Here is a 57,671-nt window from a genome sequence, read left to right as displayed (position 1 = left end):
AATAAGGCAAACGCACGTCATTCCGAGAGTTCGCATCGCGTAGGAGGTCGTCATGATGTTTCGGCAAAACTCTAAAGATATTTTAAAACAGCGTCACTTAATCTCGCATCACAATCCAAAATCAACGGCTGCGGAACAGTTCCGTACGATACGAACGAATATAGATTTCTCCGAAGTAAATGGGGAACTCAAGAAAATCATGATCACTTCGTCAAGCCCTGGAGAAGGCAAGTCAACGGTCGCAGCCAATCTCGCTGTGGTGAATGCACAGCAGGGGAAAAAAGTGCTCCTGATTGACGGCGACTTGCGTAAGCCAACGATTCAATACACGTTCCGTCTGCCGAATGTCAACGGGTTGACGACAGTCCTGACAAAGAAAATCGATTTAGAATCGGCAATACAAGAAACAGCCGTGAAGAATTTATATGTACTGCCAAGTGGTCCGATTCCACCGAATCCGGCGGAGCTGCTCAGCTCACCAATGATGGAAGCCTTGTTGAAATACGCGTTAGCGGCCTTTGATTTGGTGATCTTTGACACACCGCCCGTTCTTGCAGTAACCGATGCCCAGATCCTATCCCATCTTTGTGATGGCAGCGTCTTAGTCGTTCGCAGTGGTCTAACCGAAAAAGAATTGGCCATACGTGCCAAAGACCTGTTGATGAAAGTCCAATCGCGGATTCTTGGCGTGGTACTCAATGGAAAACAAGCTGTGAAAGCCGATGGTTACTATTATTATTACGGTAATGATTAATTATCTCGTTCCTGAATCGTCATCTCATGATTCAATCGTTCCAGAATAATAGGTAGCGATTTTCGAAAGCTTTATAAAAATTTTGATGAAACCGTTGCAGGAAACACTTGCTCATTTTACTTTATTGCGTTAATTAGATACAGTGAAGGGAGGATTCCAAATGATTGATATCCACTGTCACATCTTACCGGGTCTCGATGATGGCGCAGCAAACGAAACAATTGCTTTAGAAATGGCACAGCAAGCGGTTGCCGAAGGGATCACAGCAATTGTCGCGACCCCACATCATCGCAACAGGCATTGGCAAAACCCGAAGGCGAATGTGCTGCAACACGTGGCGCAACTAAATGAAACGCTGAAAGAACACGCGATTCCACTCACGATTCTTCCAGGCCAGGAAGTACGGCTGTTCGGCGAGATGGCTGAGCCAGACCAGCAAGCGGAATTGCTAACCGTCAATAATTCCGGAAATTATCTGCTTGTCGAATTTCCAACCATGCAAGTGCCGCAATACGCGTCGCAATTATTCTTTAATTTGCAGACAAACGGCGTCACGCCTGTAATTGTGCATCCGGAACGCAATCAAGTCTTCCTCGATCACCCCGATAGGCTTTATCAATTCATCAATGAGGGCGCTTTGGCACAGATTACCGCAGCCAGCTTGATTGGGAAAAGCGGCAATAAAGTACAAAAACGTTCCCGGCAATTTCTTGAAAATCAGTTAGCACATTTTGTAGCCTCAGACGCACACAACGTCACGCAGCGACCCTTTTATCGGCAGGCGGCGCAAGCATACATAGAAAAAGAATATGGTTTCCAAATGATTGAACAACTCAACCAAAACGCGGAACAATTGGTTCAAGGGAAACAGATTCCGCGCGAGCAACCTACAGCGATAAAAGAGAAAAAATTTTTTGGCTTATTCTAAAGGGGGATTTCGATTATGAAACTCGCTGTCATTGGTACCGGTTATGTTGGCCTCGTCACCGGTGTCGCACTATCTGAAATCGGCCATACGGTGACCTGTATCGATGTCGATCCGGACAAAGTAAACACATTGAATCAAGGGATTCCAACCATTTATGAGCCGGGTCTGGAAGAATTGATGAAGAGGAATATGGCTGAAAACAGGCTATTCTTCACATCGAAACATCAAGACGGTTTAGCCGGTGCTGACGTGATCTACATCGCTGTTGGCACACCACAACGCCCAGACGGATCGGCCAACCTGGATTACGTCGAGCAAGCGGCCCAAGATATCGCAGCAAACATCACGCACGATGTCATTGTCGTGATCAAGAGTACCGTACCAGTTGGGACAAACCTTCATATTAAAAATATCATGAACAGCTATACAAAAAATGAACATCACGTAAAAATTGCTTCCAACCCCGAATTTCTCCGCGAAGGATCGGCCGTAAAAGACACCTTCCACGGCGATCGAATCGTGATTGGCACAGAAGATCAAGAAACGGCTGATACCTTAGCAACCATTAATCAGCCGTTTGATATGCCGATTCTGAAAACTGATATTGCCAGCGCTGAAATGATTAAATACGCGTCCAATGCATTCCTGGCGACAAAAATTAGCTTTATTAATGAAATCACCAATATCTGCGATGCTCTGGGGGCCGATGTTGAAAAAGTTGCCGAAGGCATGGGCAAAGATCATCGGATCGGTCCAGACTTTTTAAAAGCCGGCATTGGCTACGGTGGATCTTGTTTCCCAAAAGATACCAACGCACTGGTGCAAATCGCCGGCAACAACCACCACGTATTCAATCTTCTTAAATCCGTAATTGAAGTCAATAACAACCAGCAAATCCTGCTCTTAGAAAAAATTCAAAAACGTTTTGGCAGTCTGAATGGAATACAAATCATTGCTTTAATTATTAATATATTAAGACACAAACTGGAGAAAATTTATCATCAATTTTTAGAATTGTTATACGTTTGGCGCTTTAAGTTCAACTCTATTTGTCGATCTTACGAGATTCTTGAACCCATTTAATGATAAAAAGCAGTCTGTAATATACTGTAATATGCACTATATTTAGGGAGAGTGGTGAATGATGGCACTTTCAAAAGAAGCGGCGGATGATGATGCGAATGCATGCAAACTCTCAGTTGATCACGCACATAGCGGACTGAAATCAACGATTGACGCACAAAAGAATTATCTCATTATTAAGTGGCTAATGGATTTATTTGGGGCATTCTTCGGAATCATCCTCCTTTCGCCGGTTTTTCTAGTCATCAGTCTATTGATTAAGTTAGATGATCCAAATGGAAAAATTCTTTTTAAGCAAATTCGCGTTGGTCAAAATGGCACGCTCTTTCAAATTTATAAATTTCGCTCAATGGTTTCCAATGCTGAGGATTTATTAGACAGCTTAGTTAATCAGAACGAAATATCCGGAGCAATGTTTAAAATGAAAGAGGATCCGCGTGTCACGCGGATCGGCCGTTTTCTTAGAATGACAAGTCTCGACGAATTGCCGCAGCTCTTTAATGTGTTACATGGAGAGATGAGTCTTGTCGGCCCGCGTCCACCGCTTCCGCGCGAAGTGGACGAATATACTGCCTATGACAAACAACGGCTACTCGTAAAACCAGGCTGCACGGGACTATGGCAAGTGAGTGGGCGGAGTAATCTTGATTTTAAAGATATGGTGACATTAGATTTGCAATATATTCATTCGAGAAGTCTATTATTTGATTTAAAAATAGCCTTTAAGACGATCCACATGCTGTTTGGTTCGAAAAATGCTTTTTAAATGATGCGTTGAGGATGGTGGAACAAGGTGAACGCAATCATTTTGGCAGGTTGAAGTGGAACGCGACTTTATCCCTCCACCCGCTCAATATCGAAACGATTACTTGCAGTGAATAAAAGCTGAGATCTCCTAGAGCTCCAAGATCTTTAAGTAGTAACGGGTCTTTTTTATTATAATCAGGTTATTGACATTGCCAAAAGTATTGTGTTAATTGATCGAGGGAAACTAGAGATAATTTCGGCTAGTGGAATCTATTTAAAAATGGGACAATTAAATTCTGAACTCTCGGAATGTGGATTTAAATGGTAGGATACTAGCGCACATGATTCACTGCTAAAAGCTTCTCAGTTTATTGAGAATTGCTTGTTTGAAGAAAATTGTATTTCGTATGGGCTTATTGATGAGGATAAACTCTATCAATCAGCGAGACCATTATCTAAAAGCGGATACGAAAGATATTTAATTATAATTATTAGATAGAAAAACGGTAAATAGGTAAAAACCATGGGGGAATAATAGTAACAAACAATTTAAAGGTGTCATTTATTGAACCGAAAGCTATTTGATACAATAGCGGTTATTTTATGGAAAATTACCACGCAGAGGAATTATTGCTTTGTGCAGTGACCGGATCGAGTTTTGAGGTTCTTGTCGGTATTCATGAAGGATCGACAACATTTAATCAATCAGTTTTTAATTAAGTAGGGAGAATAAATAATGCAGCATGTATTTATCATCGGATCAAAGGGTATTCCTGGTGCTTATGGTGGGTATGAAACCTTTGTTGATAAGCTCACAGAATATCATCAGAATAATAAAAAGCTTAAGTATCATGTAGCCTGCAAAAGTACTGAAAATGGTGAATTCGAGTATCATAATGCAAGATGTTTCAACGTGAAAGTTCCTGATGTAGGAGCTGCACAAGCAATTTATTATGATATTATTTCCCTGAAACGTTGTTGTGATTACATAAAGAAAAATCATATTGAGCATCCGATTATATATATTCTGGCTTGTAGAATTGGGCTGTTTATCGGGCATTTTCAAAAAGTAATACATAAGTTGGGAGGGAAAGTGTATTTGAACCCCGACGGACACGAATTTCTTCGGGCCAAGTGGTCTGCACCAGTGCGCAAATACTGGAAAATATCAGAGCAGTTAATGGTAAAACACGCCGATTTGCTCATTTGTGATAGCAAAAATATTGAAAAATATATTCAGAAAGAGTATGGACAATATCATCCGAAGACAACATTTATTGCATATGGTTCTGAAACAAGACCTTCGCAGTTAGCAGATGATAATAAAAAATATCAACAGTGGCTGACTAAGATGGGATTGACACCGCAAAACTATTATCTGGTAGTAGGGCGCTTTGTTCCAGAAAACAACTTTGAGACAATGATTTGTGAGTTTATGAAATCAAAGTCCAAAAAAGATTTTGCAATTATTACGACTGACAATAATGCCTTCTTGGAAAAAATAGAACAAAAGCTCCATTATAGAAGTGACAATCGAATTAAATTTGTTGGAACCGTGTATGATCAAGAATTGCTTAAGAAAATTCGAGAGAAAGCATATGGATACTTACATGGTCATGAGGTTGGAGGAACTAATCCGAGTTTGCTGGAAGCGTTGAGCAGTACCAAGCTGAACCTGCTGCTTGGTGTTGGTTTTAATCGTGAAGTCGGTGAAGACGTAGCTCTGTACTGGAGAAAAGATGATGGTAACCTCGCTTCATTGATTGAGAAAGCAGATGCGATGAAATCAGAACAAATTGCTTCTTTAGGGATTAGAGCAAAAAAACGAATTGCTGAAGCATATAGTTGGGTTCACATCGTGAATATGTATGAACAAGTGTTTCTCCAAGATTGAGGTGAGATAATGAAAATACTTATGGTCAACAAGTATAATTATATTAAGGGTGGAAGTGAAACATATTATTTTGCATTGAAACGAGTGCTAGAAGCACACGGTCATACGGTCATTGATTTCTCGATGAAGGATGAGAAGAACGTCACATCACCATATAGTGAATATTTTGTTGATCATGTGGACTACAATGGGGCTGGAGGAATGTTTGCAAAGTTCCGGATGGCGATGAATATCATATATTCCCGTGAAGCAAAAAAAAAGTTTGAGACACTAGTTAAAGCAGAACATCCGGATTTAATACATCTTCATATTTTTCAGCATCAAATGTCTCCTTCTATTTTAGATGTTATTAAAAAATATCATATTCCAACAGTATATACTGCACATGATTTAAAGATGGTCTGTTTGAATTATAAGATGATGCATCATGGTGAAATCTGTGAAAAGTGTATAGATGGTCATTATTATCATTGTGCTGTCAATAGATGTGTGAAGAATTCACTGTCTAAAAGTTGCGTCAATGTCATTGAGGGTTATATACACAAATGGCGTAAAAGTTATGATGCAATTGATACTATTATTACTCCCAGTGCATTCTATATGAGAAAGTTTGAAGAATTTGGCATATCACCAGAGAGAATTGTCCATATACCGAACTTTTTAGACCGAGAAGCACCAGTTGTAAAACATTCAACAGATGCTAAGAAATATTATTTGTATTTTGGGCGTTTATCAGAAGAAAAAGGTATTCTTACATTAATTAAAGCTGTAACAGGAACGAATATGCAATTGTACGTGGTAGGAACAGGACCATTGAAAGAGGAACTTGCTGATTATATAACCAAAAATCAGTTGACAAATATAAAATTACTTGGTTTCAAGGGCGGACAAGAATTGATAGACATTGTGGGAAATGCCAAGGCAATTATTTTGCCATCTGAGTGGTATGAAAACGGGCCTTATTCTGCAATAGAAGCACTTCAACTTGGAAGGCCGATTGTCGGAGCGGATATTGGCGGCATTCCGGAGTTGGTTAAAGAAAATGGATATTTGTTTGAAAGTAGAAATGCTATATCGTTACGAGAAGCATTAGAAAAGATTGAACAGATGGATTTCCCCACCTATCAACAGATGGAGCGAGCATCTTTGTACTTGTATGAAGAAAATTATACGCAGGGTATCCATTATGAATTGCTACAGAAAGTATATCAAAATGTTGGAATTACCTTATAGATGGAGACAGAGGCAAAATAAACAGGAACTAATAAGGAACTAATATTTCCCATGATGTAGTGCACGTGATTATCGTGAGAACCGGAGAGCGTGCGGCAGATCTTTTTGGGTCATGAAGGGAGGGGACTTTCTTCGCTGGGCAGAGAAGAAAATTCTGAAGGAGCAATGTTCACTGGATGCCGCTGTCTGTCATGCACGGACACATTGGGAGTTTAAAGATCATTACGTGCCCTATACGAGACCATTTTATAATCTGACTGACCAAGGAAAAATGGCTGTAATCAACTTGATATTGCGCTGAAAACAAGTCAATCCATGAAAAAGTAATCTGTTAAGAAAAACAGCGTTTCTGGGATAAAGTATCGAGCAACGCAACCTGAGATTGAGATTCGAGAAGAATTTGGCCACTGGGAATTGATACGGATCAGTACAAAAGAGTCAGGATCACGTACTGTTCACATTGGCGGAGCGTATGACCCGCAAACAACTGATGATTGGAATATTTGGAAAGAGAGATACACCCGTCTGTACAAGAAGGCTTAAGAGGGATAATGGCTCCTTATGAGGAGCCGCCCTATAACCGTATTTAAGATCATTACTGCGGATAACGGGGACTGAATTCAGTGAGCTGGCAAATTTGAGTGAAGAAGGCATTTATGTTTATTTCACCCAGCGCTATACATCTTTATGAGATCGGCACAACGGGATGATTCGACGATTCATCAAAAAGGGATAACCAATTCATCAGTATACCGATGCGTACCTACAAGATGTCGAAACATGGAAGAATGAGTTGCTACGAAAGATTCTGGGTTATCAGACACGCAATCAAGAACATATAACGGTAGGTTTCACCAAGGTTACAGAGTCAATCTATAGAGTGTTGAATTTTATTGTAAGTTATGAAAAAAATGAAAGGGGTGAAATAAAGTTATGGAAAAGGCATTAATTGTAGCAAATTTAGCAGGTTTTTTTAATTTCTTGTGGAACGACATTAAAATCCTTGAAGGTATGGGATATAGCATAGAAGTTGCAGCTAACTGTATTATGAATGACGGAGAATACTATCCGGAAGTGAAAAAATTTAAAGAAAAGAAAATTTGTTTTTACAACGTTAACTTCGACTCTAAGAATCCTTTATCACCACAGAATATTAGAGCATTCAATCAAATAAAGAATATATTAAGACAAAATAAGTATCAACTAATTCATTGTCATACACCAATTGCAGGTATATTTACTAGATTAGCAGCACGGTCAATCAGAAGGCATGACTGTAAGGTGATTTATACAACGCATGGCTTTGCATTTACAGATACATCCTCTAAGAAATCATGGTTGATTTATTATAATATAGAGCGTTTTTGCTCAAGATTTACAGATGCAATTATCACAATCAACCATTTAGATTTTGATAATGCAAAAAGAATGAAATGTAAAAAAGTATTCTGTATTCCTGGAGTAGGGGTTGATGTAGCTAAATATAGAGACATGAACATTAATCGTGTCGAGTACAGAAAGAGTATAGGTGTACAAGAAAATAAAATTATGGTACTTAGTGTTGGTGAGTTATCTCAGCGAAAAAACCATCAAGCAGTTATAAAAGCATTGGGCTTGTTAAATGATAAAGAAAAGTATGTATATGTTATTTGTGGGACAGAAGTGGTTAATTCAGGGATGAAAAAGCACCTCCAAGATTTAGCCCGTGAAAATAATGTAAATTTAGTTCTGCTTGGGCATAGATTGGATACAGCCCAAATATATAAGTGTGCAGATATATCAGCGATTCCCTCTTTGCGAGAGGGGCTAGGGTTAGCTGGGATAGAAGCATTAGCTGCTGGTATTCCGGTAATAGGAGCTAATGTTCAGGGAATTAGAGAATATGTCATTGATTCAGAAGATGGGTACTTATGTAATCCAAATGAAATTGAAAGCATTTCAAGTATAATAGATAAACTTTCAAATATATCTGAGGAAACAAAAGAATCTATGTATCGAAAATGCGTTGAAATTGCATCAAAATTTGATATTAGTGTGTCGAATCAGAAAATGAAACTAATATATGAGACTGTTCTTGGAAATAATGAGAATTCGGGAGAATAAGTATTGTGCAAATAGCATCCATGGAAAAAGAACTCATATCAGTGATAGTTCCCATCTATAAAGTTGAAAAATATTTATCAAAGTGTGTTGATTCTATATTAAATCAAACATATGAGAATTTGGAAATTATACTAATAAATGACGGTTCACCAGATAATTGCGGGAAAATGATTGATGAATACCTGGTAAAGGATAACAGAATAAAAACTATTCATAAAAAGAATGGGGGGCTATCTGATGCAAGAAATGCTGGTTTGGATGTGTGTCAAGGGAAATATGTAACTTGTATTGATTCTGATGATTATATTGAACCGGATTATATCCATTATCTGTATGATTTATTAAAGGAAAATGATGCAGCCTTATCAATATGTACCCATAGATATGTAACAGAAGATGGAGCAGTTATCAATAAAGTATATGATAATAGTAAAGTTATCATAATGAATCAAGAAGAAGCATTATACCAATTATGTAATAGTTCCCTATTCTCTAGTTCTGCATGGGCAAAGCTGTATAGAAAATCTGATTTTGCAAATGTTAGATATCCAATCGGACGTATTTTTGAAGATTTGCCTACCACTTATAAACTTTTTATGAAGGCAGATAAAATTGTATTCGGGCAAAGGGCATTATATGATTATGTTTTTCGTCAGGGGGCAATATCGCGGCAACAATTTAATCCGAGAAGAATAGATGCAATTGAATTTGCAGAACAAATGTGCAACGTTGTTGTGTGTAAGTATCCAAGATTAAAGAAGGTTGCATCTAAACGATTATTCGAAGAATACGCTTATGTTTTAAGAAATATGGTGTTGAGTAAAAGTGAAGACACAAAACTTATAAAAAGTTTGTATAAAAAGCTTGTTAATGTTCGTCATGAGGCATACAAACAAGGCTTAACATTCAAAATGAAATGTTATTGGGGTATGTCTGTTTTAGGAATCTATTCACTAAAGTTAGGAATAAGAGTAGAAGGATCTATACATAAAATTTGGATGAGGACGAGAAAATAAAATGCGATATAAAATACCGGATAAAATATACCCAGTCAATTTTTATTAAAAAGCTGATAATTGCAAGTCCAATTATATGTACTATATTTCTCATGTTTTGGTGTAATATATTTGCTAATAGCCATTTGCTTAATAAGAAATTTCTGCAATTGCAATTGGACAAAATTCATTTGGCTATTAGCTAATGTACTACAATGGAGTATCTATGTATGCGCTGTTTGTTATTTGCTTGCCTATTTTAAGGTCAGTGTTAATTTCTAAAAAGAGTTTGGGGAAATGCAGATGATTGTAACCAAAAAAGAACTAATAGAATGTTTAAAGACAGAAAAAAATCTTTATATAGGTGGCAACTGGAAAAATTTGCTCCGCTTGTCTTTGTTAAAAGATCATGATTATTTACTCTGGAAATATGCAAAAAGTTTAAGATATACAGAATATCACTTTAATAATAAACATCGTATAAGATATTACATATGGCAACGAAAGAAAAATATAATCGGATCAAAGTTAGGTGTTACCATGTGGCATAATACGGTTGATGCAGGCCTTAGAATATGGCATTACGGTTCTATTATAGTTAATGGGCATACTAATATAGGGAAAAATTGCCAATTACATGGTGATAATTGTATAGGGAACAAAGGGGAATCTGAAAAAGGGGTACCTACTATTGGAGATAATGTTGATATTGGCGTGGGGGCAAAAATAATTGGCGGTGTATACATTGCGAGTAATATTAGAATAGGAGCGAATGCAGTAGTCACAAGATCATTTTATGAAGAAGGAATTACTATTGTAGGTGTACCGGCGAAAAAAGTTCAATAGTTAAGTGGAGGATATTTTCTTGAAGAAAAAGATATTAGCGTTATGTAATACACCATATCAAATTATTGTGGCTAGTAAACTGGAGCAAGATTATTATACAGATGATTTTGTGGATATTATAGTAACTGATTATATGAATGAGTCGTTGGAAATATTTAATGGCCTAAAAGCAAGTAGGATTTACCGACGTGTTCATCATTGGAAGGTAAAAGAAAGCATAAAAAATGACAAGCTAAGCCTTATAAAGACAAAATTGCTTGGCAAGAAAGTGCTAAGGCGATTCTTACCACAATATGACGAACTTGACAAAAGGTACGATGTCTTTTTATTCGCTAATAATTCTATGCTAGTGCAGTATTTAGGAAGCCTTTTACGTATGGATAATAGCAATTTGTTTGGGTGTATGTATGAAGATGGGCTTAGCACATATTCAGACTATTATGGGCAATTCTGGAAGAGAAAAAATTGGATACATAGATGGTTAAGATCATTCTTTTTCACCATTTCGACAGTATATTTGTTTAATCCTAATATTCTAGATTGGACACCTAATTGTGAAATCGTAAAAGTGGATCCTACATTCTGTAGAAGATTAATAAATGATTTAAACTTGATTTTTAGATATAGAGAGTCTATTGATAAATACGATAAAAAGTATATTTTTTTTGAAGAATCTTATTCGGGTGATGGAAGACCAATCGATGACTGCGAATTGGTTGATAAGATAGCCCAGTTGGTAGGAAAAAATAATATTTATGTTAAAGTTCATCCTAGAAACAAAAAAAATCGATTTAATGAACGAGGTTATAAAACAAATATTGATACGCGTATTCCTTGGGAGATAATTCTATTAAACAATGATTTCACTAATACCATATTTATTAGCATTGCATCTAGCGCAACAATTAATCCGTTCTTATTTCTTGGCAAAAATATTAAAACCATTCTATTATATAGATGCACAAAGTACCCTGAATCATTATATAAAGAGATTGTTAAATTATGTGATAAAATCTGTTCAATAAACAATGAAGTTTTTGTTATTCCGAATCGAATTAGTGAATTAAAATCTTTATTAGACAAACCACTAATTTGAATTTAAAAAATAATAAGAAACATCTAGATTGCTAACTATCTTGGTACTGATAGTTTTCAGATGATAGTATCTATATTCTAATTACCTGAAAATGAACATAAAGATACTATTTGGTTTGAAACAACAGAGATCTTTTGGGGGAACATACTTAAAATGCGACCCGAGCAGAAAAAACGTTGCTGAAGTAATGTTTCTGCTTAAAATGGTGGCAGAGGGAGGGGGCAGATATGAAGATACGGAGCAAATTGTGTGATATTCGAGATTTTTATCAGTCGCTTTCAAGTGCTGTAAAAGCATCACTATGGTTTACAGTATGTAATATTGTGGAAAAAGGTATTGCTCTATTGTCGACGCCGATTTTCACGCGAATTCTTACAACAGATCAATTTGGCGTATATACAGTTTATCAATCCTGGTATCAGATTATTACCATATTTGCTACGTTAAATTTGTATTGTGGTGTATTTAATAATGGATTGCTAAAATTTGAAAAAAACAGAGATGTGTTTACCTCTGCGATTCAAGGTCTTTCAACCACGATAACGGTAACACTTTTTCTAGTATATCTTGTTTCTAAAGATTTTTGGAATAGTATGTTGGGGCTAAATTCACTATATATATGCATGATCTTTGTGGAATTGTTGTTCGTCCCAGCATATTTATTTTGGAGTACGCGAGAAAGGTTTTCGTATCGATATAAAAAAATTATTATCACAACAATTATCATTGCACTTGGAAGTCCTTTGCTTGGCGTTGTTGCTGTTTTAAACACTGAATATAAAGCTGAAGCTCGAGTTATTTCTTACGTCTTAGTTCAGGTTTGTATAGGAATTATATTTTATATTTTCAATGCAAAAAAAGGAAAAAAATTTTTTGATGCCAATATATGGTTATATGCATTAGCTTTTAATATTCCATTGATACCACATTATCTTGCATTCTCACTTTTAAATCAAGTTGACCGTATTATGATAAGTAAAATTATTGATACGGGTACAGCAGCAATATATAGTGTAGCTTATTCCATATCAATGATGATGAATATTATAACAAATGCAATCAATAATTCTTTTATTCCATATACCTACAAAAAGTTAAAGGAAAAAGAATATGATGATATAAAGACAAACACCAATTTGTTACTTGTTGTAGTCGGCAGCGCTTGTATTGTGGCGATAGCATTTTCCCCAGAAATTATACAAATATTTGCATCTAGTGAATACTATGATGCAATTTGGGTTATGCCACCACTTGCTGCATCTGTCTATTTTATGTTTTTGTATCCGTTGTTCGGGAACATAGAATTTTATTTTGAAAAAACTAAATATGTTACTATAGCTTCTTGTATAGGTGCAATAGCTAATGTTATTTTGAATTTTATATTTATACGTTTTTATGGCTATTACGCGGCAGCTTATACGACATTGTTTTGTTATATTTTATTTGCATTTGCTCATTATTTCTTTTACAGAAAAGTATTAGCCGAAAAAATAAAAGAAATAGATAATATTTATGATATAAAATTTATTGTTGTTTTTTCTGTAATTATTCTTTTCATAATGATTGGTATGACTTTAGTATACAAATTAATATTGGTTAGATATAGTATTATAGTTTTTGTTGGATTTATAGCATTCTTAAAGCGCAAAATGGTATTTTCTCAAATTATAGAAATTAGAAAAAAATAGTCTGCGACATAATGTGTAACTGTTGCTCCTACATATTTTCAAAGTTGATGGAGAATTTTTTTTACCACATTAGGAGATTTTTTTAGAATTGCTATGAAATTAGATTACCTTATTCATAATTGTAGAAAAAATTAAGTGAATAAATTTGTTAAGGGATGATAAAATGAAAATAGTAGCTATTGTACCCATGAAATTAAATAATCGACGATTACCACAAAAAAATACAAAATCATTTTCAAATGGAAAACCGCTATGTCATTATATATTGTCTACTTTATTAAAGATCGATAGTATTGACGATGTATATGTATATTGCAGTAATCCTGCAATTCAAGAATTTATTCCGGATGGAGTAAAATATCTTCAACGCAGTACATCACTTGATCAAGATTCGACCAAAATGAATGAGATACTACAGAGCTTTGCACATGATGTTCCATCAGATGTCTATGTTATGACACACACTACAGCACCATTTATTTCTAGGGAATCCATAGAAAAAGGACTGAATGCAGTTGTTGAAGGCAAATATGATTCAGCATTTGCAGCGAAAAAATTACAAGATTTCTTATGGAAGGATGGGACTCCATTTAATTATGAACTAGACAATATTCCAAGAACGCAAGATATTCCACCGATTTTTGAAGAAACAAGTGGTTTTTATATATATACTAAAAATGTGATTAATAAACTTGGACTAAGAATAGGAATGAAACCACATATCGTTGAGGTGAGTGAAATTGAAAGTATAGATATTGATGAGAAAGAAGATTTTATTATAGCAGATGCAATTTACAATTTTGTGTTTGCATTAAAAAGAAATGGAATTGATCAAAATTAAATTAGTGTATTGTTGATTATGTATTTATAAAGATAGTAAAGTCCTCCCAAAATGAATAAACAATTCTATCAAGAAGGGATGGAATACAAATGAATAGAGTCCGTGTATTAGATTGTACATTAAGAGATGGTGGTTACTGCAATCAATGGCGGTTTGGATATGAGAACGTAAAGAAAATAATTAATGGTTTAGTTAAATCAGGTATTAATATTGTCGAATGCGGCTTTTTGACAAATAAAGTCGAATATCAAGAAAATAGGACCAAGTTTACAACGATGGACGAAGTAGCAGAAGTTCTTCCAAAAAATCGTTCAGAAAAACTGTTTGTTTGTTTAATGAATTATGGTGAATACAATCTTGAAGATATACCGCCTTATGATGGTACTTCACTTGATGGCATTCGAGTTGCTTTTCATAAGAAGGACATGTCAAAAGCATTGGAATTCTGTGAAGGAATTAAGAAGAAGGGCTATAAAGTATTTGTTCAGGCTATGGTTTCTTTAAACTATTCAGATGAAGAGTATTTAGAATTGATAAAACGCACTAATATAATAGCACCATATGCGTTTTACATCGTGGATAGTTTTGGTGTCATGAAAGGTAAGGACCTTACAAGACTGTTCTATATTGTGGAGCATAATTTAACAGAATCGATTTACATAGGATATCATTCGCACAATAACATGCAGCTCGCTTATTCAAATGCTCAATCTTTGGTATCAATTCAGACAAAACGAAAATTAATCATTGATGCCAGTATCTTTGGAATGGGACGAGGCGCCGGCAATTTAAATACTGAGTTATTCGTGGAGTTTTTGAATGATACCGAAGGAACTGAGTATAAACTTCAGCCACTGCTAACCCTCATTGACGAAATTTTAAATAAATTCTATCAAGAAAATTATTGGGGTTATTCACTTCCAAATTATCTTTCCGCTTCACACAATGCGCATCCCAATTATGCTTCATATTTGAATGATAAACAGACACTTACAATTGAAGACATGGATGCCATTTTTTCCATGATGAGTAATGAGAAAAAGGCGAGCTTTGATAAAGAATACATTGAAGCACTTTATACAAACTATATGGCTAATGGTAAGAGCTACGAAGAGCATATAGTGGAACTGAAAAAAACATTGTTTGGGAAAAAGATCTTAATTATTGCTCCAGGAAAAAGCAGCGAAGTTGAAAAAGCAAAGATCATTCAATTTGCTGAACAGCATGATGTCGTAAGCATTAGTATTAATTTCGACTATAATTATCTGTATACAGACTTTATATTCCTTAGCAATCTTCGTAGATACCGTGAGCTTAATAAGAGCAAGAGATATAAGTGCATCGTAACTTCAAATATCCCAGCGGAGAATATTTATATTAAGACGAAATATGGTCAACTTTTAAATGATGTCGAGGCTGTTCGTGATAATGCTGGGATGATGCTGATTCAGTTCCTGATTAATCTTGGTGTCAAAGACATTATAATTGCAGGTATTGATGGATATTCACATGAAGTAAGTGAAAACTATGCTGATGAACAAATGGCGTTAATCACAAAAAATGCTATTTTGGATGCAATGAATACTGGAATGACTAATCTGCTAACGAGGTTTGCCAATAAAGTCAAAATTACATTTTTAACAGGACCTAGGAGAGTGACAATTGCCAACTTGGATTTATTAGATAATATTTGAAAAAATATTGTTAAAGTTAGATCATAAAAAAACTGTTATTAAAAAGTCCGAAAATTGGTTTTTTATGCCTCCTTTCGGATTTTTTTGTTCTTAGTAATTATCTTCCTGATTATGTAAATCTAGTTCATTTACTTTAAAATTTTGACCATCAAATAAAATTTTTCTCACAGTGCTATTCGACATTCTTTTCACATTTTTATCTTTAAACAAGTAAAAAATTAAACAGCTGATAAATAATCCGTGACTCACAACAAGAATATTATTATAACTTGAGGTAGCTATTTGATTCAATAAGCTAGATATTCTTAATTTGATATCATTTAAATCTTCTGCGAAATTGAAAAAATCCATTTTTTTAATACTTTCAAGCAATATAATCTTCTCGTAATCCGTATAACCCGATCTGGAAAATGGCATATCAAAATTAGTGGCAGCTAGTCTCCACACCTCACTACTATTGTTTCCTTCAAAGCATCCAAATGATACTTCTCTAAGATTGGTTGTCTCTATCATCGGAATATCTGAGTTATACTTGCCATTTTCTAAAATTAATTTAGTTGTATCTACTGCCCGCGTCAAGTCGCTTGTAAAGGCAATATCAAAGCATATATCTTTATTACTAAAGAGAGTACCCAATTTTCTTGCGCTCTCTTTGCCTTTTAAAGTGAGAGGAGTATCACACCAACCTTGAATTCGTGATAATACATTAAAGAAAGTTTCTCCATGTCTAACAATATAAATGTTTTTCATATGTACCTACACCTACCAACAATAAGTAATTTTTTACAAGATTAAAATTTGACCATATTTTCGATCCAATAACTGTCAGATAAAATGTCCGTAGGACAAGATCTGACAGCTATTCTAAGAAAGAAAAAGGAAATCTCTGTATTCCCAATGAAGAATTTTCAATTTGTCTCGCTTACGATTGAAGAAGACAAAGAGGCAAGATGAGAACCTTCTTGAACCAAGACGGACAATCCGTCGATCGATTTACGAAGGTCCGAGGACCCTTGACCAAATAGACCGTTTCAATGGTGGACTCACGATTCATTGAGTACGCAGCACCGGAAGAACGTCCGCATATAGACCCGGATCGAACCCGGCATGAACCCGGCATGAACTTCAACTTTAACGAATCCATAATGAATAAGCAAGGGAGCGTGAATCACCTGGGTTTCCAGTTCAATAGACATCCATTGATCCGTTGGCTGGGACAGATGGGTAAGACGCAATTTTCGTCTCTAATAGCGGAACTGGCTCAAGGGAATCTCTTGAGCCATGAACAACTGTGTACCCGTTAAGTTGCAGGCCGTGTAATCGTTCATTTGTTTTTGCCAAAGTTCTTTTAATTCTGTCCGTTTCATGGCTCATCCCACCAATCATTTGATAGAGGCATTATCGCATGAACGCTTCATCAAAAGAAAGTGTCCATTATTTGACGTTTACTAACTAACGAAAGAGATGCTTAACTAATGAAAAAGTGAGCAGGATCAGATCCCGCTTTTCTCATATTTAGCTGCCTTTTTTTTACTACCTCTGATTTTTATAATTTTGTTGTTGCGCAGTAGTATCCTACTTTATAGTACTAAAATTATTTTTATTTAATTTTTTATTAATTAATGCCCCAGCTGTAAGAAATATAATCATTAATGATGGGGGATAAACAAACGATCCATCCACCATAAAATCAAAAATAACACTAATAAACCCTAAAGATTCTATTTTGTTTTCTTTGAAGACAGCCCCTGTTGTTATTAATAGTAAAATAATTAAGGATAAAAAGCTGAATAAACCATAATTAAAAAAAAGATAAATAAATCCTTCAAGCCAAAGTTCTTCGTTCCACGTAAATCCAATGAAAATAAATCTTAGAAGTTGAATGCCACTAAGACTATTCATTTGATTAAGCGCGTACATATATTGTTCTGTTCGACCGTTTCCAGTTGGATCTAAAAGTGTTCGACCAACGTATTGGTTATATGCTTGCTCTAAAATCTGTGCATGTGAAAAGTACAGATATAGAATAATAGTAGACGACACAAATAAAGAAATAGAAATAAATAATAAAGCTGTTTTTTTATTAAGCTTACCCATAGATAACAGAGGAATTAATAATGAAATCAATAGAAAAGGAATCAAAACTGATCGTGATCCAGATAGGTAAATGCCAATAACTCCAAATAAGATAGCAGCTATTTTCAAAAGTTTATTCTTCTTTTCTTTTAATAACCAATTAATCATAATTGGAACGCCAATAGCTAAAAAAATTCCAGAAAGGTTGCCGTTTTGATAAGTTGAAGGCATCTTAATTGCCTCTTTTCCTATATCAACACCATACCCAATTGGTTTACTCATTAAATTCTGACCAAATGTATATGTCAATCCTGGAATCGCTGTAGAAATTATTCCAAATATCCTTTGGATTAGTGAATATCCACCAACTATAACTAAAGAGTATGCCATAATCTTTTTAAATAATTCTTTATTCATATTGGTCCCTATAACTAAAGCAATGGGCGAACCAACGAGAACCATTGCTTTAGTTATATCATCAGTGGTAAATCCATATGGATTAAATATAAAAGAAAAAGCAATAAACATAACAAAAATAAAATATAAAGTAGTAAACCCCTTGATACGTTTTAAAGTTTTTGTAGATCTATTTTTCTTTTTAATCAGTAGAAATAAAATTAGTAGCATAGAAAATGTTATCGGTGTTCTAATTTGTAGTCCTGATTTTGGAAAAGACATTGTTAAAAATTCGAAAATATATTCCATTGTTTTCTCTCCTGAATAAATCAATTACCTCATTTTACCATATCATTTCACTTAAAGATTTATCTAATTAAACACAAAATCAATATTTTTATTATCCGCAGATAATATATTGGCAAAAACCATAATCTTTCGGGTAAATAATTTTTAAATGTTTTTCTTTCGCAGTTTCGATGAGACTGTAAATGATGCTACTGGCTACTGCGCCTCTTGATGTATTGCTAATCAGCCAATTTTTCCGTCCCATCACGAAGGGCTTGATCGAGCGCTTGGCTAGATTATTATCCAGTTCCAAGCGACCATCTTGTAAAAAGGCAACGAGTTTGTTCCATTGGCCACGACAATATTTGATCGCTAGCCCCAAGGCGTTTTTTGGAAGCACCTTGGATGCTTGTTTTTGAAGCTATGTTGAATTAGCCATCTGTGATGGGCTGGCTCTGATTCAGCCGTGTTTGATAGCGTTCTTCATCGGAAGCCTTGACCTTTTTGAGGTCTTGTTCAATTTTAAAAAGCTGGTTGCAGTATGCAGCAGAGAATGGGAGCAATCAGTTTATGAGGAATTTTATTGAATATTGGTTTTTGATTCCTTTAATTGAGCCTCCCTGCATGTAGCAATCTGGGTCAACTTAATCATTTCATTTGTTTCACCAGAATTAGAAAATGCGATAAACAGGTTATCTGGATCGGCATTCGTTAAAAAAGAAGCGAATAAGTGTGTATCCTCAAGGTGAATAACCGGCTTTCCCAGTTGCAAAAATTTCTGAGTCAGATCTTCTGCAGCGACATACGATGCACCTAAACCATAGATGTATATTTTCTCATGTTTTTCCACCAAATCGGAAAACTAGGTCACTTGCGCACGATCTTGCAACTCGTCTATCTGTGCGATCGACTGATTAAAACGCAGGACCAGTTTCTTGCTGATCTCATCCGGATTTTCATTTGGCCGGATATCTGTGTAAAGTGTCGCATCGATATCCGAGGACTCTGCATAAAACTTTACTTTTAACTGAGAAAATCCGGATAAACCCACCGAGCGACAAAAACAGACAATTGTTGCCGGACTCACGCCAATGTTCTGTGCCAGTTTGCTTGTATTCTGGCTGACTGTTTCGACGACATGACTAAGAATAAAGTCGCCTACTTTTCTCTCTGATTTTGATAGTTGATTTAATTTCTCTTTGATTTGCAAGATGACACTGGTGTACATTTCCTCACCTGCATTATTCTTCTTTAGTTGGCAGCATGGGTTCCTTCGGTACGCTGAAGAAATAAGTAACGATGATGCCTCCTGCATAGCCTGATAATAGAACAGCAATATACCCTAACCAGTGTCCGGTTGTGATCAGCGGGATTAACGGAATACCGCTAGGTCCGATGGCAATTGCGCCAATATTACCGATGCCTCCGATCACGGCACCGCCGATTCCGCCGCCAATACATGCAGTGATAAACGGACGTCCTAAGGGGAGGGTTACGCCATAGATCAGAGGTTCGCCGATACCAAGAAAACCGACCGGCAGCGCACCTTTGATTAATTGTACCAGCTTCTTATTTTTTCTGCATTGCAGCCAGAGCGCGAGCGTCGCGCCAACCTGTCCGGCACCTGCCATGGCCAGAACCGGCAACAGAGGCGTTGCTCCTGTTTTATTGATCATCTCAATATGAATCGGTGTTAAGAGCTGATGCAGGCCGAACATAACCATTGGTAGGAAGATGAGTCCGAGTATAAATCCGGAAAAAACGCCTCCAACATGTGAGATCCATGTGATCGAACCTACGAACGCACCGAAGACAACGCCGGCCACGGGCATGACAATAAAAACGGTAAACAAACCGACTGCCAGCAAAGCAAGGGTTGGCATGACAATAATATCAACCGAATTGGCGACAACCTTATGCAGTTTCTTTTCGACAAATGCGAGAACCCAGACGGCAAAGATAACGTCTCTTGCTGCCGCCTTGGCCGGCAGCAAGAGGCTGTCCATAAAATAATGTTCTATCATTCATAGGATTTTAGGGACAATTTGAATAATTGAAAAAGTGGCAAATGGAGAAAGGAGATCGAAGGGAGAGCGGGCCGTTAATTAGGTCTTGTATTCTTTTAGTCAATCCGGTTTAACACGCTTTCATTTTGTGTCTGAAATATTTGGTCTATTATCATGGATCGTGGAAAATGGAAAACCCCTCTATAAAAGTGGGTTTGTCGTACAGGTGATGTGCCCACTCATTATACAGGGAAGTTCGACCAAGAATTGTAAATCATTTGGTCACTCATGCATGAATCGCTATTAGCATAGTTATGAAGAAGAAGGTTGCATTGATGATCTCAATGAATCCAATCGTCAATATTTTTACAGATTTCCCGTACATGATTAAAGAGCGGATAAAACTAGGAAAGAACGCTAAAGCGATCAGGAAATGGCCACTCAGAACGGGTAGAAGAACCATGAGAAAATGGTAGAACCAGGACAGATAGTGGTAGAAACGGCTTTGACGTTCACGGATCATTGTTTTTACATATAATGCAGTGCCCACGAAAAAAAGCGTGTTGCGCACAGCGATTGCCAATGCTTGTCTGTCTATTGGGCTATTTGCGGATAGACAGGCAGCCAGACCTCCTATCGAAAAGATACAGACAGCGGCAATATCATTAATCAGTGCGCGATCATTTTTTCTTCTGACAGAATAGAGATTGATACAGAAAAAAGGAAGCATGCAGCAGCCTAACCACAGGATCATCCAGTTTGAAAATAAACTGCAAACGATCAGAACGAATGCAACGGCGCTGTATATCAAAAAACTTTGTTGATACTGTCTTCTTCTCGTGTGATTATGTATTTTCAATATACTGAGTCCGGTGTAAGTGGAAAGATAAAGTGAAACCCAAGCAAAAAATGTGATAACCTGCAACCAGGTGAACTGCGTCGTACTGGCCTCCAGCCAATAGGGAACGAAAAGCATGGCCCAAACCCCATGTTGTTTCGGTATAGAGAGCCTCATCGTTCAAACCCCTCTCTTTATGAAATAGATCTTATCGTATGTTTTTTCATAGTTTGGACTCGCCTAGAGCAATTTCTCCCCAGATGCGCAATCTCTTCGGAACGGCGGCTTCACATGATTAGAAAAACCAATTTCTTCTTCACGAGACTAATCATCATTTAGTCAGCCGATCGAGTAACAGCTGTTTGAACTGTATCATCAAATAATTATAGTAAATCAATGCCCAGAGAAAAAATATGATCTGGATCAAATCTGGCCGACTCTTTCAACGATTGTTTGGAATAAATTTCGTCATGACCAAATGTCGTGCTGAGACATTGTACTCCTTGCCACCGGCCTTTCATCGATCATTGCAGTGCAGCTATCGATAAGGAGGTCATGATGACCTAAAAGAATCAGCAATTGCTCGATTAGATTACTTTTAAATATTTTGCTTTGAAAATATCATGTCAGAATATATGACACAATATATTGACAATAAAGAAATTAAATTTTATTTTAAATACATAGTAATTTTATTTAGTATATGAAACCGGTTTTAGAAATAAATTTTTTTAATGAATGTGAAACCGGTTTTAGAATTTTTAGGAGTCGGTGGTTTGAAAACAATTCGGGATGTCGCGAAAATCGCCGGTGTGTCTCCGGCAACAGTCTCACGGGTGTTAAACAACAAGGGTTACGTGAGTGAGGAGAAAAAGAACAGAATTGAGAAAGTGATTCGCGAGGTAGGGTTTGAGCCGAATCAAGTAGCTAGGGGCCTGGCAAAAAAGACGTCAAAGACCATTGCCCTACTCGTTTCGGATATTACCAATCCGTTTTTCCCAGAATTGGCTAAAGGTGCGGAACACATTGCTCACTCCAACGGTTTTTCTCTTTTGCTTGAGAACACGAAGGGGGTTGATCAAGAAGGTACAGACTACATCAAATTATTAAAAAACAAGTATATTGATGGCGTCATTGTCGCAACACATGATATTGATAAATATTTATTGGAAACGAATACTGGGATTCCGATGGTTGTCTTGGAAATGGAAAACGGTATTGAAAACACATGCACCATTAAGGTGGACAATTTTCATGGGGCGATGCTTGCCACTCAGCATTTACTCGACGTTGGCTGTAAGAAGATTGCTCATATCTATGGACCTCTTTATGATCAAACGGCTTATGAGCGGCTGCAGGGTTATCAGCAAGCGATTCGCATGCATGACGATTTATCCGAAATCACAGTCGCAGGTGATTTTACGATTGAAGGCGGCCAATCAGCTGTAAGCCAAATACTCAAAGACTACCCGGATGTTGATGGTCTGTTCGCAGGAAACGATCTGATGGCTGTTGGTGTGATAAAAGAACTAAGTCGATTGAAGATTCGTGTTCCTGAAGATATAGCGGTCTGTGGTTTTGATGGGATTTATTTAACACGAATATTTAGTCCGGAAATCACGACGATTGAGCAGCCGATTTATGAAATGGGTGAACTGGCTGCTGAGAAGTTGATTGAGCGGATCAATAATCCGTATATCAACCAAGAGATTATTGAATTAAAAACAAAGCTAGTCGTCCGAGAGTCAACATCAAAAAGCCTTATGTAAAAATAACAGAGTTTTCAAACAAACAATAAAGAGGTTAAAAGATCATGAAGGTGTTATTTGTAGGTGAATCTTGGGTCATCCATATGATTCACACGAAAGGCTTTGACAGCTTTACATCAACCAAGTATGAGGAAGGCGCCACTTTTTTGCTTCAATGCTTGCGAGAAAAAGGAATAGACATCACGTATCTCCCGTCACACGAAGTACAGATCAGATTTCCTTCATCCGTTGAGGAACTGCAACAATACGACGCTGTTGTATTGAGTGATATTGGCAGCAACACTTTTTTACTTCGGAACCCAACCTTTTATGAGATGCAGGTTAATCCGAATCCACTGGAATTGATTAAAGATTATGTGGCTCAAGGCGGCGGTTTTTTGATGATTGGCGGTTACCTGTCTTTTACAGGGATTGAAGGAAAGGCGAACTACAAAAATACCGTATTATCAGAACTTCTTCCCGTGGAATTGTCCGATACAGATGATCGAATTGAGATGCCGCAAGGGGTGCACCCAGTTACAGTTCAGGATGATCCACTGACAAGCGATTTAGGCGAATGGCCATTGTTCCTCGGCTATAATCGTTTTTCCGCCAAAACGGATGCAAAAGTTCTCGCTGTCATCAATGATGATCCGTTTCTTGTCAGCGGCAATTTCGGAAAAGGTCGAACGGCTTGCTTCGCGAGTGATTGTGCACCGCATTGGGGGTCGAAAGAATTTGTTGATTGGAAGAACTATCCGCTATTCTGGTCTCGATTGATTGAAACTATTGGGAGAAAGAGCTGACCGAAATGAAGGAACAAGCCATCAAGAAATGGATCGAGGAACATAAAGAAGCATTCATCGGTTTTCTCGCGGAACTTGTTCGCACCGATACACAAGTCATTGATCAGGGAATCGGCGGCGGACATGAGAAGAATGGACAAGCGGTCATTCAAGAAAAACTTCGCGAGCTTCATTTTGAAATTGATGCGTTTGATGTTGACGATGAAAAGATTAAAAAATTCCCGGGCGCCAATTTAGGCCATCAGAATAGTGACCGACCGAATGTTGTTGGCGTTCTGAAGGGAAACGGCGATGGGCAATCGCTTATTCTCAATGGACATGTGGATACGATGCCCTTCGGTGACAAAGCGAGATGGAAATATGATCCATTATCGGGACAAGTCATTGGTGATCAACTCTATGGTTTAGGGGCCACCGATATGAAAGGCTCTCTGGCAGCGATGGTATTAGCTGCCGAAGTCGTTCAAAGGCTCGGTTACACGTTGAAAGGTGATTTGATCATTGAGTCTGTGGTCGATGAAGAGGGCGGCGGAAACGGAACGATGGCTTGTGTGGCACGCGGATACCAAGCCGATGGCGCGATTGTGGGCGAGCCCACACAGCTTCATCTGCAAACGGCACATATGGGCTTTTTGTTTCATGAGATTACGGTAACGGGCAAAAGCCTCCATTCCAGCCAGCTGTGGGAAGGGGTTAATGCTATTGATAAATCTATGAAAATCTATCAGTCCATCAAAGAGTTGGAACGGACGTGGCTGATGACACGAAGACATCCGCTCTTACCTGGACCGACCATTAATTTGGGGGTGATCGAAGGAGGAATTGCAGGATCAGTTGTGCCAGATCAATGCACAATGAAAACCTGCCTACATTACCATCCAGAAAAACAGGAGACGAACGAAGAAACAAGAAATCGTGTCGTTAATGAAGTGAACCAAGCGATTGAAAATGCAGTCAAGAGCGATCCATGGCTGACGAAGAATCCGCCTAAGGTCACGATTTATCAGGAAGGATTTGCTTTTGAAACACCATTGGACCATCCGCTTGTACAAGACATGAGAGAGGTTCTGGATGACGTTCTTCCTCAAACGATTGTTGAAGGGATGCCCGCAGGTTGTGACGCAAGAACCTTAGCCTCTTTTGGCAATACGCCGACGATTATTTTGGGTTGCGGCAATCCACAGCACTGTCACTGCATTGATGAATCTTTGCCAATCAATGAATTTCTGTCACTTATCGAAATCTACGCGCAGTTTATTCTCTCATGGTGTGGCACTTCTGAAACTTGATTTTCATATAAATTATCGCATCGTTTCACCATTAAAATGAACCAATTATTCATTAAGGGGGAAGAAGAAAATGAAGCATTTTGGTAAACGAATGAAGGGTATCCTAGTTTTAATGCTTGGCGCGCTGCTTGTGTTGGGTGGCTGTGCCAATAGCGGTTCGTCATCTTCAAGCAACGCGAACAAAAAATTGACGATTGGCTTTGTAACGATTAATCAGGAAGCCTACTTCTTTACAGAATCGATTCGTGGTGCTCAGGAACAAGCGAAAAAAATGGGAGCCAAGCTGGTTGTCGCGGACCCGAATAACGATACAGTCAAGCAAAACAACGATATCGAAAACTTAGTCAATCAGAAGGTCGATGCAATTATTGTCGATTCTATTGATACCAAAGGCGTAATTCCAGCGATGAAAGAAGCGGCAAAAGCACATATTCCGGTTATTTCGATTGATGCCGTTGTCAAAAGCAGCGCGGTCAGCACCCAGATTGGTGTGGATAACGCGGTGAGCAGTCAAGAACTCGGGAATTATGTCAATAAATATGTCAAAGCCAATATGAAACAACCTGTCAAAATGGGCGTGGTTGGCGCGCTTAACTCGTTTATCCAAGTGATTCGTCAGAATGCTTTCCTTGACACAGTGAAAAAGACGCCAAGTCTTAAAGTCGTCAACATCGTTGACGGGAAGAATGTTCAGCAAACAGCAATGACTTCAGCTGAGAATTTGATGACCGGTCATCCGGAAATGAATGTCGCTTTCGCTACTGGTGAACCGGCGTTAGTCGGCCTCGCTTCCGCTGTTAAATCACAGCATAAAGAAAAGAAATTAACTGTATTTGGCTGGGATTTGTCCAAGCAGGCGATCCAAGGTATTGATGAAGGATGGGTCAAAGCGGTTGTTCAGCAGCATCCCGAAAAATTTGGCTCTGAAGGTGTTAAAGCGGCTGTTCAATTAGCACAGAAGAAAAAGGTTGCAAAGACGATTAATGTGCCTGTCACCATCGTTACAAAGGATAACGTGGATCAATTTAAGCATCTCTTCAAATGATATGAGACGGTTTCAATAAGAATAGAGAACGGGTGTTAGTCGATGATTAGCACCCGTTTAGAAAGTATAAGCATTTGCACGTAAATGGAGCGAAGGCGTTCTGGTGCCTTGCGGGAAAAGCGAGCCCCCGCAGATTCTAGTTTGCTTGAGGGAGACGCGTGGCGCATGTGGTAAGCGAACGGCCGGAGCACAATTTTTGCAAAAAGAGACTTGGCTATGCCAAGTTTTTCTGATAAAAGGAGGATTTGCATGGCTTCTATTCCAAGAATTGAAATGCGCGATATAAAAAAATCATTCGGTAAAATACAATCGCTAAGAGGCGTGAATCTCGAATTATACCCAGGTGAAGTTCTTGGATTGGTCGGTGATAATGGAGCCGGTAAATCAACCTTAATGAAGGTTTTAAGCGGTGTTCATATACCGGATAGCGGCACCATGAAATTCGAAGGCCAGCCGATCCAATTAAATAGCCCGAAAGACGCAAAAAAGCATCAAATTGAAACGATTTTTCAAGATCTTGCTTTATGCGATACATTGGACGTTGCCAGCAACCTTTATTTGGGAAGAGAACCCGTCCATTTCTTTAATCAATTAATCGATCAGAAAAAGATGCATGAACAAGCCAAAACAGAACTCGATCGATTAGGCGTCACAATTCCATCAACCTATGTAACGGTTGAGAATCTTTCCGGGGGACAACGGCAGTCGGTAGCGATCGCTCGCGCCGTCATCTATTCCCCGAAAGTGCTGATTATGGATGAACCGACGGCAGCTCTGGGTGTAAAAGAAGTCCGTATGGTCCTTGAATTGATTCAAAGAGTGAAGCGCACAGGTGTCAGTGTCATTCTCATTACGCATCGCCTTCGTGATCTTTTTGAAGTCTGCGATCGGATTACGGTCCTTTATGAAGGAAGAATTATTGATAATCGCCCCATTTCAGATTTTACAATGGAATCACTTGTTGCATCGATTACCGCTGAGAACGAGGAGGTTCATTCATGATTGGCTTGAAACAAGAAGCGGCACCAAGAAAAGGCTATTCGTCCGGAAAACAAACCCATGATCCTTTGCAACACTGGATCGCTAAGAATAAGCAAATTGTTGGCATTTTCTCCGTGTTGGTTGTTCTGTCTCTCTATTTTTCTCTCTTTAGTAATGCTTTTGCGACAACGGGGAATGTGCTGAACCTGCTGCAACAGCTCGCTGCTAATTTAATTGTCTGTGTGGCGATGACTCTGGTTATCACCACGAGCGGCATTGATCTTTCGGTTGGTTCCATTCTGTCACTGGCAAGCGCGCTCATTGCTGTATTATTGAAAGCGGGATTGACGAGTTTTGAAGCATTTCTCGTTGTTCTGCTTGTTGGCGCTGTTGTTGGCTTAGTCAATGGGGTCGTGATTGCTTATCTGCGCATTCCGCCTTTCATTGTCACATTGGCATCGATGATTTATATTCAGGGCTTAGCTTTATTAATTACTGGCGGCTATTCGATTAGCATTAACGGCAGTGCCTGGCTGAATGCGATTGGCCAGGGGCGATTTCTGAATATTCCTGTCGCGGCGCTCATTGCTCTTTTCGTCGTTGTGTTTGGGTGGGTTGTTCTGACGCAAACAAAGTTCGGTACCTATATCATCGGAATCGGTTCCAATGAGGAATCCGTACGCCGAGCCGGTGTCGCAATCAAAAAGATCAAGATGCTGACTTATATGTTCAGTGGTATCGCCGCTTCATTTGCGGGCATTGTTCTGGCCACACGGCTTGGGTCCGGTTCATCAAACGTCGGCACCGGATTTGAAATGGATGTCATTGCTGCCGTTGTGCTTGGCGGAACCTCCTTATTCGGCGGCATTGGTACCATGCTCGGGTCGGTATTCGGTGTCTTCCTGATCGGTGTGATCGATAATGGATTGACGCTGATGAACGTCTCTCCGTATATTATTCAGATTGTACAGGGCACCGTTTTATTGGTCGCCGTCATTGTGAACACATACTTTTTCAGCGGACGCGGTGTGAAAAGAAAATAATCATTCTCGAGTAATCTTATTGAAGGTGAGAATCTTGGAATTAGAGAAACTCCGAAACGGTATCGATAGAGAACAAGCCTTATCCTTTCTAAAGGCCCTCGTTCGGGTGAACAGCGTGAATCCACCGGGTAACGAATCTGAAGTCGCGGCCCTGATTGAAGAAAAAATGCGTCGTAGTCCGCTTACGATTCAGCGATCACCGCTGGCGGATAATCGAGAGAATATACTTGTCTCCCTCAAAAATGCAGACGCTAGAGATGACGCAGATAAAAAACATCTGATTTTCAGCGGACATCTGGACACTGTTCCAATCGGCAATCAAAAATGGGATGACAATCCATGGGGAGCCGCTGAAAAAGAAGGGAAATTATTTGGACGCGGCACATCAGATATGAAAAGCGGTGTGGCCGCAATGCTCATCGCCATGGAACAAATTGCGGCATCCGGTCTAAAGCTTGCGGGAGACTTGTCTTTCCTGGGGACGGCAGGAGAAGAAGTCGATGGACAAGGGGCAAGCTTAGCCATTCAAGAGCAGGCCGTCCAATCAGCGACAGCAATGGTGATTGGCGAACCAACAAATAATCAATTATGCATTGCCCATAAAGGTGTTTTGTGGCTGGAAGTGATTATCAATGGAAAAACCGCGCACGCGGGTTGGCCGGATAAAGGGATCAGCGCCATTTCTGCGATGAATGAATTTATCAATGCCTTTAAGATTGATCATCCGGTCAGCGATCCTTTATTAGGCCATGCGACGCTTAATCTTGGCGTCATTAAGGGTGGCATTGCGCCGAATATGGTCGCCGATAGCTGTCAATTAACCGTCGACTTCCGGACAGTTCCTGGAATAGAGGCTCAAAATGTATATGCGCAAGCGAAACAAATTCTGACTGCGCTATCAGAGAAACTACAGATAACCTATGAAGTGAACGTGCTGAACAACATGCATTACGTCAGTACATCGCCAAGCGACCCCTTTATCCAATTATCCGCAAATATTCTGAGCCAAACGATGAATCAATCGTCTCATTTTGGAGGCGCCAACTATTACTCCGACGGTTCAAAGTTTATTGAAGTCAAACCGAATTTGCCCATTTTGATTTTTGGCCCTGGCAACCCCGATCAAGCACACCAGCCCAATGAGTGGGTGGCTATCGATAAATTTTATGACGCAATCGTCTTCTACATGGCTTTAGCGCTTGAGTATCTCGGCGTCTCGCAAGAAAATTGAAATACGATTTTTGAACAGATCGCAGCCCCTCCCTTTGATAGGTGCGGGTTGTTTTTTTTTTACCAATCAATACCTTAAGTTCATCACAATCGTTAAGAAATGTCCAACTATGGAGAAGGGACTGAATAGATCCTAAATGCAAGACATTTAAGCTACGGCGCTCAACTATTTATTATCACGCAGATCATGTGATGACGTGAAAGAAACAGTACATCTATGAGTATATCCAGTACTCTTTATTAATGATGCGACACGTTTTATTCTGTTTGGGAGCTTCTATCCCATCCTAGATTAACGAATCCCATTAACTTTCGTCCAAAACTAGGTACCAATAATTCCTGTATCAGCGGCTGGTGTGGGTTATATGACACTTACGATGTTATAGGATGTGTTGGCATCTAAAAAAATGAACAAAAAATGAAAACGCTTTACAAAATTTGATAATTGTATTATTATAAAAATGCGGTTAAGGGAAAACGATTACTCAACTTTCTCAATACCTTTTGGCTTTTATGAGCAGATGACTTCTTGAAATTTTCAAGTGCTTATTTTTACAGTTTTGAGAAATCGATTACTCGAAAAGACCTTATTTTTTTGTAGAAGTGAGCAAACGATTACCCTAAAATAATGAGAGGAGATTACGCTATGGAAAGGAAATTGTACCCTTCAATGATGTGTGCAGAATTCGATAATTTGTCTGAAGAGACTCAAAAGCTTTCAATTTCAGAAATTGATGGATTCCATATGGATATAATGGACGGTTCATTTGTTCCAAATTTCGGTATTAGTCCAGAGGATTATAAGACGATTGCCGACCATACAGATAAGTTGCTTGATGTACATTTGATGATTTATCATCCAGAAAAATATATAAAAATGTTTGTGGAATTAGGTGCAAAACGTGTTTATTTTCATCCTGAAGCTACACCGCATTCTGCACGGATCATTAATCAAATTAAACAGTGCGGTGCAGAAGCAGGAATTGCTATTAATCCAGGCACATCTATTGCTTCAATCAATGAGCTATTGCCACTAGTAGATCAAGTATTGGTAATGACAGTTAATCCTGGTTTTGCGGGACAAAAATATCTCGAATTTGTCAATACAAAAATTAAAAAACTTAGTCAGCTTTGTTGCGATTTTAACTTTGAAATTGTTGTTGATGGAGCGATCTCTTTAGAGAAGATTAATGAACTAGGTGCCATAGGGGTTACTGGTTTTGTTCTAGGCACGTCAGCCCTATTTGGAAAAGGAAAAAATTATAGTGAAATCATTCGTTCATTAAAAGAACAGCAGGAGGTATAAAGGATGAAAATTGCTATTGGGAATGACCATGTCGGACTCATTTTAAAACCAGCGATTGTTGATTATTTACATGAATTAGGTCATGAAACAGTAGATTCAGGAACAAATTCAAATGAGCGAACGGATTATCCGATTTATGGAGAAAAAGTTGGGAAGATGGTAGCTTCAGGCGAAACTGACCTCGGAATTGTCATTTGTGGAACAGGTGTTGGCATCTCACTTGCGGCAAATAAGGTTAAAGGTATCCGAGCGGTTGTCTGCAGTGAACCATATAGTGCAAAACTTTCACGGGAACACAATAACACCAACGTACTGGCCTTTGGATCACGTGTTATTGGTGAGGAACTTGCTAAGATGATTGTTAGAGAATGGCTTGATGCTAAATTTTTAGGTGGCCGGCATGGACGTCGTGTGAACATGCTCTCAGCCATTGAAGAGGAGCAATAATAAATAGTGGTGCTTTACTTTTAGTAGAAATTATTTTGTTTGTATATAAAATATTGTGAAAGGGATGACAATGATGGCAGATAATTTGGGTAAAAAAATACTGGGGTTGGTTGGTCAGGAAGAAAATATCAATACAATTACTCATTGTGCAACTAGACTTCGAATGACGCTAAAGAATAGAGATGTCGTTAAGAGAGATAAAATTGAGGCTCTGCAAGGAGTTCTAAGTGTTGTTGAAAAAGGTGGACAATTTCAGGTTGTTATTGGTCCCAATGTTCCCAATGTATATGAGGATTTAATAAGGGGGACAAGGCTTGCTGGTGAAAAAAGTGGGAACGACGTATCAAAAGATGATGGCAAGATCATTGCGCGAGTTTTTAATACTATCGCTGGGATCTTCACACCATTACTGCCACTTTTGGCTGGCTCTGGTGTTCTAAGGGGACTTGTTTTGCTTAGTACACAATTGGGTTGGCTTTCGGATAAATCGGGTACTTATCATATTCTTACGGCAGCTTCAACATCAGTATTTTACTTTCTCCCTATTTTGTTAGCGTTCACAACTGCTAAACGTTTTGGTGCTAATTTGTATGTTTCAGTTGCAGTGATGGGTGCGCTTATTATGCCGGAATTTACTAATATTATGGGGACTCATGGCAATGGCGTAATTACACATTTTCTCGGGATCCCTATCGTAACAATGACCTATACCTCAACAGTTATTCCAGCAATTTTGGCGATCTGGTGCCTTTCATATCTTGAACGATTCTTAAAAAATCATATTGCTGAAAGTTTGCAACTCTTATTTGTACCACTTATTTCACTCTTTATTATGGTGCCTATCACAGCAGGGTTATTTGGACCATTTGGTGTATATACCGGTGAGGGCATCGCACGAATTATTAACTGGTTAATTCAATCAAACGGATGGATTGCGGGTGCGCTGATTGGGGGAGTTTGGAACGTCTTTGTAATATTTGGTCTTCAATGGGCAGTAAACCCAATTATGATCATGAATATTAGTACGCTTGGATTTGATAAAATCGTTCCGTTAACAGGTGCGGCTAACTTTGGTATGGCTGGGGCAACACTAGGAACTTTTCTGAAAACGAAAAATAAGAAGACTAAATCCTATACCATGTCGGCTCTTTTGTCCATTTTCTTTGCAGGTATAACAGAACCAGCAATTTATGGTGTAGCCGTAAGATATAAACGACCATTGATTGGTGCAGTCATTGGTGGTGCTGTAGGTGGAGCGTTTATGGGCGGTATGCAGACGAAAGCCTATGCCTTTGTTTTTGGCGGATTGACAACATTGCCCGCATTTGTTGGTAAGACATTTGTATATTATGCCCTTGGCTTAGCCATCTGCTTTATTGTAGCCGCTATAGCAACCATGATTCTAGGATTTGATGAAGAATCAAAAGATATAGAGAAAAACCAAGTAACTGAGAACGTGAGTCTTGCAGTAAATCAACAATTCATCAGTACTCCGATACTAGGAGAGGTGAAGGAACTTAAGGAAAGTAAAGATCCGGCATTTGCTGATGGAAGTATGGGATCAGGATTTCTAGTGGAACCGCAAGAAGGAAAGGTCTATGCACCCTTTGATGGAACGGTTAAAGTACTTTTCCCCACTCATCATGCAATCGGTATAGAATCAAAGAACGGGACAGAAGTAATGATTCATATTGGTATCAACACGGTTGAATTAAAGGGGAAATATTTTGAGTGCCATGTTAAACAGGGAGAGAATGTTAAAAAGGGTCAACTATTAACTACATTTGATTTGGCTTCTATTCATAAGGCTGGTTATGATGTAAGCACGCCAGTGATAGTAACTAATACTCAAGACTATAAGGATGTTCAACTGTTAAAAAAAGGAAAACAAGTACAAGGGTCAGTTGTAATGGAGGCACTCACTGAATAAATAATCCCAGTAAGTATCTAAAGCTCAATCTTAGAAATATAAATGTAGTTGATTGAAAATACGAGAGGCGATAAAAATTTCTAAAAAGAAGACTGCACTTTAATCCAAGAGCAGTCTTCTTTTATTAGGAGGATTGATTGTATGAGACAATCAGCACCATTTAGAAAAAATTTTTTGTGGGGGGCTTCAACTAATGCACAGCAGTTTAAAGGAGGAGCAAATAAAGGTGGGAAAGATTTATCTATTGCAGATGAACGCTTCATTATAGATGCACCTTCGGTCAACAGCTTTGATCAGTTTAGTATTGCTTCGGATCATTATTCAAAATACAAAGAGGATATTGCTTTCTATTCGGAAATGGTTTTTTCGATCTACAGATTCTCAATCGCATGGTCACGCATTTTTCCTAACGGTGATGATTCTGAGCCTAATGAACAAGGCTTGAATTTTTATGACAAGGTAATAAGGGAACTGGAAAAATATAAAATTAAGCCGGTTGTCACTTTATAAGCGTATGATCTTCCTCTTGCTCTACTAAAAAAATATGAAGGATGGAAGAGCCGTCAATGTATTCATGCTTATCTCAACTATGTACGAACTGTTGTTTCTCGATTTAAAGGAAGAGTCAAGTGTTGGGTACCTTTTAATGAACAGAATCTTTTAACCTTAGATGCAAAATACATCACGGGCAGTGAAGCCAAAAATCTCGACGAACTGTTTCTTCTGGAACATCATTTCAATCTGGCCTATGCTCAAGCTATTAAGCAGATTCATCAGGTTGATCCTATGGCTAAAGCTGGATGCAATATCGGAAATGTATGTGTTTATCCAAAAACGTGTGATCCAAAGGATGTGAAGGCAGCTGATCTATTCGCTAAAAGAATCGGTTATTCGTTTGGAGATATTTATTGCAGGGGACGCTATCCTCAGCACTATTTGAATAATTTCAAAAAAGAAATTATTCACAATACGATTAGAGATGGAGACTTATCGATAATATCGGATGTCAATCCGGATTTCCTATCGTTGACTTACTATATGTCTACAGCTATAGGCAGTGCTGATCTTAACAGACGTTTCGATATGGAAACACTTAAATCATTAAATCCTTATGTTAAGCAGACCGAATGGGGATGGAATAAAGATCCCTATGGCTTTAAACATTGCTTGGAGGATTTTTACCATCGCTATCAAAAACCAATCCTAGTCTTAGAAAATGGACTTGGTCATCGTGATCAAATGGTGAATGGAAAAGTGAATGATGATTATCGAATTAATTATTTAGCTGGCCACATTCAGGCAATGAAAGAGGCTGAATATGATGGGGTACAAATCATTGGCTATTTAGTATGGTCGGCAACCGATTTGTATTCGACTCGAGAAGGCTTTGATAAACGATATGGTTTTGTTTATGTAGATAATAAGACGCAACATCGATACAGGAAAAATAGTTTTTATTGGTATCAACAGGTGATTGCGTCCAATGGAGCGAATTTGTCATGGAATGTGAAGCACCACCAATAGGGTATCTATTAATGAAACCGTTTAATTGCGTTATCATTTGTATGTTGTTATATATAGAATATAAAGAAAAAAATAAACGACTAGAGAGTATGTGCTGAAATGATGAATGGTAATGATGAAAATAAAATTTCTATTAAAAGGATTGCCGAACTTAGTGGGGTTTCTCCTGCAACAGTTTCAAGAGTAATTAATAACAACGGCAGATTTTCTGAAAAGACCAGGCGACGGGTTATGAAAGTGATTAGAGAAAATAATTATGGTATGAATTATGTTGCCAAAAGTCTTAGAATGAAAAAATCCTTTACAATAGGTGTGCTCGTTCCAGATATTAGTAATGCTTTTTTTTCGTCTGTTGTATTGAGAATGGAGAAATATTTGTATTCTAAAGGATATTCAGTAATTATATGTAACACAGACAGAGATGAGCATAAAGAAATGGCATATTTGAGAACGTTAGAAGGAAAAATGGTTGATGGATTATTAATCATCTCAGGTGACCAAGAATTTGATACGTCAGTCATTCAAACACAAACACTCACGGTCTGTATCGACCGTAAACCTAAAAATACTGAAAATGCTGTCTTTATCAGTTCCGATCATTATCATGGAGGTTTATTAGCAACGGAAACCTTGATTAAACAAGGTTGTAAAAAGCTAGGGATCATAATCAGTCATGAAAATCTCTATTCTTCAAAAGAACGGCTACGAGGGTTTAAAGATGCACTTGAGAAAAATGGATTGACTTGCAACCCAAACAGAATAATTAAAATTAATGACAAAGAAACAAAGCCCGAAGAAGTAAAACTTCATGTTTTAAAGAGTTTTAGGGATGGTAATTTATATGACGGAATATTTGCAGTTAATGACCGCTTGGCTTTCGGAACGATGAAGGCTTGCCAAGATTTCGGATGGAAGGTACCTGAGAACGTCAAAATCATTGGCTTTGATGATGATCCATTATGTACTTACAGTTCGCCGTCGTTATCATCTGTGAAACAAGATATTGATCAATTAGCAAAGGTATCCTGTGATATTTTACTTAAATTAATAAATTCGGAGATGATGACATCCACTGAAAAGTGTCAGATGATTCCTACCAGTATTATTTTAAGAGAATCAGTTTGATTTCTAGAGAATTAACTAAAATAAAGGAATGTTTATCTAATAAACACTTATGTGGTTCAATTGGTTCTACTTAATTTCCTTAGATAAATTTGATAGCTTATCGCTTCTGTGAAACGGACGTGTACATCATTCTCAGTGCATGATAGTTTGTTATTGGACCTGGGGAAATCTGGGTCCTTTTTAATTTGTAAGTTCATTTTTTTCATGTACTATAGATGTTGTTTAGGTTAGTGGACAAAAGACTAAAGAAAGAAGGAATGCACTAATGATTCACTCTCTCGATGATAGAATAACTTTGCGCAACGGTGTGACCATGCCAGGACTTGGTCTTGGCGTATGGCGTGTGCCAGATGGGGAGCCCGTGATTCATTCGGTTCTGAACGGTTTGGAAGCGGGCTATCGCATGATTGACACGGCGGAACGGTACCATAATGAGCGTGGGGTCGGCGAGGCGATTCGCCGATCTGGCATTGCGCGTGATCAGTTATTTATTACTTCGAAATTATGGAATGACGATCAAGGCTACGAATCAACTCTGAGAGCTTATGACACGAGTCTGAAGAAACTTGGTTTGGACTATCTCGATCTGTATCTGATCCATTGGCCGATTACTGGCGTTTATCAGGAATCATGGAAGGCCATGGTGAAGCTCTATCAGGAAGGACGCGTTCGGGCGATTGGTGTCAGTAATTTCCACCCGCATCATATCGAATCATTAAAGGAAGTTTCGGACGTTGTCCCGTTTGTTGATCAGGTTGAACTCCATCCACTGCTCTCGCAGGAGCCATTGCGGCAGTATTGCAAACAGCAAGGCATTCAAATCGAAGGCTATTCACCGCTTGGGACGGGCACCGTTCTCGATAATCCGGTGATTGTGAAGATTGCTTCTCAATATGACAAGACGCCGGCGCAAATCATCTTACGGTGGGCGATTCAAAATGATATTATTGTGATTCCACGTTCCACGCAGAAAGCACATATTGAAAGTAACGCCGCTATTTTTGACTTCACATTGTCTGCAAGCGATATTGCGGCAATTGACGCGATTAACCAGAACAAACGCAATAACACCGACCCGGATACGGTATAAAAAATTAATAGTGTTGTAGATAAAATGAAACGTCCGATTGATGGTCATAAAGGCGATCGATCGGGCGTTTTTTATGTTTGGTGTTGCTGATTAGAGACATGAAAGTCGCGGCAAGTGAGCAGCTGGAGCGCAATTTTTACAAAAATAAGACTTGATGCAGCCCAATTTTTCTTAAGTATTTTCTGGGTGAATCTTCTGCTGAAAAGTGGAAAAAATATAGGGTGTTCCTGATCCGATTTATTAACTGTCAAAATGATTGACATAGGGTGTAGATCACGTTATGATTATCTCGACTTCGAGATATATGAAAATTGGTGATTTTATGAACAGTGGGCTAAATAACTCTTTAAAGCTTTTTGTTGTCCTTTCGCGCGCGATGCAGGAAATTACCCGGCAGGTTGAGAAAGAAATTAAAACGTACGGATTGAATCCGACGGAATTTGCGGTACTTGAACTATTGGATCATAAAGGGGCACAGCCGATTCAGAAAATCGGTGAGAAAATTTTACTTGCGAGCAGCAGCATTACTTATGTCGTTGATAAGCTGGAAAAGAAAAATTACCTCAGACGCAGACCTTGTTCCGATGATCGCCGGGTCACGTATGCTGAAATAACGGATGAAGGCAAACAGTTCATCGATCGCGTTTTTCCAAAACATTCAGAAGCGATTCATGAGTTGCTGGGCGGGTTAAATGACGAAGAAAAGGTGACTATGATTCAGCAGTTAAAGAAACTCGGTTTCTATGCAAAAGAGCACTGATTTATTTTTAACTATATGTCTCGAATTAGTAATATATTAATTAAAAATAATGTGTTGGCCATTGACTCATTATTGGATTTTTTAAGAGATAAGAATGTATAAGATTTTGCACAAAAAATGGAGCGCAGGTGCGAGACGCCTTGCGGGAAAAGCGAGCCCAATGAGACCCCGCAGATTCCAGCCTGTATGAGGAGGCTTCCGTCCTGCCCGCGGCAAGCGAGCGACCGGAGCGCAATTTTTGCAAAAAAAGACATGGCGTTAGCCAAGTTTTTCTTAGGCAAAGCCCAAGAAACCGAGGAGGTTATTGATTCATGAAAAAAACGGCAGGTATTCACCATATCACAGCCATTGTTGGCAATCCGCAGCAAAATGTTGATTTTTACGCGGGTATTCTCGGTCTTCGCTTAGTAAAAAAGACGATTAACTTCGATGATCCGGGAACGTATCATCTCTATTTCGGGGATGAAGACGGACGCCCGGGAACAGCCATCACCTTCTTTCCATGGGATGGTGGACACAGAGGAAAAGTCGGCGACGGTCAAGTGGCCGTGACTTCGTTTGTAATTCCCAAAGGGTCTATGACGTTCTGGGAAACGCGACTGGCCCGGTTTGACGTTGCTTTTTCAAAAGAAATGCGTTTTGGCGAGCAGAGTCTGCAATTCCATGATCCACATGGGATCGCTCTTGAACTAGTCGCGCGTGACGAAGGGACAGCCAGCACCTGGCACTTCGGTGGCATTACATCAGATGCGGCAATAAAGGGATTCGGCGGCGCTGTTCTGGGCTCCATTCAGCCGCAACAAACTGGAAAGCTGCTTGAAAAGGTAATGGGTCTTGCACGCCTCGGCGAAGAAAACGGCTATATCCGTTTCCGAAGTGAGGCCGATCTCGGCAATGTCATTGATGTGAAGCAGACGCCTTCGGAACGCGGACGCATGGGGGTCGGAACGGTTCATCACATTGCTTTCCGGGTTCAGGATGATACGGACCAGCTTGAATGGAAGCAATATCTTGAGGCTAATGGGTTCGGCGTGACGCCTGTTCAGGATCGTAATTATTTTCATTCGATTTATTTTCGGGAGTTTGGCGGCATTCTCTTTGAGATGGCTACAGATGGCCCTGGATTCGCCATTGACGAGGCGAAGGATAGGCTGGGTGAAAAATTGATGCTGCCGCCGCAGTATGAGGAATTGCGTCCGCGACTGGAAGAAATTTTGCAGCCGATCGCCGTTCGAACACTGGACTGACGGCAAGGAAAGGAGCAGGTACATTGCTTTCTATTGATCCTGCAACACTTACGCAAAAAGAAAATTACAAATTGCTGACTGGCAGCGTGATTCCGAGACCAATCGCCTTTGTAACGACTTTATCCAGCGATCAGGTTTTAAACGGCGCGCCTTTCAGCTATTTCAATATTGTCGCCGCTGATCCGCCAATGCTCTCTGTCTCCGTTCAGCGAACAGAAGGCAATTTAAAAGATACAGCGAGAAATATTATCGAATCCAAGCAATTTGTCGTTCATATTGTGGATCAACAAAATGTTGCTTCGATCAATCAAACAGCGGCGCGACTGGCGCCGGATCAAAGTGAAATTGATGCGACGCAGCTAACCCCTGTTGCGAGTAGTAAAATTGCCGTTCCCGGTATTCAGGAGGCAAAAATTCGTTTTGAGTGCGTACTCGAAAAAGTAATTGAACTCGGAGACGAATCCGGGCCGACTTGTGATCTGATCATCGGGAAAATTGTCCAATACCATATTCAGGAGGACATCTATGATCATGGGCGAATTGATCCGAGAAAACTGGCGGCTGTGAGCCGACTCGCAGGTGCAAATTATGCCAAAATCGGTGAACTTTTCGCAATCGAGCGGCCAACATAACCACAGGTATCATGAAAGGAGATTCAAAATGCATCATCTGTTTCTTAAGGGAAGTAATCCCGCCAAACCAACACTGCTCCTCCTGCACGGTACCGGTGGCAATGAAAAGGATCTGCTACCGCTGGCCGAGTTGATTGATTCTGAAGCGTCGGTTCTGACCGTTCGCGGCTCAATATTAGAAAACGGCATGCCCCGCTTTTTCCGTCGCTTGGCGGAAGGTGTTTTTGATGAAGAAGATCTGATTTTTCGCACACATGAACTGAACCAGTTTATTGACGAGGCAGCCAAAACCTATGCGTTTGATCGGGGAAATGTGCTTGCAATCGGCTATTCGAACGGTGCGAACATCGCAGCAAGCCTGCTTTTTCATCTGCGCCACTCTCTTCGCGGCGCGATTCTTCATCATCCGATGGTGCCAATGAGAGGCATCGCGCTACCGGATTTGACCGGGACACCGGTGTTCATTGCCGCCGGCACGAATGATCCCATCTGTTCCGTGAACGAAACCAACGAATTGCAAACCTTGCTTGAATCCGCCCACGCAGAGACAACCCTGCATTGGGGGCACCAAGGCCATATGCTCACACAAGTTGAGGCAGAAGCTGCCGCAAGCTGGTACCAAGCGTTCGTTGATAAGTAATGGCGTCGGCGCCTCCATTAATACAAACCTTTCTAGATGATGGTACGCGGCAGATTCTTTTATTTACTGATTCATTTTGTCAGAACCTCTCATCAATGGATTGATCTGTCGCATCGATTCGTTAATAAGGGCGTTTGCTGCAACCCCCGGCGAGGTCCTCGATGAGTTACTATCCAAGTATTCCGGACAGCTGCAAAAATCAAGCTCACATCGTTTTTTACTCGGTGTGGGCTATTTGACGTTTCATTCTTTTGTTGCTGAACTTGGGGATCATTGGGTCTAAGTTAAACATCCTGTTGAGGAATGTTAGGTGGGAGAGAATTTATATGGGTCGGTTTTGCTTTAGTAATGTTTGGATTATTTGCCAATATGTAAAATTTATTCCGATTATTGTGTAATCATTTTAATGGATGTTTAATGGAGTCGCCTGGTTTTAATCTTCTAATAGAATGTGTAAAGGGAGGTAAGGTTGTCATTATCATTGATAAATCCTAAATTTTATGTTAATTTAACATAGAACGTATGTTCTTTTTGGGGGATTGCTAAAAAAGGAGCTGTACACTGGGTGGGCCGATCAGCCTCATAATCCAATGGAGCTCCTTTACAATCACTATTATATACCATCTTTCAATATTGTATGATTTAATTGCTCGTTTGTCAATGTATTGATGACTTTTTAAGGAGTGAGCATATGGAAAGAAAAATCAACGACTTAGATATTAACGGCGACAAAAAGTATAATACACAACAAGTTTTTTTTATACAGAGATGGTTTGAACTTTTGAATGTAAATACCCACAGCACCTATTTTGTCCATTATCTTAATTCACATGAGGCACTTAAAGAGCTCTCTTATGTTGTTGATTTGCTAATAAACGGAGAAATACGTACTGAACACCATTTAAAATGTTTGCTTGATGAGGCAAGATCAATTATAAATCAAGATGATTTATTTAAAAAGAAAGCTGAATCTCAATACAAATTAATAACAAATGCTTTACAACAAAACTATTCGTTGGGTGCCGTTCATAAGCTTTATTCGTTATCGTATCAGTTGAATAATGTACTGGGTCAAATTCAAGCGTGCTATTTAAACTGGGCTATTGATCAAGTGATCGAGATTTTTGATAAAAAAATTGAAGATGGTGCAGATGATCATCTCGTGCTTACTAAATTAAATAATACGATGAAATCTCTGATTAGCGAATTGATGGGGAGAGGATGGTCCATTCAGGGGCTGTATAGTTTATTAGTGAATACAATAAAAGAAAAAGCTGATTCAGGAGACTCTGAAGATTGCTGGAATATTTTTTTTGAAAGATTAAAAAGCGATAAGATGACTTACATTTGCTTATTTTCCGCGTATCAAGAACCGTCGGAGATAATTAAGGATATAAGCGGAAAAGTAAAATTGGATATACTTAGTGGCAGAGAAGTTCTCGACACGTATTCGATGAATGGCTTAGATAATCATATCAGAGGTGACGGCGTTTATATTCGACAGATTATCAATGCATTTGATCTCTATGCAGCTGTAAATGAATCTTGGCAACAAATCATGAAAAAATATGATTTCTTAAATTTTTATGGGTACAGTTCTCCTAGATTAAACCAAAAGCCAATTATCCTCTATCCAAATATGGACAAGTTCAGCAGAAAAATTGAAGTTGAAATAATTACTGCGTTTAATAAGGCAGTGGCGCCTTTTTCGATAATCGAGCCGGTTCTTGACAGTATACAAAATGATGCGACTCAAAATCTTGCAAAGAGAATCAGAAGTGTATTTGAATTTTCTAGAATAAGTGATGAGTCACTATCGCTGCAATCAGCATTTATCAATTTATGGATTGCATTGGAGTCGTTTGTGCAGACAAAAGAATACCCGGGAGATATTGAAAGCATTACTAAAGTGGTGAGTGCCTCAGAACTCGATCATTATATTTATGGATTAGTGAGAAACTTTTATGAGGATTGCCGCAGATGTCATGTTAATTTGAAAGAAATGGGCTATGACCTAGAATCTAACTGGTCGTCAAAAAAGAAAGTTACAGCAGTATTATGCATACTTATCGATGAATCTTTGAATCAAAAACTGATTCATGAATGTAAAAAAGTAAATACTCTTTTGAGTTACAGATGTCGCTGCCTTTCTGAATGCTTACAAAGTGGGAAGAAAGTTTCTAAGTTGATGGAGGAGCATCAAAAAGGGGTCTCTTTTCACTTATTAAGGCTGTACAGAGTCCGAAATGCTATTGTACATACCGCAACAACAGAATACAATATTTCACTTTTTATGAAGCATCTACGAGAGTACATTACCTTGACCGTCGGTGTTGTGTTGCACCGCTATAACACAAATAATGGACAATCGTTGGAACAAACGTTTACGCTAATATGTGACTTTGCCAATGCCACAATGGATGTCTTAAAAAACAGTCGTGAGTTGGATGAAGAAACATATATAAAGCTTTTACTTGAGGGAGCCTTTTGAGTGCATACTTGGAAGTGTGATTGAGAACAGTGATACTTCCGAATCGACTTGTGATTTGATCATCGGAAAAATAGTTCACTCAGAAAGTGCAAATTGAGAGTAACGTACGCCGATATCTTTGACTTCACATTATCTGCAAATGATATTAAGGCAAATACGCGATTAATTTGAATAAACGCAATAACACCGACCCGGATTCGGATTAAATTATTAAGAAGATTGAGTTAAGACGCATCGATTTTACGAAAGAGAAGTCTGAGAAAGAACAACTTATAAAGAATTTAGACCACAACTAAATCAAACGTCCGATTGATGGTCACAAAAACGATCGATCGGACATTTTTCACGTATGGGAGGCTGAGACGCATTTTTTTCGAGCGGTCGATTCGTTAGTTGAACGCGTCTTTCGTTAGTTAAGCGTCCAATTCGTTAGTTGCGCCCACAACGAAGGCGCGAGCTGCCTGTGGGAAAAGCTAGCATCCGCAGATTCCAGTTTGAAGGACATGAAAAATACATTTTTAGATAAAGAAAATCTATTGAATTTAATTTTGAAAGCGCTTATAATGACCTTTAGTGAAACGTTTCGACTAAAGGAGATGAATACAATGAAAGAATCGGAATTAACGACACTTCTCCATACGATGACACTGGAAGAGAAAATCGGGCAGCTTGTCCAACTATCGAGCAATTTTTATTCGGATGCGGAGGGTGCACTCACAGGACCGATGGCTCAGATGGGCGTCACTGAAAAGTTGGTGGCGGACAGTGGTTCCACGCTTGGCGCTTCTGGGGCGAGACAGATTATCGATCTTCAAAAGCGGCACTTGGAAGCGAGCAGGCTGCAAATTCCTTTGCTGGTCATGGCAGATGTTGTTCACGGCTATAAGACGATTTTTCCGATACCACTAGCGATCGGTTGTTCGTGGCATCCGGAATTGGCGGAAGAGGCTGCGCGAATTGCCGCACGTGAAGCGGCTGTCTCTGGTGTGCATGTCGTTTTCGCACCGATGGTTGATTTGGTCCGCGATCCGCGATGGGGACGTGTGATGGAATCGACTGGCGAGGATGCATTTCTTAATTCGGTGTTCGCCCGAGCATTTGTTCAGGGATTTCAGGGCAATGATCTGAAAAACGATCGGGATCGTGTCGCCGCCTGTGTGAAGCATTTTGCAGCATATGGAGCGGCAGAAGGGGGCAGAGAGTACAACACAACCGATCTGTCGGAATGGCGGATGCGTGAGGAATATCTGCCTGCGTACAAGGCGGCTGTGGATGCCGGATGCAAAATGATCATGACCTCATTCAATACGATAAAGGGTGTTCCGTCTTCAGCAAATAGATGGCTGCTGCGCCAAGTGCTGCGTAATGAATGGGCGTTTGACGGAACTATTATCTCCGATTGGGGCGCGGTGCGTGAACTGCTTGCCCACGGTGTCGCGGAAGACGAACAGGAAGCCGCGGAAAAAGCGATAAAGGCGGGCGTCGATATTGAGATGATGACGCTCTGTTACCCGCATGCGCTTGAGAATCTTGTGGCTGATGGCAGGATTCCCGTATCGCTAATTGATCAAGCGGTATTCCGGATTCTGAATTTGAAAAATGATCTTGGATTATTTGAATCCCCTTATCGAGGTGTCGATGAGGAAAAGGAAAAAGAAATCGTGTACTGTGCGGCGCATCGGGAACAAGCGCGGAAACTTGCCGAGGAAAGCTGTGTTTTGCTGAAAAATAACGGCATCTTGCCGCTTCAAGGGCATGCGAAAATCGCTTTGATTGGTCCATTTGCGGACAGTGGCGATCTGCTGGGGTCTTGGTCATGGAAAGGTGAGCCTCGGGACACGCAGACACTGAAGCAAGCGTTCTTGAAGGACGCATCTTTTGATACCTTTTTTGCAAAAGGCTCTGGAATCACCCAGACCAATTCACATTTTCTAGAGGAAGCCGTTGTAGCGGCGAAGCAATCGGATGTCGTCATTCTTGCTGTCGGTGAATCTTCAGCGATGAGTGGCGAAGCATCCAGTCGAACGCGCATCACGCTTCCGGACTGTCAGCAAAAGTTGTTTGCGGCGTTGAAAGCAACCGGGCGACCAATCGTCACGCTTCTTTTCAATGGTCGACCGCTCGAATTAGGGAGCCTGGCGGAACAAACCGATGCGCTTCTGGAGGCCTGGTTTCCGGGAAGCGAAGGCGCAGAGGCCATTGTTAATCTCTTAACCGGGAAGACCAACCCATCGGGAAAATTGACTATGTCCTTCCCGAGAACCGTCGGCCAGATTCCGGTTTACTACAACAGCTTCAATACAGGGCGTCCGCTGGCAGAGAATCCGCAGGAACCAAAATATGTCTCAAAATATATCGATTGTCCCAATGAACCGCTGTTTGCCTTTGGTTACGGGCTGAGTTATACGCAATTTATGTACGAAAATCTGAAGCTCTCCGCGTCACGGCTAATGGAAGACGAGCAGCTGATCGTGACTGTAACTGTGGCAAACGTGGGCGATCGGCCGGGCGCGGACGTTGTGCAACTCTATCTCCGCGATGTTGCCGCAGAGACGGTGCGACCGATAAAAGAGCTAAAAGGATTTAAAAAAATCTTTTTGAAACCGGGGGCGCGCGCTGAGGTATCCTTCACCATTAATGAACCGATGCTGCGCTATGTTCATTCGGATCTCAGCTCTCGCAGCGATAGTGGTCGTTTTGAAATTGGGGTCGGCGACAGCAGCGCGCGAACCCTTAACGCTGCCTTTGATTTTGTGAAAAAAGATGGGGTGCCCCGATGATGCGAACGATAATCGAAAATCAGACCCTTGATCTGAAAAAAGGACGCACCATGGCGCGCTTTTTGAAAAGCGGCGATTTATTTGAACTCCGCGTCGGCGATATCATGGTGAATCAAGTGCATAGCAATGTCGTTGATGGCTCAATGAATAATATTTATTTACGGCTTTTTGATGCAGACGGCATTCATTTCACGCCATTGCTTGGGATTCATTCATCAAGTGCTTTCTCAGTTGGCGCAAGCAGCGCGCGATGGGAGGGCAGCTGGTGCGGCGTGGCGTATGACGTGTTATTGACACTCACCGAACAGGACACATGGTTCTGGTCGGTCACGCTTGACGGATTGAATCTGACTGCCGATCTCATCTACACGCAGGATCTCGGGTTGGCTAATCCGTCCGCTGTGTCAGCGAACGAGGCGTATGTCTCGCAATATATTGATCAGCTCTGCGCGCAAAATGATGCGACCGGCTATGTCCTTGGTTCGAGACAGAATCAGCCGCAGGCGGCAGGCAATTTTCCATCATTGAGGCAGGGCATCTTCAATCGTGCCGCAGGGTATTTGACGGACGGCTTTCAATTCTATGGTCTTTCTTACAAGAAAACAAACGTTCCAGCTGCGTTAACCCGGTCGCAGCTACCCAATGCAATCGATCAATATGAGTTTGCGCTAGCGGGTCTGCAATCGGAACGGATTATTCTTGATGGGAAAAAGAAAGAAGTCGTTATTTTCGCAGACTTCAGTGAAAATCATCCGGAGCGGCTTAGCGAGGCTCAATTGACTGATCTGAATGACATCCGGGAACTTTGGGCCGGCGTATCTGCTGAACCCGCAACATTGACTCCGGTGGAACATTTTGCGCCGGCAAAAGATATCGGCGAACCACGTGCTGCAGATTCACTGTCACTAGAGGATGTTCAGGCGATGTATCCGGAGCGGCTCTATGAAGAGTGGCAAGACGGTCAGTTGCTATCTTTTTTTACACCAGATAAGAAGCATATTGTGTTGCAGGCCAAAGAATTACGGACAGAGCGCCCGCATGGCCATATTCTGATCAGCGGGCAAACGCTTTTTCCTGACGACGACCAGATGGCAACAACGGCTTATATGTACGGGATCTTCAACTCGCAAGTGGTTTCTGGAAACACATCGATGAATAAAATGATGTCGAATAGCCGCAATGCGCTGAATGTGCTTAAAACTTCCGGACAGCGAATTTATCTTAAGACCGACGAGGCTTACCATCTGCTGACCTTGCCGTCTCTGTTTGAAATGGATTTCAATTGCGTTCGATGGTTTTATAAAACAGAAGATGATTGCATCACGATAACGACAGTTGCCGCAACAGATTCTGCGCGTGTTGGATTGACGATCAGTTCGCAATCCGGAAGAAAATACAACTTCCTGATCACGCAACAGATTTTGATGAATGATCAGGAATATCAGTATGGTTTTGTTATGGCGCAGGAAGGCCAGCGCCTTTTTTTCAGGCCGGATCCAGAAAATCAATTGATACAGAGTGCTTATCCGGATCTGACTTTTTCTCTGAATGTTGATGGCCCGTCATTCCGCGTTTCGGGGGATGAGCGGCTGCTCTCAGGAACCGCAACGGATACCGGGTCTTCATTAGTGGTTTTGGAGACAGATGCCGCGTCCCAAGTGGAACTGCTCATTCAGGGCAGCAGCAGAGGTGTTCAGCGGACGGAGCGATCACTTGACGCAGAGAAAGAGGCGAACGTGTATCACATGTTCATGGACCGATTACGGAACGGATTCTGTCTATCTGGCAGCGGTTCGGCGAACGATGAGACTGGCCAATTAGATACGCTCGTTTCTTGGTATGCTTACGATATGCTTGTTCATTATCTGTCACCTCATGGATTGGAACAATACGGCGGCGCGGCTTGGGGGACACGTGATGTCTGTCAGGGCCCGTTTGAATTTTTTCTGGCGGCGCAGCATTTTGACGTTGCCGGGAAGATTCTTGAGAAAGTTTACAGCCACCAATACGAGGACGACGGCAATTGGCCGCAATGGTTTATGTTCGATCGCTATTCCAAAATTCAATTTGAGGAAAGCCACGGCGACATCATTGTCTGGCCGATGAAGGCACTCGCGGATTATTTGAACGCCACCGGGGATGTCTCGATACTCGATGTGCCCGTGCCCTATATGAAGCGCAGCGATTTCTGCTACACGGATAAACCGGTGCCATTATACGACCATTTGAAAAAAGAAGTGCAGTATATTGGCTCGCATTTCCTTCCTGGCACGCATCTTTCCTGCTATGGGAACGGGGATTGGGATGACACGCTCCAGCCTGCCGATGCGTCGATGAAGGAGCAGATGGCGAGCAGCTGGACGGTGGCCCTGACCTATCAGGCGATGCGCCAATTAAGTGCTGCGCTTGAATCCTATGATGGCGCATTTGCTGATCAGCTGAAAGAAACTGCGGACAAGATTGCCGAGGATTTTAGAAAATATATCCTGCGTTTTTCGGCGATTCCCGGCTTTCTTTATTTTCCTAGCGCCGATCAGCTGCAGCGAATTATCTATCCGGGTGATCCGGAAACAGGCATTGACTATCGTTTGTTGCCGATGACTCGCTCAATGATTGCCGAACTGGTCACAAAAAATGAGGCGGATAATTATGTCGGGCTGATCCGGGATCATCTAAAATTTCCTGATGGCGTGCGGCTGATGAATAGGCCGGCTCGGTACAGGGGCGGCGTCAGCGTTCATTTTAAGCGAGCCGAACAGGCGGCTAATTTTGGACGCGAGATTGGTTTGATGTACGTTCACGCCCATATCCGCTATATCGAGGCGATGGCGAAAATCGGTCATGCCGACGCTGTTTGGGAGGCGCTGACCGCGATTAATCCGATCGGCATCACGGATAGGGTGAAAAACGCGGCCATCCGGCAAGCGAATGCCTATTTTAGCAGCTCCGATGGGGACTTTCGGACACGATATGAAGCTCAAGAACATTTTGGCGATCTTCATACAGGTAAGGTTCAGGTGAAGGGCGGTTGGCGTATCTATTCCAGCGGCCCGGGGATTCTGTTCAATCAGATCGTCACGCATTGGTTAGGCATTCGCGCGCATTCGGGGAAGCTTGTGATCGACCCAGTGCTTTCAGACAAACAGAACGGTTACCGGTTTCGTTTTAAATGCTTTGGCAAGCCGGCGCTGTTTGTTTATCACATCGCTGCAGGGATTGAGCGAAAGATCCAACTAAACGGCGCAGATATTCCGTTTAATCTAACCAGTAATCCCTATCGAGTCGGCGGCATGGTGATCAGTGCTGAAACACTCAATGAACACCTGAGCGAAACAGAGAATGTATTCGATATCTTTATTCCGAGTTCGGGAAAATAGTAAGGAAAACAACCGGCGGCGTGTTGGCGCGCCGGTTGTTTTTTGCTGCTAATTTGAAGGAGCGCCGAGTCGATAGAGTAGGCAGCGACATCGATAGAGTAGGCAGCGACATTGACAGAGTAGGTGGCGCGATTGACAGAGTAGGCGGCGTTATCGACAGACCACAATCATTTTTTCCCCAGTATGCCCCAATAATTTGTTATGTTTAAGATATATATAGGATAACGGGTTGCGAACGGGGGAACGCCATGCCATCAGAACGTGCGTTTTGGACAAGAGAAGTCGCTGACATACTTCATATAGGTGAAAGTACACTGCGTAAATGGTGTATTCAACTTGAAAAAAACAGCAATGTATTTACAAAGGGGACAAACAGTAGTCGTGCGTTTATCGAATGGGATATCGCTAATTTGCGTCGCCTAAAAGAGCTGATTCAAGACAAGGGTGTAACGGTTGATCAGGCCGCAAACCTAATTGTATCAATGGATTCAGACGATGTACGAACGCCACCCGTTCCCCAAACGAATGCACCCGTTGCCAGCCGACACAGCCGTTCTCGCTGCTATTCTCGAACGGCAAGAACGGCTCTTGAAAGGCAGAACGAGCAGCTCTTGAAGGCACTCGAAGAACAGCGTCAGTTTATCGATCGGCGTTTAATCGAACGTGATCAACGGATGATCCGTGCTATCCAAGAAATTCGCAAAAATCAGCAGTTAACTGCTGCGGCTGCTGAGGAACAACAGATTAATAAAGGATTTTTCCGTCGCTTTTTCTCTTAAAAATAAGACTATCTTGTATAATATTCGAATACAAAAATGTGGCGCAAACACTTGATATAGGTAGCTATTTCTAAATGTTTGTGCCACACTGGCTTTTTATTTGTCATTCATTCCGTGATTAATTTGTTCTGTATACTTTTATATTCAAATGGATTGGATACTTTCCCGTTAACGATAAGAGTTGGCGTTACGCGTATTCCTATTTTTGTAATCTTACTGTCAAGACTTTTAATTTGGTTCATGTACTCTTTATTTTTTATGGAACCAATAAACTTATTTTCATTTAAATTTGGAATGCTCTTTTTGGCCACATTCAACAAAAGTTTATCTGTAACCCAATTCTTTTTTTCGTTTTTTTGATAACTAAATAGAATATCGTGAAATTTAAAGAAATGCTCGGGATAATGTTTATATATATATGCGGCAGCATTCGCTGCCTTATATGAATTTGGGCCCAAAACCGTTAAATTTACATAATAAAATTTTGCTTTTCCTGTTTTGACTAGCCGTTGCTTTATTAAAGGATACATATCCTTTTGGAACTTTCCACACCAGGGGCATCTGTAATCTGAGAACTCCACAATTATGTTCTTTGCGTCTTTTTTGCCAAGAAAAGGCTGATCGACTAAATTGAATATTTTCCCATTAGAAAGCTTAATTTTATCATTGGATACGTATTTATTATTGTGATCATGATAAAAGAAAAAAATTGAAAAACTACTAACGATAAGTATGCACATTGATAGCAATGTAATATATAAAACCTTTTTTTTGTTCGTGAGCACTACCCCATTTCCAGAAAATGTCTTTATTTGTCGAATGTTATTTTTAAGCTACGTAAAGTAAAAGTGTTACAATTATCACTGTACTTACCTCATAGATTAAAAACTTTCTATTCGTAAATTTTAAAATAATGAACAAAGATTGAATCCCCATTCCTGTTAAAAAAGCTTGAAAAAAATATATAGCTTGAAAGTTCCTAAAGTGAAGTAATAGTTGAATTAATAGCGCTATTCCTACAAGGAAAAATAAGTTACCGCTGTCCAAAATCCTTAACAATTCATCCTTAGCTTCACTTTCAGACATTTTTCTTGTATCACTTTTGTTTCTTTTTTCTGACAACTCTTTTTTTAATTCTAAAAATCCGGCAATAAGTACAAGTAATCCCAAAATAAGATAAATAATGCTTTCAATCATCTTCAATCATCTCAATTCTTGGTTATTTTAATCCGTCTATTCCGATACATTTAATAAAGTAAATTATAGAAGGAGAATGACACATGATCAAAGTTAAAAGTAAGTTTTTTTTATTCATGGTTTCTTTACTTTCTTTTTCATTAATAGTGTTTCTTTTTCAGCCTACTATTTCAAGTGCAGCTAGTAATGATGAACAAAATATTTCCCAAACTGCCAATGCAGTCAATAGTGCTACAAGTTCAAGTGACATAGTCAAACCATCTGAACAGAATGGTAATTTAACTGCAACAGTTAGCGGTAAGACAGAAAAAGTTACAGTTCCAGATAATTCTCAAAATCCCATTAATTTAACCGATAAAGAAGATCCAGCAAATGACATGTCAATAACATTGCCTGACCAAGAAGCATCTTCGGATGCAACGAAAACAAAATATGGAACGGTTGTATATGACAATTCAGATAATGATTTCGGGCTAGCTGTACAACCCACAGTTGATGGCGTTAAAACATTAATTACCATCAAGGACAATGAATCTCCTAAAAGTTATGACTTCACAATGGACTTACCTGAAGGAAACAAACTAGTAACTTCTGCAGATTACTTAGGTGCTCAGAATGACACTGGTGAAGTTTATGTAGTTGATTCAGACAATATAGTAACTGGAATTTTTAGACCGGCATGGGCTAAAGATGCGAATGGTAATTTTATCCCAACACATTATGAAGTGCACGGTAACACTATCACTCAAATTATTGATACAAATGCTAACACTGTTTATCCAGTTGTTGCTGATCCTAACTGGGGAAAGATAGCTGCTTGTTCAGCTGCTATTGCTTGGTTTATTGGTTCTAATTTGTTTGCAGCTGCAAAAATTATTAAGGCAAAGAAATATATTAAGGAATTAGGTGGTTTGTGGGAAGCTTCGAAGCTATTAACTCGAGCTACTTCATGGGAAGAAAAATTGCGAATCGGTGGTAATGCATTTAAAAGCTTAGCAGCGACAATAACAGGCGTAGGTGGCTTAGCTGTTTGCGTGAAATGGAAATAAGCTTTATAACTAAAACTTGAAAGATAGAAAAGCGTCCCAATCCCTTACTGGTTCTATGTTTTTCCTGGATAATTTAGCTCAGGCTGTCAATTTTTCATGCGGTGGGGCATTAAAGATTGGTTGCCTCAGTATGAGCGTATGCGTGTAAATTATGGAACCGCCGTGTACGGAACCGTACGCATGGTGGTGTGAAGAGGTCGGAAGCCGAAGGCTTCCTCCTACTCGATTTAGAGAACCCAGATTCGTCAATGAATCCGTAATGATTGATAAATCGAAATTGATTTAGTAAATAGCGAAAACTTGGCTACGCCAAGTTTTTTATCATCTTTTTTACGGTAGATACACAGACTCGCGGATTTTCAGGTCCGTTGGGATGCTCTTCTTTTCCGATTCACCCTCATTGATCAGATGGATCATCGACTCTGCGGCAGCGTAACCCCATTCGTATTTGGAATAATTGACTGAGGTAAGGGTTGGGGACAAGTAGTTGCAGATCCAGTCATTATCGAATCCGATCACCGAGATATCTTTGCCCATTTTAGGTTCCTTCTCCTGAAAATACTCATAAACGCCAAGCGCCATCTCATCATTAAGCGCAAAAACGGATAGCGGTTGTCCCTTATATTCTTTTTCAATCTGTTTGGCCGCCTTTTGACCAGATAAACGTGAGAAATCGCCTTTTATGGTTGTTACATTTACTTTCTTATCATTTGCCAAGATGGACTGGGCGGCGGCAATCCGCTCGTTACTGTCATAATTCTCTTCGGGCCCAGTTACAATATATAGATTGCTGGATGAAGGCGACTGGCGGAGATGCTCGAGTCCGCGAAGAACGCCGTTGCGGTTGTCGAGAAGCACCTGACTGATATTCTTATGTTGCAGCACCCGGTCGAGGACGACCATTTTGCAACCACGTTTGGCGTAGTCCAGAATCTCTTCGGTCTGAAAACTTGAATCAAGAATGATGGCGCCGTCAATCATCCGTTCGGGAATAAAGTGATGCGAACGCGATCCGCAACAAATGATCAAATCAAATTGAGCGTCAGCCAGCATGGTATTCATGCCTTTGATCATCTCACTGTAAAATTGCCCACCGTAATTCTGAAGAAAAACACCGATGGTTCGGGTTGTCTGATTCCGCAAAGTTCTTGCTGCGCGGTTGGGAATATAGCCGCATTCATCGGCAATTTGTTTAATTCGTTCTCTTGTCGCTTCAGGGATCTTATGACTTCCATTCAGTGCATAAGACACTGTGGAAATGGACACGCCTGCGCGCTTTGCAATCTCTTTGATACCGACCATGGGAATACCTCCAGGGAAAAAAGGACATTTTACTGAAACCTTTCACTATAGTATAGGAAAATCACGTGATTTTGTAAACGGACCCATTACACTTCGTGGCATTCAAATCATAAGAAGAAATAAGCAACAAAAATATTGTAAACGCTTACTATCTGGTTTATAATGCTTATAGAAACGTTTCGATAAAATTGTTTAGGGGGTAAGTTGATGAAAAAGATGAGTAAAACGATTACCGCTGTGCTTCTTTCCCTTGTATTAATTCTTTCGTTTGGACTGTCTGGCTGTTCTTCCTCAGCGACAACGTCCGGATCATCAGCAAAAAATAAGTCGATTACCGTCTGGTTCTTTGGCGATCAGCCGCAGCCCTTTCAAAAGCTCGTGAAAAAATTTCAGAAACAATCAGGGATTCAAGTCAATGTGCAGGCCATTCCTTGGGCGAACGCGCATGATAAGCTGCTGACAGCAATTGCTTCCAAATCCGGCCCGGACGTCATTACCATGGGGACCTCCTGGATGCCTGAGTTTGTCAAAGCCGGGGCGCTTGCGGATTTGACGCCTTATATCAAAGACAATCCGAATCTCAAGCAGAGCAACTTCTTCAAAGGATCTGTCGCGACTGCAGAATATAATGGAAAATATTACGGCGCACCATGGTATGTGGATACACGTGTCCTCTTTTACCGGACCGACCTTTTGAAAAAAGTCGGCTACAGCAGTGCCCCGAAAACATGGAACGAACTGCTTGATGCCGCAACAAAATTATCGAAACGTGGAAAAGGGTATTACGGCCTGACAATTGATCCAAAAGAACAGAGTACTGCCTTTATGTTTGCACGTCAAAATGGATCCAATTTAATTGAAAACGGAAAAGCCCAGTTTAATCAACCTGCTTTTGTCGGTGCCATTAATTATATGAATCAATTTATCAAGCAGGGCGCCACACCGAAGACTGATCTAGGTATTGATCTGACCCAATCGTTTGGTGGAAAGGGCATTGTTCCAATGTTTATCAGTGGCTCGTGGAACATCAACACGATTAACACCACGATTCCTGATGTCAAAGGAAAATGGGCGACCGCTGTTCTTCCAAAAGGAAAAGTGAATAACAAATCAATTCTCGGCGGCGCGGATCTGACCATTTTCCAGTATTCGAAGAATAAAGCGAATTCAGCGAAATTGATTAACTATCTGAGCGGTACGCGTGCGCAGATGGATTGGTTGAAAATTAGCACGGATGTGCCGGCTGTTACCGCAGCTTGGGAGAATAAAGCACTGAAGGATGATCCGCTTTACAAGACTTTTGGTGAACAGGCAAAAACTGCAGAACCGCTCCCGCTCGTGCCGCAATTTGAACAAATTGCGCAAAATGAGCTTGCAAGTTGGGAAAAGATTTACAGAAGCGGCGCAGATGTTCAGAAAACAATGGATGCATTCAACAGCAGCTCGCAAAAATTATTGGATCAGAAGTAAACACCTGGCGATTCACAAGTTGAGTGATGGCAGAGAGCATGTCAATGCATATTGACATGCTTTGCTGTTACTGGGGAGGTATGTCTGATGAAAATTTTTCTAAATAAAAGCAGCCCTTACTTTTTCATTGCACCGGCACTGATTCTTTTGCTGCTTTTTTCACTAATTCCAATTTTTGTCTCACTGATCATCAGTTTCACAGACATTAATATTACTGGATTAGCAGATTGGTCACAGATCCACTTCATTGGTCTTGAAAATTATATTTCCATTTTTCAGGATCCAAATTTTCTTCAATCGATCGGGAATACATTATTCTATGTGCTATTCGGTGTTCCGTTGGTCATTATCTGTTCGATGGGGATTGCCTTGCTAATAAACTTTGGCGATAGTTGGATTTTCAGATTGTTTCGATTGATCTTTTACGCACCGTCGATCACCAATGTGGTCGCTGTTGCCGTTGTCTGGAACTATCTTTATAATCCGCAATTTGGCCTGTTGAATTTCCTGCTCCATTTTGTCCATCTCGGTCCGATTCCCTGGCTTCAGGATCCGACTGTCGCAAAAATTGCGCTGATTATCCTCGCGTTGTGGCGGGCGATTGGTGTGAATATGCTGATCTTTTTGGCCGCGCTTCAGGGCATTCCTAAAGCCTATTATGAAGCTGCGATGATTGACGGCGCGAACAGTTGGCAACGCCTGACAAAGATTACGATACCGATGCTGCGGTTCGCCACATTTTTCGTGACCGTGACCACATTAATCGGCTGGCTGCAATTTTTTGAAGAACCGTTTGTCATGACAGGTGGCGGACCACTGAACAGCACCAATTCGATCGCGTTGTTTATCTATCAAAATGGTTTTCAGTTTAGTAAATTCGGTTATGCCGCTGCTGGTTCAATGATTCTTTTTGTCATTATCATTGTGGTGACGCTAATTCAATTCCGCGGGCAGCAAAAAAACGCGGATAACCAGATGTGAGGGCGAGGTGAGCGAAAATGAATGAAGCTTTTAAGCATACCCGACTGGCAAAAGCGATTGTGATCACAATTCTTATTCTTGGCGGGTTCTTAATGGTTCTTCCCTTTGTTTGGATGATCCTCTCTTCGGTGAAAACGGATATGGAAATTCTGCAAATTCCACCAACCTTATGGCCGAAGTCTATTACTTTACAAAACTTTATCAACTTGTTTACTCAGATGGACTTTCTTGTCTACCTGAAAAACACGATTATTATTGTTTTGTTCTCATTTTTGGGTCTGTTCTTTAACGCGATGGCGGGCTATGGGTTTGCGAAATACAAATTCCGCGGGAAGAACGGTTTATTCTATCTTGTGCTCGCAACGATGATGATTCCCGGCCAGGTCACGATGATCCCGGTCTACTTAATGCTGAATATGGTTCATCTGACTAATACATTGCTTGGTATTGCGTTGCCCGGTTTAGTTGGCGCGTTCGGTATTTTCCTTTTCCGTCAGTTCATGTCAACCATTTCCGACGAGATCATCGAAGCGGCTCGTCTTGATGGCTGCAGCGAATTTTATATCTTTATGAAAATTATTCTTCCCGTGTCGCGGCCTGTGCTCGCGGTTCAGGGCATTCTGACTTTTATCGCCGGCTGGAACTCTTTCATTTGGCCATTGATTATCGCAAATGATCAGAAGTACTATACGCTTTCTGTTGGACTGGCACTGCTCAAGGGGCAGCATGCAAGTAATTACGCCCTGCAAATGGCCGGATCGTCATTTATGGTGATTCCGATCGTCATCGTTTTTCTCGTTTTGCAAAAATATATCTTGCAAGGCTTCAATGTCTCCGGCATGAAATAAATCTGTTGCAGATCTTAAGCGAAAGGAAGGTGCATTATGGCGATTGTATCTGTGGATTGTCTACCAGAATCGCTCGGGCATCAGACAACTTTTCAAGCGATTATTCCTGAGCATCGTTCGGAGCAGACGCGGGTTCTGTATTTGCTGCATGGGTTATTCGGCAATGACAAACAATGGCTCCAAAGTTCATCAATTGCGCTTCTTGCAGAGGGAAGAGATTTAGCAATCATCATGCCGGATACGCATCGGGGCTACTATACCGACATGAAATTCGGCGCAAAATATGGGACATACCTGACTCAAGAGCTTCCTGAGATCGTTGCAAATATTTTTGCGCTGCGTCCCGATCGCAGCCGAACGTTTATCGGCGGGCTCTCGATGGGTGGATACGGCGCACTAAAATACGGCCTGAGCAAACCAAGCCAATATTCAAAGGCTTTTGCGCTCTCGCCAGCAGTGGATATCGCGCGTATGCGTCATGAAAGTTTGGAACGTGAGCAGGATTTCAATCTGATTTTCGGATCCGAATCTGATTTCGAAGGATCAGAGAATGATTTGTTCCATTTACTAGCCATAGCAGACGAAAAGGCGATGAAAGGTACAGCGTTTCTTCAAATTTGCGGTGTGGACGATCCATTCTACTCCGACAATCTGAGGTTCAAGCAACAGTTCGAACAGCAGTCATCTTCTTACATTTTCAAAGATCGACCAGGCGGGCACAGCTGGGAACTTTGGAACGAGGAAATCGTCACGTCACTGAACTGGCTGGATCACTGATACAGACTTCCTTTTTCGAGCGAAAGAGTTAGACCGAACCTGAGAGAAGTTAGACCGAACACGGGAAAAGTTAGGCCGAATCGGGCAAATCGGAAGTCGCACCAAATCGACCGAAAGTCACACCGAAACTTGGAAAAATCGCTCCTAAATCAAAGAAAGTCGCACCGTATTTTGAGAGTCGCACCAAATCGAGCAAAAGTCGCACCGAATCCGAGAAAAGTCGCTCCAAAATCAAGAAAAGTCGCACCGAATTTTGAGAGTCGCACCAAAT

The 57,671-nt window shown here is 40.3% G+C and carries 50 protein-coding genes and 4 pseudogenes (1 of these 54 running past the window's edge); 41 read left to right on the top strand and 13 right to left on the bottom strand.

Features of this window, described 5'->3' with window-relative positions:
- The 14 genes and pseudogenes from JOC27_RS05900 to JOC27_RS05835 form a co-directional block, all read left to right on the top strand.
- Positions 1-75: the end of a YveK family protein gene (locus JOC27_RS05900; RefSeq protein ID WP_205006087.1), read on the top strand. The gene continues 690 nt to the left of window position 1, outside the view; the window shows 75 of its 765 coding nt (coding positions 691-765); the start codon falls outside the window, past its left edge; its stop codon occupies positions 73-75.
- On the top strand, positions 53-754 hold the full coding sequence (locus JOC27_RS05895) for a CpsD/CapB family tyrosine-protein kinase (protein WP_205006086.1): 702 nt from the start codon (positions 53-55) through the stop codon (positions 752-754). Before JOC27_RS05900 ends, JOC27_RS05895 begins: the two co-directional genes overlap by 23 nt.
- Positions 755-914: 160 nt before the next feature.
- Positions 915-1,682, top strand: a complete 768-nt coding sequence (locus JOC27_RS05890) for a tyrosine-protein phosphatase (RefSeq protein WP_205006085.1) — start codon at positions 915-917, stop codon at positions 1,680-1,682.
- Between the two features lie 15 nt (positions 1,683-1,697).
- A pseudogene (locus tag JOC27_RS05885) lies at positions 1,698-2,642 on the top strand (UDP-glucose dehydrogenase family protein); the annotation flags it as partial.
- Between the two features lie 184 nt (positions 2,643-2,826).
- Entirely contained in the window at positions 2,827-3,531 is a 705-nt protein-coding gene (locus tag JOC27_RS05880) for a sugar transferase (protein WP_205006132.1), read from the top strand.
- A gap of 717 nt (positions 3,532-4,248) precedes the next feature.
- Positions 4,249-5,406 carry a beta 1-4 rhamnosyltransferase Cps2T gene (gene cps2T, locus JOC27_RS05875; RefSeq protein WP_205006084.1) on the top strand — a complete coding sequence of 386 codons (1,158 nt, stop codon included), beginning with the start codon at positions 4,249-4,251 and terminating at the stop codon, positions 5,404-5,406.
- Positions 5,407-5,415: 9 nt separating this feature from the next.
- The gene (locus JOC27_RS05870) at positions 5,416-6,639 is read left to right on the top strand and encodes a glycosyltransferase family 4 protein (RefSeq protein WP_205006083.1); all 1,224 of its coding nucleotides are present in this window, start codon (positions 5,416-5,418) and stop codon (positions 6,637-6,639) included.
- 933 nt (positions 6,640-7,572) lie between these two features.
- Entirely contained in the window at positions 7,573-8,742 is a 1,170-nt protein-coding gene (locus JOC27_RS05865; RefSeq protein WP_205006082.1) for a glycosyltransferase, read from the top strand.
- A 5-nt stretch (positions 8,743-8,747) separates the two neighbouring features.
- Positions 8,748-9,758 (top strand): glycosyltransferase family 2 protein, encoded by a 1,011-nt coding sequence (locus tag JOC27_RS05860; protein ID WP_338062776.1) that lies wholly within the window; start codon positions 8,748-8,750, stop codon positions 9,756-9,758.
- 282 nt (positions 9,759-10,040) lie between these two features.
- A complete protein-coding gene (locus JOC27_RS13395; RefSeq protein WP_239529912.1) occupies positions 10,041-10,583 on the top strand; it encodes a serine O-acetyltransferase in 543 nt (180 codons plus the stop codon).
- 19 nt (positions 10,584-10,602) lie between these two features.
- Positions 10,603-11,679 (top strand): polysialyltransferase family glycosyltransferase, encoded by a 1,077-nt coding sequence (locus JOC27_RS05850; protein ID WP_205006081.1) that lies wholly within the window; start codon positions 10,603-10,605, stop codon positions 11,677-11,679.
- A gap of 227 nt (positions 11,680-11,906) precedes the next feature.
- Complete coding sequence (locus JOC27_RS05845) at positions 11,907-13,367, top strand: lipopolysaccharide biosynthesis protein (RefSeq protein ID WP_205006080.1); 1,461 nt, start codon at positions 11,907-11,909, stop codon at positions 13,365-13,367.
- 163 nt (positions 13,368-13,530) lie between these two features.
- Entirely contained in the window at positions 13,531-14,208 is a 678-nt protein-coding gene (locus JOC27_RS05840; RefSeq protein WP_205006079.1) for an acylneuraminate cytidylyltransferase family protein, read from the top strand.
- A gap of 89 nt (positions 14,209-14,297) precedes the next feature.
- On the top strand, positions 14,298-15,902 hold the full coding sequence (locus JOC27_RS05835; RefSeq protein ID WP_205006078.1) for a hypothetical protein: 1,605 nt from the start codon (positions 14,298-14,300) through the stop codon (positions 15,900-15,902).
- 90 nt (positions 15,903-15,992) lie between these two features.
- Here JOC27_RS05835 and JOC27_RS05830 read toward each other — a convergent pair whose 3' ends face one another.
- From JOC27_RS05830 to JOC27_RS05795, 9 genes and pseudogenes are all read right to left on the bottom strand, one after another.
- Positions 15,993-16,652, bottom strand: a complete 660-nt coding sequence (locus tag JOC27_RS05830; protein ID WP_205006077.1) for a histidine phosphatase family protein — start codon at positions 16,650-16,652, stop codon at positions 15,993-15,995.
- 114 nt (positions 16,653-16,766) lie between these two features.
- Positions 16,767-16,883 (bottom strand): IS66 family insertion sequence element accessory protein TnpB, encoded by a 117-nt coding sequence (gene tnpB, locus JOC27_RS13655; RefSeq protein ID WP_420832731.1) that lies wholly within the window; start codon positions 16,881-16,883, stop codon positions 16,767-16,769.
- Positions 16,884-17,146: 263 nt separating this feature from the next.
- A complete protein-coding gene (locus tag JOC27_RS13535; protein ID WP_275587787.1) occupies positions 17,147-17,269 on the bottom strand; it encodes a hypothetical protein in 123 nt (40 codons plus the stop codon).
- A gap of 208 nt (positions 17,270-17,477) precedes the next feature.
- Positions 17,478-18,683: a hypothetical protein gene (locus tag JOC27_RS05820; protein ID WP_205006076.1), complete on the bottom strand. Its 1,206-nt coding sequence runs from the start codon at positions 18,681-18,683 to the stop codon at positions 17,478-17,480.
- 115 nt (positions 18,684-18,798) lie between these two features.
- Positions 18,799-19,204, bottom strand: a pseudogene (locus JOC27_RS13390) (IS66 family transposase); the annotation flags it as partial.
- Between the two features lie 38 nt (positions 19,205-19,242).
- Entirely contained in the window at positions 19,243-19,512 is a 270-nt protein-coding gene (locus JOC27_RS05810) for an SIS domain-containing protein (protein ID WP_205006074.1), read from the bottom strand.
- Between the two features lie 12 nt (positions 19,513-19,524).
- The gene (locus JOC27_RS05805; RefSeq protein WP_205006073.1) at positions 19,525-19,890 is read right to left on the bottom strand and encodes a MurR/RpiR family transcriptional regulator; all 366 of its coding nucleotides are present in this window, start codon (positions 19,888-19,890) and stop codon (positions 19,525-19,527) included.
- 13 nt (positions 19,891-19,903) lie between these two features.
- A pseudogene (locus JOC27_RS05800) lies at positions 19,904-20,675 on the bottom strand (PTS sugar transporter subunit IIC); the annotation flags it as partial.
- Positions 20,676-20,954: 279 nt separating this feature from the next.
- Complete coding sequence (locus JOC27_RS05795; protein WP_205006072.1) at positions 20,955-21,683, bottom strand: YwiC-like family protein; 729 nt, start codon at positions 21,681-21,683, stop codon at positions 20,955-20,957.
- Positions 21,684-22,282: 599 nt separating this feature from the next.
- Here JOC27_RS05795 and JOC27_RS05790 point away from each other — a divergent pair.
- The 22 genes and pseudogenes from JOC27_RS05790 (at position 22,283) to JOC27_RS05685 (ending at position 49,776) form a co-directional block, all read left to right on the top strand.
- Positions 22,283-23,275: a LacI family DNA-binding transcriptional regulator gene (locus JOC27_RS05790; protein WP_239529903.1), complete on the top strand. Its 993-nt coding sequence runs from the start codon at positions 22,283-22,285 to the stop codon at positions 23,273-23,275.
- 44 nt (positions 23,276-23,319) lie between these two features.
- Positions 23,320-24,060, top strand: coding sequence for a glutamine amidotransferase (locus JOC27_RS05785; RefSeq protein ID WP_205006070.1), 741 nt, complete (start codon positions 23,320-23,322; stop codon positions 24,058-24,060).
- Positions 24,061-24,065: 5 nt separating this feature from the next.
- On the top strand, positions 24,066-25,349 hold the full coding sequence (locus JOC27_RS05780; RefSeq protein ID WP_205006069.1) for an ArgE/DapE family deacylase: 1,284 nt from the start codon (positions 24,066-24,068) through the stop codon (positions 25,347-25,349).
- Positions 25,350-25,419: 70 nt separating this feature from the next.
- Positions 25,420-26,394: an ABC transporter substrate-binding protein gene (locus tag JOC27_RS05775; RefSeq protein ID WP_205006068.1), complete on the top strand. Its 975-nt coding sequence runs from the start codon at positions 25,420-25,422 to the stop codon at positions 26,392-26,394.
- A gap of 249 nt (positions 26,395-26,643) precedes the next feature.
- On the top strand, positions 26,644-27,396 hold the full coding sequence (locus tag JOC27_RS05770; protein WP_205006067.1) for an ATP-binding cassette domain-containing protein: 753 nt from the start codon (positions 26,644-26,646) through the stop codon (positions 27,394-27,396).
- A complete protein-coding gene (locus tag JOC27_RS05765; RefSeq protein ID WP_205006066.1) occupies positions 27,393-28,418 on the top strand; it encodes an ABC transporter permease in 1,026 nt (341 codons plus the stop codon). Before JOC27_RS05770 ends, JOC27_RS05765 begins: the two co-directional genes overlap by 4 nt.
- A 34-nt stretch (positions 28,419-28,452) precedes the next feature.
- Positions 28,453-29,649, top strand: a complete 1,197-nt coding sequence (locus JOC27_RS05760; protein WP_205006065.1) for a M20 family metallopeptidase — start codon at positions 28,453-28,455, stop codon at positions 29,647-29,649.
- A 645-nt stretch (positions 29,650-30,294) separates the two neighbouring features.
- The gene (locus tag JOC27_RS05755; protein ID WP_205006064.1) at positions 30,295-30,954 is read left to right on the top strand and encodes a ribulose-phosphate 3-epimerase; all 660 of its coding nucleotides are present in this window, start codon (positions 30,295-30,297) and stop codon (positions 30,952-30,954) included.
- A gap of 3 nt (positions 30,955-30,957) precedes the next feature.
- Entirely contained in the window at positions 30,958-31,401 is a 444-nt protein-coding gene (rpiB, locus tag JOC27_RS05750) for a ribose 5-phosphate isomerase B (RefSeq protein WP_205006063.1), read from the top strand.
- Between the two features lie 73 nt (positions 31,402-31,474).
- The gene (locus JOC27_RS05745; RefSeq protein WP_205006062.1) at positions 31,475-33,331 is read left to right on the top strand and encodes a beta-glucoside-specific PTS transporter subunit IIABC; all 1,857 of its coding nucleotides are present in this window, start codon (positions 31,475-31,477) and stop codon (positions 33,329-33,331) included.
- A 141-nt stretch (positions 33,332-33,472) separates the two neighbouring features.
- Positions 33,473-34,855: pseudogene (locus JOC27_RS05740) on the top strand (glycoside hydrolase family 1 protein).
- A 99-nt stretch (positions 34,856-34,954) separates the two neighbouring features.
- The gene (locus JOC27_RS05735) at positions 34,955-35,980 is read left to right on the top strand and encodes a LacI family DNA-binding transcriptional regulator (protein WP_239529901.1); all 1,026 of its coding nucleotides are present in this window, start codon (positions 34,955-34,957) and stop codon (positions 35,978-35,980) included.
- Between the two features lie 268 nt (positions 35,981-36,248).
- A complete protein-coding gene (locus JOC27_RS05730; RefSeq protein ID WP_338062777.1) occupies positions 36,249-37,070 on the top strand; it encodes an aldo/keto reductase in 822 nt (273 codons plus the stop codon).
- Between the two features lie 322 nt (positions 37,071-37,392).
- Positions 37,393-37,830: a MarR family winged helix-turn-helix transcriptional regulator gene (locus JOC27_RS05725; RefSeq protein WP_239529928.1), complete on the top strand. Its 438-nt coding sequence runs from the start codon at positions 37,393-37,395 to the stop codon at positions 37,828-37,830.
- A 311-nt stretch (positions 37,831-38,141) separates the two neighbouring features.
- Positions 38,142-39,077 carry a ring-cleaving dioxygenase gene (locus JOC27_RS05720; RefSeq protein WP_205006060.1) on the top strand — a complete coding sequence of 312 codons (936 nt, stop codon included), beginning with the start codon at positions 38,142-38,144 and terminating at the stop codon, positions 39,075-39,077.
- Between the two features lie 23 nt (positions 39,078-39,100).
- Positions 39,101-39,709: a flavin reductase family protein gene (locus JOC27_RS05715; RefSeq protein WP_205006059.1), complete on the top strand. Its 609-nt coding sequence runs from the start codon at positions 39,101-39,103 to the stop codon at positions 39,707-39,709.
- Between the two features lie 28 nt (positions 39,710-39,737).
- Positions 39,738-40,349: an alpha/beta hydrolase gene (locus tag JOC27_RS05710; RefSeq protein ID WP_205006058.1), complete on the top strand. Its 612-nt coding sequence runs from the start codon at positions 39,738-39,740 to the stop codon at positions 40,347-40,349.
- Between the two features lie 691 nt (positions 40,350-41,040).
- Positions 41,041-42,840, top strand: a complete 1,800-nt coding sequence (locus JOC27_RS05705; protein ID WP_205006057.1) for a hypothetical protein — start codon at positions 41,041-41,043, stop codon at positions 42,838-42,840.
- Positions 42,841-43,445: 605 nt separating this feature from the next.
- Positions 43,446-45,620, top strand: coding sequence for a beta-glucosidase BglX (gene bglX, locus JOC27_RS05700; RefSeq protein WP_205006056.1), 2,175 nt, complete (start codon positions 43,446-43,448; stop codon positions 45,618-45,620).
- Positions 45,617-48,997 carry a GH36-type glycosyl hydrolase domain-containing protein gene (locus JOC27_RS05695; protein ID WP_239529899.1) on the top strand — a complete coding sequence of 1,127 codons (3,381 nt, stop codon included), beginning with the start codon at positions 45,617-45,619 and terminating at the stop codon, positions 48,995-48,997. Before bglX ends, JOC27_RS05695 begins: the two co-directional genes overlap by 4 nt.
- A gap of 23 nt (positions 48,998-49,020) precedes the next feature.
- The gene (locus tag JOC27_RS05690; protein WP_205006055.1) at positions 49,021-49,206 is read left to right on the top strand and encodes a hypothetical protein; all 186 of its coding nucleotides are present in this window, start codon (positions 49,021-49,023) and stop codon (positions 49,204-49,206) included.
- A 39-nt stretch (positions 49,207-49,245) separates the two neighbouring features.
- Positions 49,246-49,776 carry a MerR family transcriptional regulator gene (locus JOC27_RS05685; protein WP_205006054.1) on the top strand — a complete coding sequence of 177 codons (531 nt, stop codon included), beginning with the start codon at positions 49,246-49,248 and terminating at the stop codon, positions 49,774-49,776.
- Between the two features lie 107 nt (positions 49,777-49,883).
- On the opposite strand, the gene JOC27_RS05680 is transcribed toward JOC27_RS05685, so the two are convergent.
- Positions 49,884-50,561 carry a thioredoxin domain-containing protein gene (locus tag JOC27_RS05680; RefSeq protein WP_205006053.1) on the bottom strand — a complete coding sequence of 226 codons (678 nt, stop codon included), beginning with the start codon at positions 50,559-50,561 and terminating at the stop codon, positions 49,884-49,886.
- Positions 50,562-50,604: 43 nt separating this feature from the next.
- Positions 50,605-50,973 (bottom strand): hypothetical protein, encoded by a 369-nt coding sequence (locus JOC27_RS05675; protein ID WP_205006052.1) that lies wholly within the window; start codon positions 50,971-50,973, stop codon positions 50,605-50,607.
- A gap of 83 nt (positions 50,974-51,056) precedes the next feature.
- Between JOC27_RS05675 and JOC27_RS05670 the strand changes: the two genes are divergently transcribed.
- Positions 51,057-52,022, top strand: coding sequence for a hypothetical protein (locus JOC27_RS05670; RefSeq protein ID WP_205006051.1), 966 nt, complete (start codon positions 51,057-51,059; stop codon positions 52,020-52,022).
- Between the two features lie 330 nt (positions 52,023-52,352).
- On the opposite strand, the gene JOC27_RS05665 is transcribed toward JOC27_RS05670, so the two are convergent.
- Positions 52,353-53,324, bottom strand: coding sequence for a LacI family DNA-binding transcriptional regulator (locus tag JOC27_RS05665; RefSeq protein WP_205006050.1), 972 nt, complete (start codon positions 53,322-53,324; stop codon positions 52,353-52,355).
- A gap of 216 nt (positions 53,325-53,540) precedes the next feature.
- Here JOC27_RS05665 and JOC27_RS05660 point away from each other — a divergent pair, with 216 nt between their 5' ends.
- The 4 genes from JOC27_RS05660 (at position 53,541) to JOC27_RS05645 (ending at position 57,400) form a co-directional block, all read left to right on the top strand.
- Positions 53,541-54,794, top strand: a complete 1,254-nt coding sequence (locus JOC27_RS05660) for a sugar ABC transporter substrate-binding protein (protein WP_462933468.1) — start codon at positions 53,541-53,543, stop codon at positions 54,792-54,794.
- Positions 54,795-54,881: 87 nt separating this feature from the next.
- Positions 54,882-55,775, top strand: coding sequence for a carbohydrate ABC transporter permease (locus JOC27_RS05655; RefSeq protein ID WP_205006048.1), 894 nt, complete (start codon positions 54,882-54,884; stop codon positions 55,773-55,775).
- A 17-nt stretch (positions 55,776-55,792) separates the two neighbouring features.
- Entirely contained in the window at positions 55,793-56,623 is an 831-nt protein-coding gene (locus tag JOC27_RS05650) for a carbohydrate ABC transporter permease (RefSeq protein WP_205006047.1), read from the top strand.
- 36 nt (positions 56,624-56,659) lie between these two features.
- Positions 56,660-57,400, top strand: a complete 741-nt coding sequence (locus tag JOC27_RS05645) for an alpha/beta hydrolase (protein WP_205006046.1) — start codon at positions 56,660-56,662, stop codon at positions 57,398-57,400.
- Between the two features lie 70 nt (positions 57,401-57,470).
- Here JOC27_RS05645 and JOC27_RS05640 read toward each other — a convergent pair.
- A partial coding sequence (locus tag JOC27_RS05640; RefSeq protein WP_205006045.1) for a hypothetical protein occupies positions 57,471-57,671 on the bottom strand: 201 nt, incomplete at its 5' end.

Origin of the sequence: Sporolactobacillus spathodeae, from assembly GCF_016908935.1 — a bacterium.
GTDB classification, from domain to species: Bacteria; Bacillota; Bacilli; order Bacillales; family Sporolactobacillaceae; genus Sporolactobacillus; species Sporolactobacillus spathodeae.
This window is presented reverse-complemented; position numbering and strand designations above follow the sequence as displayed.

Excerpts from the sequence above, each read along its gene's own strand:
- JOC27_RS13535 (WP_275587787.1), bottom strand. The coding sequence starts at position 17,269 with ATGAAACGGACAGAATTAAAAGAACTTTGGCAAAAACAAATGAACGAT.
- JOC27_RS05865 (WP_205006082.1), top strand. The coding sequence starts at position 7,573 with ATGGAAAAGGCATTAATTGTAGCAAATTTAGCAGGTTTTTTTAATTTC.
- JOC27_RS05745 (WP_205006062.1), top strand. The coding sequence starts at position 31,475 with ATGGCAGATAATTTGGGTAAAAAAATACTGGGGTTGGTTGGTCAGGAA.
- JOC27_RS05835 (WP_205006078.1), top strand. The coding sequence starts at position 14,298 with ATGAATAGAGTCCGTGTATTAGATTGTACATTAAGAGATGGTGGTTAC.
- bglX (WP_205006056.1), top strand. The coding sequence starts at position 43,446 with ATGAAAGAATCGGAATTAACGACACTTCTCCATACGATGACACTGGAA.
- JOC27_RS05675 (WP_205006052.1), bottom strand. The coding sequence starts at position 50,973 with ATGATTGAAAGCATTATTTATCTTATTTTGGGATTACTTGTACTTATT.
- JOC27_RS05645 (WP_205006046.1), top strand. The coding sequence starts at position 56,660 with ATGGCGATTGTATCTGTGGATTGTCTACCAGAATCGCTCGGGCATCAG.
- JOC27_RS05735 (WP_239529901.1), top strand. The coding sequence starts at position 34,955 with ATGATGAATGGTAATGATGAAAATAAAATTTCTATTAAAAGGATTGCC.
- JOC27_RS05710 (WP_205006058.1), top strand. The coding sequence starts at position 39,738 with ATGCATCATCTGTTTCTTAAGGGAAGTAATCCCGCCAAACCAACACTG.
- JOC27_RS05725 (WP_239529928.1), top strand. The coding sequence starts at position 37,393 with ATGAACAGTGGGCTAAATAACTCTTTAAAGCTTTTTGTTGTCCTTTCG.
- JOC27_RS05870 (WP_205006083.1), top strand. The coding sequence starts at position 5,416 with ATGAAAATACTTATGGTCAACAAGTATAATTATATTAAGGGTGGAAGT.
- JOC27_RS05880 (WP_205006132.1), top strand. The coding sequence starts at position 2,827 with ATGGCACTTTCAAAAGAAGCGGCGGATGATGATGCGAATGCATGCAAA.
- rpiB (WP_205006063.1), top strand. The coding sequence starts at position 30,958 with ATGAAAATTGCTATTGGGAATGACCATGTCGGACTCATTTTAAAACCA.
- JOC27_RS05705 (WP_205006057.1), top strand. The coding sequence starts at position 41,041 with ATGGAAAGAAAAATCAACGACTTAGATATTAACGGCGACAAAAAGTAT.
- JOC27_RS05670 (WP_205006051.1), top strand. The coding sequence starts at position 51,057 with ATGATCAAAGTTAAAAGTAAGTTTTTTTTATTCATGGTTTCTTTACTT.
- JOC27_RS05775 (WP_205006068.1), top strand. The coding sequence starts at position 25,420 with ATGAAGCATTTTGGTAAACGAATGAAGGGTATCCTAGTTTTAATGCTT.
- JOC27_RS05720 (WP_205006060.1), top strand. The coding sequence starts at position 38,142 with ATGAAAAAAACGGCAGGTATTCACCATATCACAGCCATTGTTGGCAAT.
- JOC27_RS05895 (WP_205006086.1), top strand. The coding sequence starts at position 53 with ATGATGTTTCGGCAAAACTCTAAAGATATTTTAAAACAGCGTCACTTA.
- JOC27_RS05685 (WP_205006054.1), top strand. The coding sequence starts at position 49,246 with ATGCCATCAGAACGTGCGTTTTGGACAAGAGAAGTCGCTGACATACTT.
- JOC27_RS05665 (WP_205006050.1), bottom strand. The coding sequence starts at position 53,324 with ATGGTCGGTATCAAAGAGATTGCAAAGCGCGCAGGCGTGTCCATTTCC.
- JOC27_RS05780 (WP_205006069.1), top strand. The coding sequence starts at position 24,066 with ATGAAGGAACAAGCCATCAAGAAATGGATCGAGGAACATAAAGAAGCA.
- JOC27_RS05755 (WP_205006064.1), top strand. The coding sequence starts at position 30,295 with ATGGAAAGGAAATTGTACCCTTCAATGATGTGTGCAGAATTCGATAAT.
- JOC27_RS05830 (WP_205006077.1), bottom strand. The coding sequence starts at position 16,652 with ATGAAAAACATTTATATTGTTAGACATGGAGAAACTTTCTTTAATGTA.
- JOC27_RS05845 (WP_205006080.1), top strand. The coding sequence starts at position 11,907 with ATGAAGATACGGAGCAAATTGTGTGATATTCGAGATTTTTATCAGTCG.
- JOC27_RS05785 (WP_205006070.1), top strand. The coding sequence starts at position 23,320 with ATGAAGGTGTTATTTGTAGGTGAATCTTGGGTCATCCATATGATTCAC.
- JOC27_RS05660 (WP_462933468.1), top strand. The coding sequence starts at position 53,541 with ATGAGTAAAACGATTACCGCTGTGCTTCTTTCCCTTGTATTAATTCTT.
- JOC27_RS05765 (WP_205006066.1), top strand. The coding sequence starts at position 27,393 with ATGATTGGCTTGAAACAAGAAGCGGCACCAAGAAAAGGCTATTCGTCC.
- JOC27_RS05650 (WP_205006047.1), top strand. The coding sequence starts at position 55,793 with ATGAATGAAGCTTTTAAGCATACCCGACTGGCAAAAGCGATTGTGATC.
- JOC27_RS13395 (WP_239529912.1), top strand. The coding sequence starts at position 10,041 with ATGATTGTAACCAAAAAAGAACTAATAGAATGTTTAAAGACAGAAAAA.
- JOC27_RS05695 (WP_239529899.1), top strand. The coding sequence starts at position 45,617 with ATGATGCGAACGATAATCGAAAATCAGACCCTTGATCTGAAAAAAGGA.
- JOC27_RS05655 (WP_205006048.1), top strand. The coding sequence starts at position 54,882 with ATGAAAATTTTTCTAAATAAAAGCAGCCCTTACTTTTTCATTGCACCG.
- JOC27_RS05770 (WP_205006067.1), top strand. The coding sequence starts at position 26,644 with ATGGCTTCTATTCCAAGAATTGAAATGCGCGATATAAAAAAATCATTC.
- JOC27_RS05890 (WP_205006085.1), top strand. The coding sequence starts at position 915 with ATGATTGATATCCACTGTCACATCTTACCGGGTCTCGATGATGGCGCA.
- JOC27_RS05820 (WP_205006076.1), bottom strand. The coding sequence starts at position 18,683 with ATGGAATATATTTTCGAATTTTTAACAATGTCTTTTCCAAAATCAGGA.
- JOC27_RS05795 (WP_205006072.1), bottom strand. The coding sequence starts at position 21,683 with ATGAGGCTCTCTATACCGAAACAACATGGGGTTTGGGCCATGCTTTTC.
- JOC27_RS05805 (WP_205006073.1), bottom strand. The coding sequence starts at position 19,890 with ATGTACACCAGTGTCATCTTGCAAATCAAAGAGAAATTAAATCAACTA.
- JOC27_RS05840 (WP_205006079.1), top strand. The coding sequence starts at position 13,531 with ATGAAAATAGTAGCTATTGTACCCATGAAATTAAATAATCGACGATTA.
- cps2T (WP_205006084.1), top strand. The coding sequence starts at position 4,249 with ATGCAGCATGTATTTATCATCGGATCAAAGGGTATTCCTGGTGCTTAT.